The organism is Pseudomonas sp. G(2018) (assembly GCF_005502415.1).
Classification (GTDB): Bacteria; Pseudomonadota; Gammaproteobacteria; order Pseudomonadales; family Pseudomonadaceae; genus Aquipseudomonas.
On record NZ_SCOO01000011.1, the window covers coordinates 54,336 to 111,650 of the forward strand.

The 57,315-nt window shown below is 59.9% G+C and carries 53 protein-coding genes (2 of these 53 running past the window's edge); 28 read left to right on the forward strand and 25 right to left on the reverse strand.

Annotated features, from left to right (window positions below):
* Nucleotides 1-497 carry the 3' portion of a zinc ABC transporter substrate-binding protein gene (locus tag FFS64_RS13650; protein WP_137805822.1) on the forward strand. It extends 424 nt beyond the left edge of the window, so only the last 497 of its 921 coding nucleotides appear in the window; the start codon falls outside the window, past its left edge; it ends in the stop codon at nt 495-497.
* Between the two features lie 109 nt (nt 498-606).
* On the opposite strand, the gene FFS64_RS13655 is transcribed toward FFS64_RS13650, so the two are convergent.
* Nucleotides 607-1,557, reverse strand: a complete 951-nt coding sequence (locus FFS64_RS13655; RefSeq protein ID WP_137805823.1) for a homoserine kinase — start codon at nt 1,555-1,557, stop codon at nt 607-609.
* Nucleotides 1,558-1,614: 57 nt separating this feature from the next.
* The gene (locus FFS64_RS13660) at nt 1,615-1,905 is read right to left on the reverse strand and encodes a DUF2782 domain-containing protein (protein ID WP_095194476.1); all 291 of its coding nucleotides are present in this window, start codon (nt 1,903-1,905) and stop codon (nt 1,615-1,617) included.
* A gap of 74 nt (nt 1,906-1,979) precedes the next feature.
* Between FFS64_RS13660 and polA the strand changes: the two genes are divergently transcribed.
* Entirely contained in the window at nt 1,980-4,784 is a 2,805-nt protein-coding gene (gene polA, locus FFS64_RS13665) for a DNA polymerase I (RefSeq protein ID WP_137805824.1), read from the forward strand.
* 332 nt (nt 4,785-5,116) lie between these two features.
* Here polA and yihA read toward each other — a convergent pair whose 3' ends face one another.
* Nucleotides 5,117-5,758 (reverse strand): ribosome biogenesis GTP-binding protein YihA/YsxC, encoded by a 642-nt coding sequence (yihA, locus tag FFS64_RS13670; protein WP_095194478.1) that lies wholly within the window; start codon nt 5,756-5,758, stop codon nt 5,117-5,119.
* A 191-nt stretch (nt 5,759-5,949) separates the two neighbouring features.
* Between yihA and FFS64_RS13675 the strand changes: the two genes are divergently transcribed.
* The 7 genes from FFS64_RS13675 to FFS64_RS13710 all read left to right on the forward strand — a co-directional run bounded on the left by FFS64_RS13675 (nt 5,950) and on the right by FFS64_RS13710 (nt 13,275).
* On the forward strand, nt 5,950-6,240 hold the full coding sequence (locus FFS64_RS13675; protein WP_137805825.1) for a cytochrome c5 family protein: 291 nt from the start codon (nt 5,950-5,952) through the stop codon (nt 6,238-6,240).
* Between the two features lie 45 nt (nt 6,241-6,285).
* Entirely contained in the window at nt 6,286-6,915 is a 630-nt protein-coding gene (locus FFS64_RS13680) for a cytochrome c (RefSeq protein ID WP_095194479.1), read from the forward strand.
* Nucleotides 6,916-7,115: 200 nt separating this feature from the next.
* On the forward strand, nt 7,116-7,757 hold the full coding sequence (locus FFS64_RS13690) for a thiol:disulfide interchange protein DsbA/DsbL (RefSeq protein ID WP_137805827.1): 642 nt from the start codon (nt 7,116-7,118) through the stop codon (nt 7,755-7,757).
* 14 nt (nt 7,758-7,771) lie between these two features.
* The gene (locus FFS64_RS13695) at nt 7,772-8,647 is read left to right on the forward strand and encodes an endonuclease/exonuclease/phosphatase family protein (protein WP_095194482.1); all 876 of its coding nucleotides are present in this window, start codon (nt 7,772-7,774) and stop codon (nt 8,645-8,647) included.
* Complete coding sequence (locus FFS64_RS13700) at nt 8,648-10,702, forward strand: diguanylate cyclase (protein WP_137805828.1); 2,055 nt, start codon at nt 8,648-8,650, stop codon at nt 10,700-10,702. It abuts the gene before it with no gap.
* Nucleotides 10,703-10,807: 105 nt separating this feature from the next.
* Nucleotides 10,808-11,587 (forward strand): N-acetylmuramoyl-L-alanine amidase, encoded by a 780-nt coding sequence (locus FFS64_RS13705; RefSeq protein WP_137805829.1) that lies wholly within the window; start codon nt 10,808-10,810, stop codon nt 11,585-11,587.
* A 77-nt stretch (nt 11,588-11,664) separates the two neighbouring features.
* A complete protein-coding gene (locus FFS64_RS13710; protein WP_137805830.1) occupies nt 11,665-13,275 on the forward strand; it encodes an EAL domain-containing protein in 1,611 nt (536 codons plus the stop codon).
* A gap of 4 nt (nt 13,276-13,279) precedes the next feature.
* Here FFS64_RS13710 and FFS64_RS13715 read toward each other — a convergent pair whose 3' ends face one another.
* Together FFS64_RS13715 and algB are read right to left on the reverse strand one after the other, a co-directional pair.
* A complete protein-coding gene (locus tag FFS64_RS13715) occupies nt 13,280-15,070 on the reverse strand; it encodes a KinB sensor domain-containing domain (RefSeq protein WP_137805831.1) in 1,791 nt (596 codons plus the stop codon).
* 10 nt (nt 15,071-15,080) lie between these two features.
* Nucleotides 15,081-16,427: a sigma-54-dependent response regulator transcription factor AlgB gene (algB, locus tag FFS64_RS13720; RefSeq protein ID WP_095194487.1), complete on the reverse strand. Its 1,347-nt coding sequence runs from the start codon at nt 16,425-16,427 to the stop codon at nt 15,081-15,083.
* A 434-nt stretch (nt 16,428-16,861) separates the two neighbouring features.
* Between algB and FFS64_RS13725 the strand changes: the two genes are divergently transcribed.
* The 4 genes from FFS64_RS13725 to FFS64_RS13745 all read left to right on the forward strand — a co-directional run bounded on the left by FFS64_RS13725 (nt 16,862) and on the right by FFS64_RS13745 (nt 20,921).
* A complete protein-coding gene (locus tag FFS64_RS13725) occupies nt 16,862-17,149 on the forward strand; it encodes a hypothetical protein (protein ID WP_137805832.1) in 288 nt (95 codons plus the stop codon).
* 70 nt (nt 17,150-17,219) lie between these two features.
* The gene (locus tag FFS64_RS13730) at nt 17,220-17,384 is read left to right on the forward strand and encodes a DUF1328 domain-containing protein (RefSeq protein ID WP_003170804.1); all 165 of its coding nucleotides are present in this window, start codon (nt 17,220-17,222) and stop codon (nt 17,382-17,384) included.
* Between the two features lie 869 nt (nt 17,385-18,253).
* The gene (gene gltP / locus FFS64_RS13740; RefSeq protein ID WP_137805834.1) at nt 18,254-19,585 is read left to right on the forward strand and encodes a glutamate/aspartate:proton symporter GltP; all 1,332 of its coding nucleotides are present in this window, start codon (nt 18,254-18,256) and stop codon (nt 19,583-19,585) included.
* Nucleotides 19,586-19,691: 106 nt separating this feature from the next.
* Nucleotides 19,692-20,921: a nucleoside recognition domain-containing protein gene (locus FFS64_RS13745; protein ID WP_095194491.1), complete on the forward strand. Its 1,230-nt coding sequence runs from the start codon at nt 19,692-19,694 to the stop codon at nt 20,919-20,921.
* Nucleotides 20,922-20,952: 31 nt separating this feature from the next.
* Here the strand turns inward: FFS64_RS13745 and FFS64_RS13750 are convergent, their stop codons facing one another.
* From FFS64_RS13750 to FFS64_RS13795, 9 genes are all read right to left on the reverse strand, one after another.
* Nucleotides 20,953-21,579: an ABC-type transport auxiliary lipoprotein family protein gene (locus tag FFS64_RS13750; protein ID WP_137805835.1), complete on the reverse strand. Its 627-nt coding sequence runs from the start codon at nt 21,577-21,579 to the stop codon at nt 20,953-20,955.
* Nucleotides 21,576-22,514 carry an MlaD family protein gene (locus FFS64_RS13755; protein ID WP_137805836.1) on the reverse strand — a complete coding sequence of 313 codons (939 nt, stop codon included), beginning with the start codon at nt 22,512-22,514 and terminating at the stop codon, nt 21,576-21,578. Before FFS64_RS13755 ends, FFS64_RS13750 begins: the two co-directional genes overlap by 4 nt.
* Nucleotide 22,515: 1 nt before the next feature.
* Entirely contained in the window at nt 22,516-23,319 is an 804-nt protein-coding gene (locus FFS64_RS13760) for an ABC transporter ATP-binding protein (RefSeq protein WP_137805837.1), read from the reverse strand.
* On the reverse strand, nt 23,316-24,464 hold the full coding sequence (locus FFS64_RS13765) for an ABC transporter permease (protein WP_137805838.1): 1,149 nt from the start codon (nt 24,462-24,464) through the stop codon (nt 23,316-23,318). Before FFS64_RS13765 ends, FFS64_RS13760 begins: the two co-directional genes overlap by 4 nt.
* A 55-nt stretch (nt 24,465-24,519) precedes the next feature.
* On the reverse strand, nt 24,520-25,548 hold the full coding sequence (locus tag FFS64_RS13770; RefSeq protein WP_095194496.1) for a DUF5924 family protein: 1,029 nt from the start codon (nt 25,546-25,548) through the stop codon (nt 24,520-24,522).
* Nucleotides 25,549-25,742: 194 nt separating this feature from the next.
* Entirely contained in the window at nt 25,743-27,119 is a 1,377-nt protein-coding gene (locus FFS64_RS13775) for a pitrilysin family protein (protein WP_137805839.1), read from the reverse strand.
* Nucleotides 27,120-27,293: 174 nt separating this feature from the next.
* Entirely contained in the window at nt 27,294-28,952 is a 1,659-nt protein-coding gene (locus tag FFS64_RS13780) for a Na/Pi cotransporter family protein (protein WP_137805840.1), read from the reverse strand.
* Nucleotides 28,953-29,248: 296 nt separating this feature from the next.
* The gene (locus FFS64_RS13790; RefSeq protein ID WP_095194499.1) at nt 29,249-30,016 is read right to left on the reverse strand and encodes a TerC family protein; all 768 of its coding nucleotides are present in this window, start codon (nt 30,014-30,016) and stop codon (nt 29,249-29,251) included.
* A gap of 85 nt (nt 30,017-30,101) precedes the next feature.
* Nucleotides 30,102-31,409 carry a CitMHS family transporter gene (locus FFS64_RS13795; protein WP_056854231.1) on the reverse strand — a complete coding sequence of 436 codons (1,308 nt, stop codon included), beginning with the start codon at nt 31,407-31,409 and terminating at the stop codon, nt 30,102-30,104.
* Nucleotides 31,410-31,827: 418 nt separating this feature from the next.
* Here FFS64_RS13795 and FFS64_RS13800 point away from each other — a divergent pair, with 418 nt between their 5' ends.
* Entirely contained in the window at nt 31,828-32,229 is a 402-nt protein-coding gene (locus tag FFS64_RS13800; RefSeq protein ID WP_137805841.1) for a GFA family protein, read from the forward strand.
* Between the two features lie 17 nt (nt 32,230-32,246).
* On the opposite strand, the gene FFS64_RS13805 is transcribed toward FFS64_RS13800, so the two are convergent.
* Nucleotides 32,247-32,573, reverse strand: coding sequence for a DOPA 4,5-dioxygenase family protein (locus FFS64_RS13805; protein WP_137805842.1), 327 nt, complete (start codon nt 32,571-32,573; stop codon nt 32,247-32,249).
* 82 nt (nt 32,574-32,655) lie between these two features.
* Between FFS64_RS13805 and FFS64_RS13810 the strand changes: the two genes are divergently transcribed.
* Nucleotides 32,656-33,318 (forward strand): NAD(P)-dependent oxidoreductase, encoded by a 663-nt coding sequence (locus FFS64_RS13810; protein WP_137805843.1) that lies wholly within the window; start codon nt 32,656-32,658, stop codon nt 33,316-33,318.
* Here the strand turns inward: FFS64_RS13810 and FFS64_RS13815 are convergent.
* A complete protein-coding gene (locus FFS64_RS13815; protein WP_137805844.1) occupies nt 33,315-34,265 on the reverse strand; it encodes a LysR family transcriptional regulator in 951 nt (316 codons plus the stop codon). The two genes, FFS64_RS13810 and FFS64_RS13815, sit on opposite strands and share 4 nt — an antisense overlap.
* 114 nt (nt 34,266-34,379) lie before the next feature.
* On the opposite strand from FFS64_RS13815, the gene betC reads away from it, so the two are divergent.
* The 3 genes from betC to FFS64_RS13830 all read left to right on the forward strand — a co-directional run bounded on the left by betC (nt 34,380) and on the right by FFS64_RS13830 (nt 38,476).
* Nucleotides 34,380-35,894, forward strand: a complete 1,515-nt coding sequence (gene betC / locus FFS64_RS13820; protein WP_137805845.1) for a choline-sulfatase — start codon at nt 34,380-34,382, stop codon at nt 35,892-35,894.
* Nucleotides 35,895-35,910: 16 nt separating this feature from the next.
* The gene (gene choX / locus FFS64_RS13825) at nt 35,911-36,831 is read left to right on the forward strand and encodes a choline ABC transporter substrate-binding protein (RefSeq protein WP_137805846.1); all 921 of its coding nucleotides are present in this window, start codon (nt 35,911-35,913) and stop codon (nt 36,829-36,831) included.
* A 76-nt stretch (nt 36,832-36,907) separates the two neighbouring features.
* Nucleotides 36,908-38,476 carry a SulP family inorganic anion transporter gene (locus FFS64_RS13830; RefSeq protein ID WP_137805847.1) on the forward strand — a complete coding sequence of 523 codons (1,569 nt, stop codon included), beginning with the start codon at nt 36,908-36,910 and terminating at the stop codon, nt 38,474-38,476.
* A gap of 30 nt (nt 38,477-38,506) precedes the next feature.
* On the opposite strand, the gene aroE is transcribed toward FFS64_RS13830, so the two are convergent.
* Together aroE and hemF are read right to left on the reverse strand one after the other, a co-directional pair.
* Nucleotides 38,507-39,328, reverse strand: coding sequence for a shikimate dehydrogenase (gene aroE / locus FFS64_RS13835; RefSeq protein ID WP_137805848.1), 822 nt, complete (start codon nt 39,326-39,328; stop codon nt 38,507-38,509).
* Between the two features lie 13 nt (nt 39,329-39,341).
* Nucleotides 39,342-40,256: an oxygen-dependent coproporphyrinogen oxidase gene (gene hemF / locus FFS64_RS13840; protein ID WP_095194508.1), complete on the reverse strand. Its 915-nt coding sequence runs from the start codon at nt 40,254-40,256 to the stop codon at nt 39,342-39,344.
* Between the two features lie 165 nt (nt 40,257-40,421).
* Between hemF and FFS64_RS13845 the strand changes: the two genes are divergently transcribed.
* Entirely contained in the window at nt 40,422-41,399 is a 978-nt protein-coding gene (locus FFS64_RS13845; protein ID WP_137805849.1) for an NADPH:quinone reductase, read from the forward strand.
* 87 nt (nt 41,400-41,486) lie between these two features.
* Here the strand turns inward: FFS64_RS13845 and FFS64_RS13850 are convergent, their stop codons facing one another.
* From FFS64_RS13850 to FFS64_RS13860, 3 genes are all read right to left on the reverse strand, one after another.
* Nucleotides 41,487-42,044, reverse strand: a complete 558-nt coding sequence (locus FFS64_RS13850; RefSeq protein WP_095194510.1) for an L-threonylcarbamoyladenylate synthase — start codon at nt 42,042-42,044, stop codon at nt 41,487-41,489.
* A 54-nt stretch (nt 42,045-42,098) separates the two neighbouring features.
* The gene (gene dprA / locus FFS64_RS13855) at nt 42,099-43,202 is read right to left on the reverse strand and encodes a DNA-processing protein DprA (RefSeq protein WP_137805850.1); all 1,104 of its coding nucleotides are present in this window, start codon (nt 43,200-43,202) and stop codon (nt 42,099-42,101) included.
* A gap of 81 nt (nt 43,203-43,283) precedes the next feature.
* Nucleotides 43,284-44,309: a LysM peptidoglycan-binding domain-containing protein gene (locus tag FFS64_RS13860; protein ID WP_137805851.1), complete on the reverse strand. Its 1,026-nt coding sequence runs from the start codon at nt 44,307-44,309 to the stop codon at nt 43,284-43,286.
* A gap of 171 nt (nt 44,310-44,480) precedes the next feature.
* Between FFS64_RS13860 and def the strand changes: the two genes are divergently transcribed.
* From def to FFS64_RS13885, 5 genes are all read left to right on the forward strand, one after another.
* Complete coding sequence (gene def, locus FFS64_RS13865; protein WP_095194513.1) at nt 44,481-44,987, forward strand: peptide deformylase; 507 nt, start codon at nt 44,481-44,483, stop codon at nt 44,985-44,987.
* A 70-nt stretch (nt 44,988-45,057) separates the two neighbouring features.
* Nucleotides 45,058-46,017, forward strand: coding sequence for a methionyl-tRNA formyltransferase (gene fmt, locus FFS64_RS13870; protein ID WP_137805852.1), 960 nt, complete (start codon nt 45,058-45,060; stop codon nt 46,015-46,017).
* Nucleotides 46,014-47,324: a 16S rRNA (cytosine(967)-C(5))-methyltransferase RsmB gene (gene rsmB / locus FFS64_RS13875; RefSeq protein ID WP_137805853.1), complete on the forward strand. Its 1,311-nt coding sequence runs from the start codon at nt 46,014-46,016 to the stop codon at nt 47,322-47,324. The genes fmt and rsmB overlap by 4 nt, the downstream gene beginning before the upstream one ends.
* Nucleotides 47,325-47,346: 22 nt before the next feature.
* On the forward strand, nt 47,347-48,720 hold the full coding sequence (gene trkA, locus FFS64_RS13880) for a Trk system potassium transporter TrkA (protein ID WP_137805854.1): 1,374 nt from the start codon (nt 47,347-47,349) through the stop codon (nt 48,718-48,720).
* Nucleotides 48,721-48,824: 104 nt separating this feature from the next.
* Nucleotides 48,825-49,139 carry a tetratricopeptide repeat protein gene (locus FFS64_RS13885; RefSeq protein ID WP_095194517.1) on the forward strand — a complete coding sequence of 105 codons (315 nt, stop codon included), beginning with the start codon at nt 48,825-48,827 and terminating at the stop codon, nt 49,137-49,139.
* Here the strand turns inward: FFS64_RS13885 and FFS64_RS13890 are convergent, their stop codons facing one another.
* From FFS64_RS13890 to tag, 3 genes are all read right to left on the reverse strand, one after another.
* Entirely contained in the window at nt 49,140-49,379 is a 240-nt protein-coding gene (locus FFS64_RS13890; RefSeq protein WP_137805855.1) for a PilZ domain-containing protein, read from the reverse strand. It lies immediately after the preceding gene.
* 72 nt (nt 49,380-49,451) lie between these two features.
* Nucleotides 49,452-50,339, reverse strand: a complete 888-nt coding sequence (locus FFS64_RS13895) for a lysophospholipid acyltransferase (protein ID WP_137805856.1) — start codon at nt 50,337-50,339, stop codon at nt 49,452-49,454.
* A 40-nt stretch (nt 50,340-50,379) separates the two neighbouring features.
* Nucleotides 50,380-50,937 (reverse strand): DNA-3-methyladenine glycosylase I, encoded by a 558-nt coding sequence (gene tag / locus FFS64_RS13900; RefSeq protein WP_137805857.1) that lies wholly within the window; start codon nt 50,935-50,937, stop codon nt 50,380-50,382.
* Between the two features lie 81 nt (nt 50,938-51,018).
* Here tag and glyQ point away from each other — a divergent pair, with 81 nt between their 5' ends.
* From glyQ to FFS64_RS13920, 4 genes are all read left to right on the forward strand, one after another.
* On the forward strand, nt 51,019-51,972 hold the full coding sequence (glyQ, locus tag FFS64_RS13905; protein ID WP_003213601.1) for a glycine--tRNA ligase subunit alpha: 954 nt from the start codon (nt 51,019-51,021) through the stop codon (nt 51,970-51,972).
* On the forward strand, nt 51,969-54,023 hold the full coding sequence (gene glyS / locus FFS64_RS13910; protein ID WP_137805858.1) for a glycine--tRNA ligase subunit beta: 2,055 nt from the start codon (nt 51,969-51,971) through the stop codon (nt 54,021-54,023). The genes glyQ and glyS overlap by 4 nt, the downstream gene beginning before the upstream one ends.
* A 6-nt stretch (nt 54,024-54,029) precedes the next feature.
* Nucleotides 54,030-54,563 (forward strand): D-glycero-beta-D-manno-heptose 1,7-bisphosphate 7-phosphatase, encoded by a 534-nt coding sequence (gene gmhB, locus FFS64_RS13915; RefSeq protein ID WP_095194522.1) that lies wholly within the window; start codon nt 54,030-54,032, stop codon nt 54,561-54,563.
* Nucleotides 54,564-54,629: 66 nt separating this feature from the next.
* Entirely contained in the window at nt 54,630-55,409 is a 780-nt protein-coding gene (locus tag FFS64_RS13920; RefSeq protein WP_095194523.1) for a 1-acyl-sn-glycerol-3-phosphate acyltransferase, read from the forward strand.
* Between the two features lie 275 nt (nt 55,410-55,684).
* Here the strand turns inward: FFS64_RS13920 and gyrB are convergent, their stop codons facing one another.
* Nucleotides 55,685-57,315: the 3' portion of a DNA topoisomerase (ATP-hydrolyzing) subunit B gene (gene gyrB / locus FFS64_RS13925; protein ID WP_095194652.1), read on the reverse strand. It continues 787 nt past the right edge of the window; only the last 1,631 of its 2,418 coding nucleotides appear in the window; its start codon lies beyond the right edge, outside the window — the gene reads right to left on this strand; its stop codon occupies nt 55,685-55,687.

Here is a 57,315-nt window from a genome sequence, read left to right on the forward strand (position 1 = left end):
TGTCGCCGATCAACGCCCGGGTCATCGCCACGAAAATGGCCGCCGACCTCAGCACGGCCGATCCCGCCAACGCAGCGCGGTATCAAAGCAACCTCAAGGCCTTTGATGAACGCCTGGATGACCTCGACCTGCGCCTGAAGAAACGTCTGGCGGGTGTTGAAGGCAAACCTTACTTCGTGTTCCACGAGGCCTTCGACTACTTCGAAGATGCCTACGGTCTCAAGCACGCGGGTGTGTTCAGTGTCGCAGCCGAGGTGCAACCCGGTGCCCAGCATGTCGCGGCGATGCGCGCACGACTGCAGGAAGTCGGCAAGACCTGTGTGTTCAGCGAACCACCGCTGCGCCCACGCCTGGCGGAAACCCTGGTGGCCGGCCTGCCGGTGAAACTGGCGGAACTGGATGCGCTGGGCGGGTACACGCCGGCGACTGCTCAGGGCTATGAGCAGGTGCTGGAAAAGCTGGGGAATGATTTGGTGGGGTGCCTGGAGTCGTTGTAACCAACACAGATATCTGTAGGAGCGAGCTTGCTCGCGATGATCTTGAACGGTGACGCGGGGTGCCTGACACCCCGCGGTGCTGCGGATTTCTTCGCGAGCAAGCTCGCTCCTACAGGGCGAAAGGCAATGGTGTGTTGACCGTCTGCCGCTGCGCCAATCGCTGTTGAAACTCCATCGGATCGTGAATCAACACATCCTGCCCGGCAAATGACTCCGCCGCGATCAACCGCGACAACCAGAAACGCACACACGCCACCCGCAACATCGTCGGCCACAACTCGGCTTCGGCTGCGGTGAACGGACGCAGTGCGGCATAAGCTCCCAGCAACGCCCGCGCCCGTGGCCCGTCGATCAGGCCGTCATCGTCGGAGCACCAATCGTTCAGGGCAATCGCCACGTCGTAGAGCATCGGCCCCGAACAGGCGTTGTAGAAGTCGATCAGGCCGGTCAGGTGCGTGCCTTCGAACATCGCGTTATCGCGGAACAAGTCGGCGTGGATGTTCGCCCGAGGCAGCGCCAGAATTTTCTCTTTCTGCTGGGTGATTTCTTCCAGCGCCCGCTCCAGCAATTCTTTCTGGTCGGCATTGAGGTGCGACAGAAACTGCGTGCCCTCCTCCAGCATCCAGTCCAGGCCACGATCGGTCTTGCGCTTGATCATTTTGGCCTGGGTCGCCAGGTGCAGGTGCGCCAGCAACTCACCCACCTGCGCGCAATGCTGCGCGTTGGCTTGCTTGATGTGTTTGCCGGCCAGGCGCGGTTGTAACAGCGCTGGCTTGCCGGCCAATTCGCGCAGCGCAACGCCGTCGGTGGTGCGCAGGGCGTAAGGCACCGGCAGGTCGGCTTCGTGCAGTACGTCGAGCAACTCGATGAAGAACGGCATCTCCTGCACCGGGCCACGCTCGACCAGGGTCAGGACGAACTCGCCCTGCTCCAGGCTGATAAAGAAATTGGTGTTTTCGCTACCGGCGGCAATCCCCTGGAAATCAAGCAGGCGGCCGAGGCCATAAGGGGCGAGAAAGGTTTCCAGCTCGGGCCGAGCCAGGGGGGTGAACACAGACATGTTTAAACTGCCAGTACGGGCGCCGCTGTTGAGCCAGCGCCGATTGAAATTAAGAAACTACTTCCACTCAAAGATCTTCCACGACGGAATCAGCATATCCGGCTGATCCGAGCGGATGAAGTTACCGTCCGATCCATCGGCGCGCACCAGAAAATACGGTTTGCCGACACTCGGAGTGACCTGGATGGCGTACAGAAAGCCATTTTGGCGGTACTCCTTGATCGTATTGTCGCCTTCAGTGCGAATGGTGACTTCCGGTTCCGGCGATGGCGCATCGTCCGCCGCCATCACGGCCAACGGAGTGACTGCAAACAACCCAGCCAGCAACAGGCGATTTAGTGTGCGCATGATAACCTTGTCCCTTTGTCGTCAACGGTCCCGCTATTCTAGCGCCGGACCCGCCGAAAAGGTTGATCCTGCTCATGAGCCAAGCCCCCCTCGTCCTGGTGGACGGTTCGTCTTACCTGTACCGCGCCTTTCACGCGCTGCCACCGCTGACCACTTCCAAAGGCCTGCCGACCGGTGCGGTCAAGGGCGTGTTGAACATGCTCAAGAGTCTGCGCAAGCAGTACCCGGACAGTCCGTTTGCCGTGGTGTTCGACGCCAAGGGTGGGACATTTCGCGATGAGATGTACGCCGAATACAAAGCTAACCGTCCGAGCATGCCCGACGACATGCGCGTGCAGATCGAGCCGTTGCATCAGAGCGTGATCGCCTTGGGCTTCCCGCTGCTGTGCGTTGAAGGCGTCGAAGCCGACGACGTGATCGGCACCTTGGCCCGCAGCAGCGCCGCCGCCGATCGCCCGGTGGTTATCTCCACGGGCGACAAGGACATGGCGCAACTGGTTGACGGCCACATTACCTTGGTCAATACCATGACCGGTAGCAGCATGGACGTGGAGGGCGTGAAGGAGAAATTCGGCGTCGCTCCGGAGCAGATCATCGATTATCTGGCGCTCATGGGCGATTCTTCCGACAACATTCCGGGTGTTCCAGGAATCGGTCCGAAAACCGCCTCCGGCCTGCTGGTCGGTGTGAATGGCGGCCTGACCGAACTCTACGCGCAGCTTGATATCGTCCCGACCCTGCCGATCCGCGGTGCCAAGACTCTGCCGGCCAAGCTCGAAGAGCACAAGGAGATGGCGTTCCTCTCCTACCAGCTGGCAACGATCAAGGTCGATGTGCCGCTGGACATTGGCCTCGATGACCTGCAAATGGGTCCGGAAGATCCGGTCAAACTCACCGAACTCTACAACCTGCTCGAATTCAAGAGTTGGCTGAACGATCTGCAACGGGACGCCAAGCGCGTTGAGCTGAGCGCTGCCGTCGAGCCTGAGCCGGTCGTCGATCTGTTCAGCGCCGCCGAAGCCGAGGCACCGGTGACGACGTCTGCAACCCGATACGAGACCATCCTCGATCAGGCGCGATTCGACGTCTGGCTGGAGAAACTGAACAACGCCAAGTTGTTCGCCTTCGACACCGAAACCACTGGCATCGACGCGCAACAGGCACAACTGGTGGGTTTGTCGTTTGCCGTGCAGGCCAACGAAGCGGCCTACATCCCATTGACCCATTCCTACATCGGCGTGCCGGAGCAGTTGGACCGCGACACGGTCCTGCGTGCCCTGAAGCCGATTCTGGAAGACCCCAACAAACTCAAGGTCGGCCAGCACGCCAAGTTCGACATGAACATCCTGGCCAACTGCGCCATCGGTGGCGATCAGGCCAACGGTATCACCGTGCGTGGAGTCGCTTTCGACACCATGCTCGAGTCCTATGTACTCAACTCCACAGCGACCCGCCATGACATGGATAGCCTCGCGCTGAAGTATCTGGACCACACCACGGTGAGTTTCCAGGACATCGCCGGCAAAGGCGTCAAGCAGCTGACCTTCGATCAGATCGCTCTGGAACAGGCGGGCCCGTATGCCGCCGAAGACGCCGACATAACTCTGCGCCTGCACCAGGCACTGTTCGAGAAACTCACCGCCATCCCTAGCCTGGCCAGCGTGCTGACCGACATCGAAATCCCGTTGGTGCCGGTGCTGGCGCGTATCGAACGCCAAGGCGCGTTCGTCGATGCCGCACTGCTCGGGGTGCAAAGCATTGAACTGGGCGACAAGATGGTGGCGCTGGAGCGTGAAGCCTTCGAGATAGCCGGCGAGGAGTTCAACCTCGGTTCGCCCAAGCAACTTGGCGTCATCCTTTACGAGAAGCTCGGTCTGCCGGTACTGAAGAAAACCGCCAAGGGCCAGCCATCCACTGCCGAAGAAGTGCTGGCCAAACTGGCCGAGGACGACTACCGGCTGCCCAAGGTGCTGATGGAATACCGCTCCATGAGCAAGCTGAAAAGCACCTACACCGACCGTTTGCCGGAGCAGATCAACCCGCGCACCGGGCGCATCCACACCTCGTACCACCAGGCGGTGGCGTCCACAGGGCGCCTGTCTTCCAGTGATCCGAACCTGCAGAACATCCCGGTGCGCACCGCTGAAGGGCGTCGCATCCGCCAGGCCTTCGTGGCCCCGACCGGTTACAAATTGCTGGCAGCGGACTATTCGCAGATCGAACTGCGGATCATGGCGCATCTGTCTCGGGATGAAGGTCTGATGAACGCCTTCCGCCACAATCTGGACGTACACACCGCCACTGCTGCCGAGGTGTTCAAGGTCGAATTGGCGGACGTGACCTCCGACCAGCGCCGCAGCGCCAAGGCGATCAACTTCGGCCTGATCTACGGCATGGGCGCACAGAAGCTTGGCAAAGACATCGGCGTCGATACCAAGACCGCCAAGGCTTACATCGATACTTACTTCGCCCGTTATCCGGGTGTGCGCGAGTACATGGACCGCACCCGCGCCCAGGCAGCGGAGCAGGGTTATGTGGAAACCTTCTTCGGGCGCCGGCTGTATCTGCCGGAGATCAACTCCAACAAACCGCAAGAACGAGCGGCCGCCGAACGCACGGCGATCAACGCGCCGATGCAGGGCACCGCAGCGGACATCATCAAGAAAGCCATGGTTGCGGTGGACAACTGGCTGGCATCTTCGGGCCTCGATGCCAAAGTCATCCTCCAGGTGCACGATGAATTGGTGCTTGAGGTGCGTGAAGATCTGGTCGACCAGGTTCGCGATGAAATTCGCGTCCACATGAGCGGTGCGGCGAAACTGGATGTTCCGCTGCTGGTCGAAGTGGGTGTAGGTAACAACTGGGATGAGGCTCACTGAGCCCATCAAGATGGGGGTTTTGCTGCGGCATAGTGCCGCGGCAGAAAAAGCAAAGAGCGCTTAGTCCGGAAAATGCTTGGGGTTATTCCAAACGTATTTGAAAAAAATCTGAACTAGTCTGGGAATCGCTACTCAGAGTTACTGAATGGCTGGTGAAGCCCTTCGATGCTCCTATGTTGTGTTAAGTGTTGGCAGATATCTGGACCCCGCCCTAGCGGTCTAGAACTTGAACCCCGGAACTTCCCCCTCCCCATAGAAGTCCGGGGTTTTTTTTGCCTGAAAACTGGCTGTGACGCGCTCATGCAAGGCAAAAGCGCGTCACAGCCAGTCTTTTATTCGGCCACCTCGGCGCCCTTGTCCGCCAGTTCCATCCAGCCTGCCAATACAGTGTAGGCGTCTTCCAGGCCCATGCGTTTCGGCGCCGAAAAAAGCTGAATCGTCACGCTGTCGCCCCAGCCCTTGCGGATTTCCGACTGAACCTTGAGCAGCGTGTTCTTGGCCGCGCCATAGGTCAGCTTGTCCGCTTTGGTCAGCAGAATGTGCATCGGCATGCCGCTGGCCACGGCCCAGTCGAGCATCAGCAGGTCGAAATCAGTCATTGGATGACGGATATCCATCATCAGAATCAGACCCTTCAGGCTTTCGCGACTGCCCAGGTACGCTTCCAGGTGACGCTGCCAATGTTGCTTGAGCGGGATGGGTACTTTTGCGTAACCGTAACCCGGCAGGTCGACCAGACGACGTTCATCGTCTAGCTTGAAGAAGTTCAACAGCTGTGTGCGTCCCGGTGTTTTCGAGGTACGCGCCAGGCTGGCATGGGTCAGGGTGTTGAGCGCACTGGACTTGCCGGCGTTGGAACGCCCGGCGAAGGCGACTTCAAAACCTTCGTCGTCCGGACATTGGTCGACTTTGGCGGCGCTGAGCATGAAGGTGGACTGTTGGCACAGACCGAGGATGGGATTCTTGAGTTGCATGGGATTTCCGATGTGGGCGGCGCCGGGAATGGGCGCGGCAAGCAGTGTCGCTTCCGTTTCAGTGACGCCAGTATATAATGCCGCAGATTTTGTGTGCGCTTTGTCCCAGCGTAGGATGAAGTTCACGAGAGCGACAGACCTTGATTGCGCACTAGAACGCAGCACGCTCTCAACCCTGAAAAGGTCGTTTTATGACGAAATGGCTGCTAGCCGCCGGTGTCTTGATGCCGCTTTACAGCGCTCAGGCTACACAGGATCCGGAAGCTGTGTACAACCGTGTTTGTGGTGCCTGTCATTCCGGCCAACTACCCATGGCGCCCAGAAGAGGCGATCAGGAAGCTTGGACGCCGAGGTTGACGAAAGGTATGGAGACGCTGGTGCAACACGTGACCCAGGGTTTCAAGGCGATGCCGCCGCGTGGTTTGTGCATGGACTGCAGTGCCGAGGATTACCGAGCCATCATCCAGTGGATGAGCGAGTAAACCCGGTCCATAACTCTTAACCCTTAGCCGTAGTTGGATTAGCTGATGAACAAATTGATCGTGAGTCTGCTGTTGACCGTGGGAATCTCCGGCATTGCCCATGCTGCAGGTGAGCCAGTAAAACCTGGTGACGCCGCCGCAGGCCAGGCAAAAGCCGCCGTATGTGGCGCCTGTCATGGCCCGGATGGCAACAGCATGGCGCCAAACTTTCCAAAACTGGCGGGGCAAGGTGAACGCTACCTGACCAAGCAACTGCACGACATCAAGTCGGGCAAGCGCACCGTTCTGGAAATGACCGGTCTGCTGACCAATCTGAGCGATCAGGACCTGGCGGACATCTCCGCCTACTTCGCCAGCCAGAAAGGCAGCGTCGGCGCCGCCGACCCGAAAATCGTGGCTCGCGGTGAAGCGCTGTTCCGTGGCGGTGATCTGGCCAAGGGGCTGCCATCCTGCACCGGTTGCCACTCGCCAAACGGCACAGGCAACGCGGCAGCCGGCTTCCCGCACCTGGGTGGCCAGCACGCTCAATACATTGCCAAGCAGCTGACCGACTTCCGCAAGGAAGAAGGTGGTCGGGCCAACGACGGCGATACCAAACCGATGCAGAGCATTGCCAAAAAGCTGAGCGACGAAGACATCGCCGCAGTGTCGAGCTACATTCAAGGCCTGCACTAAGGTCGGCGAATCGGGCGTTGCGCAAGGCCTACAACGCTTGCAACGTTAACGCTCGATTAATCCGTCGCAGCAAGTATAAAAAGGGTGGCTTTGGCCGCCCTTTTTTGTGGCCGCTGCCGTTACACTACAGAACTCAGACCCGCCATGATCTGTCTGAAAACAGGTCGCGCGAGGCGATAAAACTTGTCCAGGAGTAAAGCATGCGTAATCTGATCATCAGCGCCGCACTCGTCGCTGCCAGCCTGTTCGGCATGACTGCCCAGGCTGCCGAAGCCCCCGCCGCCCCTTACGTCGAACTGAGCAATCCGGTTCCGGTCGCCGTTCCGGGCAAGATCGAAGTTGTGGAGCTGTTCTGGTACGGCTGCCCGCACTGCTACGCCTTCGAGCCAGTGATCAATCCCTGGGTCGAGAAGCTGCCTTCCGACGTGAACTTCGTCCGTATCCCCGCCATGTTCGGCGGTCCGTGGAACGCACACGGCCAGTTGTTCCTGACCCTTGAAGCCATGGGTGTCGAACACAAGGTCCACACTGCAGTGTTCGAAGCCATTCAGAAAGAACACAAAAAGCTGACCGACAAGAATGACATGGCGGACTTCCTGGCCACCCAGGGCGTCGACAAGGACAAGTTCCTGGCCACCTTCGACTCGTTCGCCATCAAGGGTCAGATCGCCAAGGCCACCGACCTGGCCAAGAAATATGAAATCTCCGGTGTTCCAACCTTGATCGTCAACGGCAAATATCGCTTTGACGTGGGCTCTGCCGGCGGCGCCGAGCAAGCCCTGCAATTGGCTGACAAGCTGATCGACAAAGAGCGAGCGGCTAACAAGGCTGCCGCCAACTAAGGGCAGCACCCGCCATGCGCCGCTGGGGAACTGAACGCATCGTTGGCCTGCATGATCCACGGGTCAACGAGCATCATCTGGAGTCGACGGGTCTGCCCGAAGACAGCCGTTTGCGCCTGCTCAGTTTCAATATCCAGGTCGGCATCAGTACCGAGCGCTATCGGCATTACCTGACCCGGGGCTGGCAACACCTGTTGCCGCACACCGGGCGCGCTGACAATCTGCAGAAAATCGGCAACCTGCTGGGGGACTTCGATCTGGTCGCCTTGCAGGAAGCCGATGGCGGCAGCCTGCGTTCAGGCTACGTCAATCAGGTCGAACATCTGGCCCAGCTCGGCGCCTTCCCCTACTGGTATCAACAGCTCAATCGCAATCTCGGACACCTCGGCCAGCACAGCAATGGCGTGCTCAGCCGCTTGCGCCCGTGGGCGATCGAAGACCATCCGCTGCCAGGGCCGAAAGGTCGCGGAGCGATCCTGGTGCGCTTCGGCGAAGGTCCGGAAGCGCTGGTGGTGGTCATGATGCACCTGGCGCTGGGCGCGCGAGCCCGCAGCATGCAATTGGCGTACATCCGCGAAGTGATTGGCGGTTATAAGCATCAAGTGCTGATGGGTGATATGAACACCCATGCCAGCGACTTGCTGCAACACTCGCCATTGCGCGATCTCGGCCTGCTTGCACCGCAACTGGAAGCGACATTCCCTAGCTGGCGCCCGCAACGCTGCCTGGACCACATCCTGCTGAGCCCTACCCTGACCCTTGAAAAGGTCGAGGTGCTGGCCCAACCCATTTCCGATCACCTGCCGGTCGCGGTAGAGATTCGTCTGCCGGGTTCGCTCACGGCCGATGCATTGCCCGCGTTGAGTCCTGCCCCCACGCGGAACCCCTGAATGAGCGACGAAGCACAGCGCTGGAAAGAGAAGTACCTCAAAAGCATCGAACAACAGGAAAAGCTCGAACGTCGCTGGGACGCCCGCCTCGACTTGCTGCGTCGCGGACTGGTACGCAGCACCCTGGCGGCAGAAGGCACCGACCGCGCCGTCGACCAGTGCATGAAGGAGATGCGTGAAGTCGTGCGCACCGATGACATGGACGCCGGTCTCGCTGCCCTGCTTCCGCGCCTGGAAAAAGCCGTGCTCGACTCCGAGCAGCGTCGTGAAACCCGAGTGAACCAGACCAGCGCGGCACTGACCGCACTGGTGACTCAGCTGCAAACGTTGCCGCTGCCCCGGGAAGTCAGCCGACCGCTGAAGAGCTTCGCCAAACAGCTGGATAGCCGCGTCAGCCAGGCTCGCGAGATTCCCTTGTTGCTCAGCGAACTGAGCGGCTTGCAAGGCAAAGCCTTGAGCCAGGTGGAAAGCCCTGCAGAACCTGGACGCCCCGGTCTGTTGCAACGGTTGTTCGGTCACCGGGACACTGAAGATGCAATGACGCCGCTCACCCCTGTCGCCGGACAAGCTGCCATTGCAACGCCTGTCGAAGCGCTCCCCGCGCCGATGGCCGCGTCATCGCCCGCAACCACCGAACCCGCACCGGCAATCGATGAGCCACGCCTCGAAGTTTCGGACCCGACCATCGTGGCCGCCCAGCCACAGGCTGTACAGGCATCATCCGAGACGCCCGAACCTCTTGCCGCCCCTGCAACTGCTGCGCCTGCCCTCGATCCGCAGCAAGCGCCCAATCCGCTCCCCGAGGCGCATGCCCGACCGGATGAAGCCAACGAAATACCAATACCCGTCGAGACACCCGCGCTTCAGATCGAGCCGGCAATCAATCCCGACGAACTTACGCATGCAGCGCTTCCCGATTCCCCGCCACGGCCTACAGCCCTGGCACCCGGCGAGCCGGAACTGCCCAGCCACGACATGCTCTATGCGCTGCCGGACTCCCCCGAGCCATCCTACAGCTCGGTGGCCAAGCACATTGAAGACACTCTGCTGGGGCTGCTCGACGATCTGACGCTCCCCGAACGGCACCGCCCGCAAGCCGAATCGATGCGCGATCGCCTGAAAAACGGCTTGAACTGGTATGAGTTGCTGCCGATCCTCGACGATCTGGCGACTTTGATGCTGGCGATCTCGGACAGTGGTCAGCATGAGTTCGAAGCGTACCTGCAGCACCTAAACGAACGCCTCGAGTCGTTCCAGAGCAATCTGCAAGCCGCCAGCGCGGGCCATGCCGACAACCGTTCCGCGGCAGAGGCCATGGATACGCAGATCCGCGAACAGGTCGACGGCCTGCAGACCCGCATGCATGAGGCGGCCGACCTGGAGGGGCTCAAGCATGTTCTGGAAAACCACCTCGAAGGCCTGCTCGGCACCATGGACCAACACCGCCGGCAGCGCGACGAGCGCGAGCAGGAGGTCGCAGCCCGCCTGCACAGCCTGGCCGATCGGGTGGCACACATGGAGCAGGAAGCCTTGGGCTTTCGCGAACATCTTGAAGAACAGCGCCAGAAAGCATTAATCGACCCGTTGACCGGGCTGCCCAACCGCGCAGCCTGGAGCGAACGGCTGGACCATGAAATCAGCCAATGGCAGCAACACGGCAACACCTTGATGCTGGCCATGCTTGACCTCGATCACTTCAAACGCATCAACGATAACTACGGTCACCTGGCGGGCGACAAGGTGCTGAAGATCATTGCCACCGTGTTGCGCAAGCGCCTGCGCGGGACGGATTTCATTGCCCGGTTTGGCGGCGAGGAATTTGTCCTGCTGCTGCCGTCGACAGTGCCGGCGGCCGGCATGAAACTGCTCGAACACTTGCGCGCTTCGATCGAAGCCTGCCCGTTCCACTTCAAGGGTGAGCGGGTAACGATCACTATTTCGATGGGCCTGACAGCATTCAAACCCGACGAGCATAGTGATCTGGTGCTCAAGAGAGCCGATCAGGCGCTCTATAGAGCTAAAAATGCGGGCCGCAACCGAGTGGAGCTGGGCTAGGAGACAGGCTGAGGGCTAATTGTTCCATTTTGTTCAATTGCCCTCCCTACACCAGGCATTACGTTACACTGTTGCATTACTGTCCAGTGCGTATTGCCTCCTGCCATGAAATTTATCGCTCTCATTGTGTCGCTGCTGCTCTTGGCTGGTTGCACCAGCGGCCCACGCTTCGACACCAGTCACCCTTCAGCCAATCATGACAGCCGCATCCAGTTCGTGGTGCTGCACTACACCTCCGCCTCGATGGAGCGCTCGCTGCAACTGCTGACCCATGGCGAAGTCAGCGCCCATTACCTGATCGGCGACGACAAGAAGGCGACCATCTACAAACTGATGGATGAAAACATGCGGGCCTGGCATGCCGGCGAAAGCCAATGGCAAGGCCGGACCTGGATGAACTCCAGCTCCCTGGGCATCGAAATCGTCAATCAGGGCTTCAAGGACACACCCACCGGGCGCCTCTGGTACCCCTACAGCGAAGCGCAGGTCCAGTCCTTGATCGTACTGCTCAAGGACATCAGCAAACGCTACGTCATCAGCCCTCGCAGTATCGTCGGCCATAGCGACATTGCACCGCTGCGCAAGCTCGATCCCGGCCCGCTGTTTCCCTGGAAACGTCTGGCGGCGGAAGGTATCGGCATCTGGCCGAACGAGCAGGCCGTGGCGCGACAGCAGGTACAGTTTGAAGTACAGCTGCCGAGCATCAGCTGGTACCAGGCACAACTGGCCCGCGTCGGTTATGAAACACCGCAGACCGGCGAACTGGATGTCGCCACACGCCATGTGATCGCCGCCTTCCAGATGCATTTCCGCCCATCGCGCTTCGACGGCACACCAGATGCGCAAACGGCGGCGCTGCTACAGGTTTTGAATCAGACAAAATAATGACGCCCGCCCGACGGTCAGCGCTTTTTTCCAATCAGCAGCTATAACTCATTGGTAATTCTTCGGATATTGCCATAATGACTGTTGCTCGAGAGACATTCCGTAGTTGGTTCTATCGCCCATGGTTTCTGGCGATACTGGCGGCTGTCCTGAGTGCAACACTGCTGATGACCGGCAGCCTGTTTATCGCCCTGCATCAAGTCGAGCAGAGCGAAAGCCAGGAAATGAATGCGCAGGGCGAACGCTTCCTCGCCCGGCTGGAGCAGTTGTTCGGGCAATTGCGCGAAAGCCTTGATGATCTGGAAGCCCAGCCGCTGCGGACCTGCAATGAGGAGATGGTCGCGACGCTGCAGCAGGTCAGTTTCAATTATCGTTTTGTCTATGAAGCCGCCTACATGGATGCTCCGCGGATCTGTACCAATCGCCCACGCAAGGAAGCGTTGTCGCTGATACGACCACCTGACATCCAGGGCCCCACCTACAGCTACTGGCTGAACACCACCACCGAACCCGATGAAAACCGTGCCGTACTGATGCTCGGGCGGGGCAATTTCCGGGTCGCGACGTCCCGCGGGCATTTGACCGATATGGTCGACCTGTCGCCGGGAAGCAGCCTGCTGGTGGTACTCGACCACGGTACTCGGGCGATTCCGGTACTGGGTGTGGCGCAAGCCTGGCCGCCAAAAATGTGGCCGCCGAAAAGCCGGGATGCGCTGCAAGTCACTCAGTCGCGTCTGATTTACCGCATGCCCACCGACAACCCGGAATACCAACTGGTGCTGATCAGCCCCCGCGGCGGCCCCCATATACCACCGGTGTGGTGGTGGTTGTTGCCGGTCTGCGTGGGATTGGCCTTATGCGTGGGTTTTCTGGTGTTTCTGCTGGTGCGCCAGCGGCAGTCCCTGGACGCCGAATTGACCGGCGCCATACGCCGGGGCGAATTGCAGGTGCTGTATCAACCGATCTTTGACCTCGACAGCCGTAACTGCGTCGGCGCCGAGGCCTTGCTGCGCTGGCGCCGGCCGGATGGGACCCTGACCAGCCCTGACCTGTTCATTCCAATGGCGGAGAACACCGGGCAGATCCGCCAGATGACCGACTTCGTCCTGCAACGCTTGCTGGAACAGCTGGGGCAATTGCTGCGAGCCAATCCGCAGCTGTACATCTCGGTCAACCTGGCGGCGTGTGATGTGATGGTGCCGCGAATCGGCCAGGTGATGGCACGCCTGCTGACCCTGCATCGCGTTGCCGCCAAACAGATTGCCTTTGAGGTCACCGAACGCGGGCTGATCGATGTGGTGGTGGCCCGGGAAAATCTGCAAGCCTTGCGCGATGTCGGGCATCAGGTGCTGATCGATGACTTTGGCACCGGCTATTGCAGCCTTGCGTATCTGCAAACCCTGCCGGTGGATTGCCTGAAAATCGACAAGGCCTTTATCGACGCACTGGGCCATGACGCGGCCAGTAGCGGTGTGGCTCCGCACATCATCCACATGGCACAGTCACTGCACCTGAAGGTCATTGCCGAGGGCATCGAACATGAATCCCAGGCCGCGCTCCTGAGCAGTGAAGGTGTGAAGTTTGGTCAGGGCTGGTTATTCGCCCATGCATTGAGTGCCGTGCAGTTCATCGAGTTGATTACCCGTGGTCGCCGATTGGCCAGCCGACGCCTGGATGACGAAGCGTAGCGCGCTACACCGTCAACGCCATGTAGAACTGCGTGCCCTGCCCTGGCCGCGAATAGACGCCCATCCGTCCGCCGTGCAACTGCACGATTTCCTTGCACAGCGCCAGACCGAGCCCGGCCCCGCCTTTCTTGCGGCCGACTTGCACAAAGGGTTCGAAGATCCGTCCCTGTTGTCCGTAGGCAATGCCTTCGCCGTTATCTTCAACACTGATGATCACCCGCTCGCCATGACGCCGGGCCTGCAAGCGTATGAGGCCACCCGAGGCAGTGTGTCGCAGGGCATTGTCGATCAGGTTGTCGAGCACCCGATCCAATTGCGGCTGATCGGCCTGCAGGCGTGGTAATGGCCCCTGTACTTCCACCAACAACTCGATGCCCTTCTCCTCAGCGCCGCAGGTAAAGCGCATCTGCGCCTGCTCAAGCAAATCCTCAATGGAACACGGCGCCAGGGTGAGTTTCTGCAATCCGTTCTGGTAACGGGAAAAATTCAGCAAGTCGTTGATCAGCTGCATCAGGCGCTGCATTTCTTCGTTCACCGTATCCAGCAGATCGGCTTCACGGGAGTCCGGGGCAAAATGTGCGCGCTCGCGGAACAGGCCGAACGCCATGTGCATGCCGGTCACCGGCGTCCGCAGCTCATGGGAGGCGCGCAACACGAACTCGCTTCGCACCCGTTCGAATGCCCGTTGCTCGGTAACGTCATGCAGCACCATGACCGCACCAAGAATATTCCCTTGGGTATGAATGACCGGCGTCAAGCTGTAGGTCAGCAACCGTGCCTCGCCATCGACCTCGATGCTCAAATCCTCCGGCGCTCGCTCCAGCGTGCCGCCACGCAGCACCAGTTGCAGTTGCTCATCGAGTTCGGGACGTTGCAGTGCAGCGCCCAACCCCTGGCCAATCCGCTCATCGTCCCAGCCCAACTGGCGCTGTGCCACCGGGTTGAGGTGTTCCAGGTGACCCTGGCGATCGATCATCAGCAAGCCGTCGTCGATACTGTCGAGTACCGCCAGCAGCCGCTGCTGACCGGCAAGCAGTTCATCGACGTTGGTGGCCTGATGTTCACGCAGCGCTTCGGCCATGATCCCGAAGCGTTTGGTCAGCTGATTCAGCTCAACCGCCGAGGAGACTGGCAGGGTGACGTCGAAATTGCCCTGGCCGATGTTATCCGCCGCCTGCGCCAGGGCCTCGATAGGTTCGCCGAAACGCCGGGCGATGGCATGGGCCGTCACGAATCCGATGATCAAAACAGCCAACCCGACCAGACCCAGCAGGCCAGCGATCAGCAATGCACGTTCACGGGCCTGCCGCTCGGTATGCGTGATGTCATCCAGCGCACGCTTGTGTTCGGTGATCAGACCATTTCGCAGGGCGTTGAATTTTTCGGTGAGTTCGTCGTCGCCGCTCAGCACACGTGTCGGGTCAGGCGAAACTTCGTACGCCTTGATAAAGCTCAGGTAGTCAGCCTTGGCTTTCTTGAAACCGGATTCGCTGCCGATGCTCGCCGGCTCCTGGGCGATCCCCTCTTCCAGCAATTCGAAGTAACGCTGCTTGGATGCTTCGAAGGCCACAGAATCCGGTTGTTCACTGAGCATGATGATCAACTGGTCACCCAACGCCTGGCGCAGCTTGAGCCCGATATCGAGGGTGACGAAGTTGTTGCGCACCAGTGCTTCCTGGCTCCCGGCCATCTGCATCACGCTGACCAGACCAAGCAACAGCCCGAGCAGCGCAACGGTGATCAGTGCGGAAATACTCAGGAACAGCCGGGTCCGCAACTTCATCGCCAGTTTCATCGCAGGCGGCTCACAAATTGTACTGCTTGCGTTTGCGATACAGCGTCGACGCGTCGATGCCCAGCGTCTTGGCGGCTTGATCCAGCGTGCCGGCAGTGGCGAGAACTGCGCCGATATGGGCTTTCTCCAGTTCATCCAGGCTCAGGGCAGCGCCAATGCGCGGAGCATTGTTGACCGGTGCTTCCGCCATGCCCAGGTGACTGATCTCTACCCGCTCCTGCGGGCAAATGATGCTCGCCCGCTCCACCACGTTGCGAAGCTCACGAATATTCCCCGGCCAGCGATACCCCAGCAACGCTTCGCGGGCCTCATCACTGAAACCCCGGGCCGGGCGGGCGTACTCTTTGACGAAGCGCGCCAGAAAGCGGTCGGCGAGATTAAGGATGTCTTCCCTACGCTCGCGCAGCGGTGGCAGGTGCAAAGTGATGACGTTCAGGCGATAGAGCAGGTCTTCGCGAAAACGTCCGTCGCGAACCATGTCTTCGAGGTTCTGGTTGGTGGCCGCGAGAATGCGCACATCGGCGCGGCGGGTGACCGGATCGCCCACACGCTCATACTCTTTGTCCTGAATAAATCGCAGTAACTTCGGTTGTAAAACCAAGGGAAAATCGCCGATTTCGTCGAGAAACAGCGTGCCGCCATCCGCCTGGTTGACCCGACCCAAGGTACTTTCGCTGGCCCCTGTAAACGCTCCGCGACTATGGCCGAACAGTTCGCTTTCCATGAGTTCAGCAGTCAGCGACGGGCAGTTGATGGTGATGCAGGACTTCTTCGCCCGCTTGCTCCAGCCGTGAATGGCTTGAGACAGCTCGCCTTTACCCGTGCCGGACTCGCCGAGAATCAGAATATTGGCGTCGGTGCTGGCCACCTGACGGGCCGTTTCCAGCACGACTTTCATCGCCGGGCTATGGGAATCCAGGCCGTCCTTGGGTTTGCGCACCTCGCCCTCCAGGGCTTCCAGACGCGCCGACAATTGCCGTACTTCAAGCTGCTTGGCAGTGGCCAGGCGCAATTGGTCGGGGCTGCAAGGCTTGACCAGATAATCGGCAGCACCGGCCTGAATGGCGTCGACGGCCGTATCCACCGCCGAGTGCGCGGTGACAATCACCACGCGCATCCAGGGAGCTTGAATGCGCATCTGCGCCAACACATCGAGACCGTTGTCTTCACCCAGGCGCAGATCGAGGAAGCACAGGTCGAAGACCTGGCGTTGCAGCAACGCGTCGGCTTGCGCGGCGCTGTTGGCAGTCGCCACGCTGTAGCCTTCATCTTCGAGGCAATAGCGGAAGGTTCGCAGGATGGCGGACTCATCATCCACCAGAAGAATACGGCCTTGATGCTCAGTGGCTGATTCCATTTTCCTACGCTCCATAATGAATGTTCTTGGTTTAGTCCCGGAAAAATCGGGCAAGTTGCATGGTTCATTCTGATCCATTCCCGTCATGGCGAGGTAGTTATCTACCGCCACACCGGTTTTCGCCCGATTTTGTATTCCTTTTATAGACAGCTTCTGCTCAGACGATGAATCACATCTTTTTCTGACAGCTACGCCCTCCTCTCAATTCCAAAAATATTGCGATAACCGTCAGCTGATCGTGCATTACGCACGACCGTGAAAAGCTCCATCGTGCAGGATGCGCCCGAAAGGACTTACGACACCATCACAACCAACTGATTTATAAGTATTTTTTTACAAAAAAAATCTGGCACGCAGGCTGCAATGTCGTGAGTAACGCAGGGCAACAACAAATCGCCCTCAACCCGATTACCCCGAGTGGGAGGAGCTTCAGGATGAATCGCCAACGTGCCACCCCATTGCAGCTCTCGCCACTGCATCTCCAGCAAGGCGTGTTCGCCGTGTTGGCGCTGTTGATCACCTTGATCGGCGGCCAGCAGTTTGTGCGCTGGGAGCAAAGCCAACAGCAAGAAGGGCCAAACGTGTCGTTTCAGCACCCGACCCAAACCCACTTCAGCGCCGCCAGCAACGGTATGGCCGACAGCACTTCGATGCGAATGGTGGACGTCGACCAACACCAGGCGATGGACGAAATGCCTCGCCAGGAGCGCTGGGTGTTCTAAGTACACACTTGGCGCGCTCAAAGCGCCGGGAAACGCAGCACCTCTGAATAGAAGCGTAAGGAGAATCACCATGTTGAGCTGGGCAATCACATTCTTGATCATTGCCATTGTTGCCGCCGTATTGGGCTTCGGTGGTATCGCGGGCACCGCCACGGGTATCGCCAAGATTCTCTTTGTCGTGTTCCTGGTGATGTTCATTGCTTCCTTCTTCTTTGGCCGTCGCGGTCGAGGCTGAACATGAGCGTTTGGTAGAGACACTGGCAGCCGCCCTACTGTTGGGCGGTGCTGCCCCGGGCTCAAGCGGGCAGGCACACTCCGATTCCTCGGCAGACCGTACCAGGGTATGCAGGAATGGTTGATGGAGCAGCCCGAAAAGGACCCGAACAAGTACGGAATTCAGATATACGAGAGAAGCCATCGCTTCTTCCCCTGCGCCCACCTGAGGAGGGCCGGTGCATGACCAAGGGGTCGGGACGTTCTGCCTGGTTCAGGGGCGGAGTGACCTACGGGTACAGGGAGTACCTGCGCAAGGGCCGGGTCAGGAAAAGCTGCGTCGCAAGTTCGCCGGTCAATCAGGACTCGACGGACTTGCGAAGGGCTTTACGAAGCCTTGAACTAGAGCGATCCATTCGTTTTCACCCCCCTCCCCCGATAATTCGTACGCTGCGCCCCGAAAAATACTTTTCCCGGTGTTTCGCCAGCGACCGTATATCGAGAAATATCGTCTGTGTTTTGCCGTAAATCTTCCCTGAACCCCAGGGGATTTTCCCGAAAATATCCTTCCATTCGACTGATCAAAAAACACTCAATCTGCGCTGTGATGGCCGGTTCACGGCACTTATGCCTGCCGAAATGTCATATTCGAACCGTTTGCGACGTCGCTTTCAGTGAAAAAACCTCATGCCGATTCGGCATAGGGTAGGCGTTTACGGCATTAGACGTCGCTTCCTTGCATCGGAATAGTTGCGCCTTTTTTCGCCTGCCAGAGAGCCATCAACAAGCGCTCCGGGGCTCCTTATACGGGGGCAGATGCACACGACTTTTTCGCCACGAGCGTTCCAGTTTGCGCATCTGCCCGAGTCAAACTGAAGTAAGGGTAAAGATATGAAGAAGGCAAAGCTTAGCCTCGCCTGGCAGATCCTCATCGGTCTGGTCTTGGGGATTGCAATCGGTGCGCTGCTCAACCATTTCAGTGCCGAGAAAGCCTGGTGGATCAGCAACGTTCTGCAACCGGCAGGCGATATCTTTATCCGTCTGATCAAGATGATCGTGATCCCGATCGTGATCTCCTCCCTGATCGTCGGCATTGCCGGCGTCGGTGATGCGAAGAAGCTCGGTAGCATTGGCCTGAAAACCATCATCTACTTCGAAATCGTCACCACCATCGCCATCGTCGTCGGCCTGCTGTTGGCCAATCTGTTCCATCCGGGTGCGGGCATCGACATGAGTACCCTGGGTACCGTGGACATCTCCAAGTACCAGGCGACGGCGGCTGAGGTTCAGCATGAACACGCGTTCATCGAAACCATCCTCAACCTGATCCCGTCCAACATCTTCGCGGCCATGGCCCGCGGCGAAATGCTGCCGATCATCTTCTTCTCGGTGCTGTTCGGCCTCGGTCTGTCGAGCCTCAAGCCTGAGCTGCGCGACCCGCTGGTAACGATGTTCCAGGGCGTCTCGGAAAGCATGTTCAAGGTCACTCACATGATCATGAACTACGCCCCGATCGGCGTTTTCGCACTGATCGCGGTGACGGTGGCCAACTTCGGCTTCGCATCCTTGCTGCCGCTGGCGAAACTGGTGATCCTGGTTTACGTCGCCATCGCTTTCTTCGCCTTCGTGGTCCTGGGCCTGATTGCTCGCCTGTTCGGTTTCTCGGTGATCAAGCTGATGCGCATCTTCAAGGATGAGCTGGTACTGGCCTACTCCACCGCCTCCTCCGAAACCGTGCTGCCGCGCGTGATCGAGAAGATGGAAGCCTACGGTGCGCCGAAAGCCATTTGCAGCTTTGTGGTGCCGACCGGTTACTCGTTCAACCTCGACGGTTCGACCCTGTACCAAAGCATCGCGGCCATCTTCATTGCTCAGCTGTACGGCATCGACCTGTCGATCAGCCAGCAACTGTTGCTGGTCCTGACCCTGATGGTCACCTCCAAAGGCATCGCTGGCGTACCGGGCGTGTCCTTCGTGGTGCTGCTGGCCACCCTGGGTAGCGTGGGTATCCCGTTGGAAGGCCTGGCCTTCATCGCCGGTGTCGACCGCATCATGGACATGGCCCGTACCGCCCTGAACGTCATCGGCAACGCCCTGGCCGTGTTGGTCATCGCACGCTGGGAAGGCATGTACGACGAGGCCAAGGGCCAGCGCTACTGGAACTCCCTGCCGCACTGGCGCAGCAAAGAAAAGCTGCCGGTTGGTGAGGTTTCCACCAACTAACACAATGGTCCGCGTGCACAACGCTAAACAAACCCCGGAGAAATCCGGGGTTTGTCGTTTGTGGCCACCCCGCTATCATTCGCGCATCTTTTGGGGGATTTGACTGATGCTTAATGGCCTGTGGCTTGGCTTCTTCATCGTGGCCGCCGTATCGGCGCTGGCGCAATGGCTGATCGGCGGCAACGCCGGGATCTTCGCGGCGATGGTGGAAAGCATTTTCGCCATGGCCAAATTGTCGGTCGAGGTCATGGTCCTGCTGTTCGGCACCCTCACCCTCTGGCTGGGTTTTCTGCGAATTGCCGAGAAAGCCGGGATCGTCGAAAGGCTGGCCAAGGCCCTCGGCCCGCTGTTTCTGCGGTTAATGCCTGAAGTGCCGGCCGGTCACCCGGCCATCGGCCTGATCACCCTGAACTTCGCCGCCAATGGCCTGGGCCTGGACAATGCCGCCACGCCGATCGGCCTGAAGGCCATGAAGGCCCTGCAGGAACTCAACCCCAGCGACACCATCGCCAGCAACGCGCAGATCCTGTTCCTGGTACTCAACGCCTCCTCCCTGACCCTGCTGCCGGTGACGATTTTCATGTACCGCGCCCAGCAAGGCGCGCCCGATCCGACGCTGGTGTTCCTGCCGATTCTGCTGGCCACCAGTTGCTCGACCATCGTCGGCTTCCTGGCCGTGGCGTTCATGCAACGCCTGCGTGTCTGGGACCCGGTGGTGTTGGCCTACATCATTCCCGGTGCCCTCATCCTTGGTGGTTTCATGGCGTTGCTGGCGACGCTCTCTGCCACCGCACTGGCCAGTTTGTCGTCGATCCTCGGTAATTTGACGCTATTTGGGATCATCATGCTGTTTCTGGTGATTGGCGCGCTGCGCAAAGTGAAGGTCTATGAGGCGTTCGTCGAAGGCGCCAAAGAGGGTTTCGACGTCGCGAAGAACCTGCTGCCGTATCTGGTGGCGATGCTCTGCGCCGTAGGCGTGCTGCGGGCGTCCGGGGCACTGGATTTCGGCCTGGACGGGATTCGTCATCTGGTGGAATGGGCCGGTTGGGACACGCGCTTCGTCGATGCGCTACCGACCGCGATGGTCAAACCATTCTCCGGCAGCGCCGCCCGGGCGATGCTGATCGAAACCATGAAAACATCGGGGGTGGACAGCTTCCCGGCACTGGTAGCGGCGACGATCCAGGGCAGTACCGAAACCACGTTCTATGTGCTGGCCGTTTACTTCGGCGCGGTGGGCATCCAGCGCGCGCGGCATGCGGTGGGGTGTGCGTTGTTGGCGGAGTTGGCGGGCGTCCTGGGCGCTATCGGCGTCTGCTACTGGTTCTTCGGATAACCACAAAACCAATGTGGGGGCGTCGGCGGCTTCAAAGCCGTGGTGGTGGCGCCAGTTTCTGCCCTTGCTCCACGGCCCAAGCCACCACCTGCGCCGTCAGCTGATCATTGGCCTGGCCGAATCCGCTGACGACGGCAGGCACCTTCACATCGCCCAATGGCTGGCGCACTTCGAAGCGGCGGCTGGCAAGGATGCGCTGGTCATACCCGCGCACCAGCAGCGCATCCATCCGCACGACAACGCTGGCGGCGGTGCCTTGATACTCCGTCTGGAACGCCTGCAGATTGCCACCCAATTCCAGGTCTGCCAGGAAGTTGCTGTCGTCAGTGCTGAGCAACGTCACCCGACCATCGCGCTGAAAACCATCGAACAGACGATTGCGCAACAGCACCGGTGCCGGGTCGCTCCAACGCGAGCCCTTGTAGCTGCTGATCACATCGCCCTGGGGGACGACGGCAATGTTCGGGCTGTTCAACGCCTCGCTGGCCTGGGGTTTGTTCAGGCGCAGCGACCAGCGCTGCGGTGTGCCGTGACTGGTCGACTGGCTGCTTTGCGCCGATGGCAATCGATAGACATCAAACGGCTCGGACTTGGGCAGGATCGAGCATGAGCTGATCAGCGTAAAGCCGGCGAGGAGGGCGAGGGCAATCAGCTTCATGGAGTGAATTCCTTGTTCTTGTCACTGCCCAGCAGGTAGCCGCTGGGGTTGGCCTCCAGGCGTTGCGAAATGGTGCGTAGCGAGGTCAGGGTTTCCCGCAGCTCGCGCACCGCCGGGGCCAGGCCATTGAGGCCCTGCATGCCGCTGTTGAGCGAATCCTGATTGGCGCTGAGCAGTTTGTTGATCGTCGCGCTGCTCTGTTCCAGCGACTTCATGGCCTGTTCAGCGCTGCCGAACATCTGCTTGCCCTGATCGTTGAGCAAACCGTTAGCGTTGCGCATCAGCGCCGAGGTCTGTTCCATCATGGTGCCGGCCTGCTTGCCGACAGAAGCCAGTTGCTGCATGGCCAGGCGCAGGTCGCCGCGCTGCTCGGCGATGGTGCCGGTGGTTTGCTCCAGATGCTCAAGGGTCTTGCTGATGCGTTCGATGTTTTCCGTCGAGAACATCAGATTGGCGTTGTGCATCAGCATGTTCACGCCGGACATCAGGTCGTTGCTGTCGTTGAGCAGACGGGCGATGGGCGAGGGTGAAGCGACGATCACCGGCAGCTTGCCGTCCTTGCCCTTAAGCGTCGGACTTTGCGGTGTGCCGCCACTGAGCTGGATGATCGACGTCCCGGTGACCCCGGTCAGCGCCAGCTTGGCCTGGGTGTCTTCCTTGACCGGCGTATCGCCGCCCAGACGGATCCGCGCCAGCACCCGGCGCGGGTCTTCCGGGTCCAGGCGCAACAACACCACGTCGCCGACCTTGATCCCGCTGTATTGCACGGAGCTGCCCTTGGACAAGCCGCTGACCGCCTCGTTGAACACGACTTCGTAGTCCTTGAATTCGGTGTCGACGCTGGACTTGGCCAGCCACAGGCCGAAGAGCAGGGCGCCCGTCACCACAATCACGGTGAACAGGCCGATCAATACATGATGGGCTCGGGTTTCCATGTCAGACCTCGTTGAGCTGTTGAGCGGCCGTCAGCGCCGCGCGGCCGCGAGGGCCGTGGAAGTATTCGTGAATCCAGGCGTCGTCGGTTTCCGAGACCACGTCGATGGCATCGGCCACCAGCACTTTCTTCTGCGCCAGCACCGCCACGCGATCGGTGATGGTGTAGAGCGTGTCGAGGTCGTGGGTCACCAGAAAAACGCTAAGGCCCAGGGCGTCACGCAGGGTCAGGATCAATTGATCGAACGCGGCGGCACCAATCGGATCGAGGCCGGCGGTGGGTTCGTCGAGAAACAGGATGTCCGGGTCCAGTGCCAATGCCCGCGCCAGCGCCGCACGCTTGATCATGCCGCCGGACAGGGAGGCGGGGTATTTGTCCGCCGCCGACAGCGGCAACCCGGCGAGGGCCATCTTGACCGCGGCCAGGTGTTCGGCGTCGTCACGGCTCAGCCCGGCATGCTCGATCAAGGGCAGGGCGACGTTCTCGGTCACCGTCAATGAAGAGAACAGAGCGCCTTTCTGAAACAGCACACCGAAGCGCCGTTCGACCAGGGACCGCTCATGTTCGGACAGCGTCGGCAGGTTTTTACCGAACACTTTCACCACCCCCTCGCTGGGCTGGCGCAAGCCGACGATGCTGCGCAACAGCACCGATTTGCCACTGCCGGAGCCACCGACCACGGCCAGGATCTCGCCCTTGTACAAATCCAGGTCGAGGTTCTCATGCACGCTCTGGCGGCCGAAGCGATTGCACAGGCCACGGACTTCGATCACCGCCTCTGAAGGCGCTCGGGGTACACGGCTCACCAGCTCATCTCCATGAAAAACAGCGCGGCCACGGCATCGAGCACGATCACCACGAAAATCGACTGCACCACGCTGGAGGTGGTGTGCGCACCGACGGACTCGGCGCTGCCGCTGACCTTGAAACCTTCCAGGCAACCAATCGCGGCGATCAGGAAGGCAAAGATCGGCGCTTTGACGATCCCCACCAGAAAGTGCTGTACGCCGATGTCCGATTGCAGCAGCGACAGAAACATCGCCGGCGAAATATCCAGCGAAATCGCACAGACCACACCGCCGCCAACGATCCCCGACAGCATCGCCAGAAAGGTCAGCATCGGCAGTGCGATCAGCAGGGCCAGAACGCGCGGCACCACCAGCAATTCCATCGGGTCGAGACCCAGGGTGCGGATGGCGTCGATTTCTTCGTTGGCCTTCATCGAACCGATCTGCGCGGTGAACGCACTGGCGGTACGCCCAGCCATCAGGATGGCAGTCAGCAACACGCCGAATTCGCGCAGGAAGGAAAACGCCACCAGGTCCACGGTGAACACCGTCGCACCGAAACTGGCCAACACCGTCGCCCCGAGAAACGCCACCACGGCACCCACCAGAAAGGTCAGCAGGGCGACGATGGGGGCGGCGTCCAGGCCGGTCTGCTCGATGTGCGCGACCATCGGGGTGATGCGCCAGCGTTTCGGGCGAAACAGGCCGCGAAGGATGGTTTCCAGAATCAGGCCGACGAAACCCAGCAGTTGCAGGGTGTCCTGCCAGACGGTGTCCACCGCGCGGCCAATACGGGTCAGAAGTTGAATGCCGACACTGATTTCCGGCTCTTTGATCGGCACACAGAAATCGGTCAGGGAGCGATAGACCGTTTGCAGCAACGCGCGGTCGGCGGCCGAAAGGGTGCAATCGGGGTGTTCGGCGGATCGCCCCAGCCGTTCGGAGCCCAGCAGCTCCACCAGCAACGAGGCACCCGCCGTGTCTAGGGCGCCGAGGCCATTGAGGTCGATATGGGTGCTGTCGTCGTACTGGCCTTCGAGCTTTTCGCTCAAGTGCTTGAGGTCGGCGTAATGGGCGAGCGTCCAGTCCCCCGTCACCCGGATCCGGGCCGGGGAGTGCGAGGTGTCCAGTTGGGCATTGCCGGCCACTGTGCTGCTGGTCATAAGCTCCGTGCTTTTTCGGCTATTTACGCAGACCTACGTAATAGCACGAACTGTCCTACTTTTCTTTGATCGGTGTGCTGTCGGTGATCTTGAAGCGCAGCACCCCGATCAACTGACCGTCTTCGGTCAGCACCCGGACCTGCCATTTGCCCGCCGGGTTGCCGGGGAAGTTCTGCTTGTGGGTCCAGGCGCGATAGCCTTCCTTGCGGCCACCGTGAATATCCAGCGCGATGCGATCGACCTCTTTGCCGTTGAACTGCCAGACATGATAAATCCGCTCGTCGAGGCCGCGCGGAGCATTGATCGCGGTATAGGCATACAACCCGTCGCCACGGATCTGCTCGGCGCTGACTTCTTCCAGGCTCTTGCCGGGTGTGCGGTCCTGCATTTGCGTGCTGATGGCCACTTCGGTCATCCACAGCGTCGCCGGCGGTACCCACGAACGCAGCACCCAGCCCACGCCACCGATGCCCACGGTGATACTCAGGATCGCCACGGCGTTGCGCACGGTGCGGATCGGGAAGATCGAAGCGAGGCTCGGGAATGACAACAGCACCGCGATGCCCAGCGCCCATTTGAAACTTTGTGAGGTGGTCAGGTGCATGATCACCGGTAACGCGGTGAGCAGGGCGGCGAACAGGGTCAGCGTATGCAACGCCAGGAACGCCCAGCGCCGCGGCGCCAGCCACTTGTAGTAGAGCGGGTCGACGATGGAGATCAATGCCGCGATACCCAACAGCCCGGTGAAAAACAGTTGGCCGCTGTTCCAGGTGGTGGTGATGAAAAAGAACGGCAGGACGAAGAACAGGCTTTCCTGATGGATCATCTGCGTTGCATAACGCAGCAGGGGCTGGGGAATTTCCCGCTTGAAGATTTTGGTGAACAGCTTGGTCAGGCTGTTTTCCAGCATCAGCCAGACCCAGCTGATCAGCATGATGGTGGTGATCCAGCTCGCCAGCCCCTGTTGCCGATCCACCAGGATGAAGCTGCCGACCCCGGAGATAAAGCCACCGAGCGCAATGACCCCGGGATAGCGCTTCATCAGTTCGAGGATGCGCTGTACGAAAAGGGTCAGGGTCGGCATTCGGCGGTTCACAGTCGTCGTAGGAAAAATCCTCGACAGGGTACCGCTGGCGGGGCGGTGTGGCGAGGGGCCATGGCCGGTTGACGTGCGAAACTTGTGGGAGCGAGCCTGCTCGCGAAGAGGTCGGCAGATCCCGCATTGATATCGCCTGCTATGCCGCCTTCGCGAGCAGGTTCGCTCCCACAAGGTTTCTGTTACGGCCTGCGATGAAAGCGCCAGGCCGCCAGACTGAACACGATCAACCCCAGTATTCCGGCCATCACCCACAACAACTGATCGTCACTGAGCAACGGCTTTTCAATCCGGACATACCCCGGTTGCATGAGCAATTCGCGCATCGCCTTGTTGGCTTCCGCCAGAGTCACCGCTTGCAGTTCCTTGGCCGGATTGGCGAAACGGCCATCCTCGTAGTCCCCGAGGGCGCTCCAGTAGTAATCGGCCAGCGCGCTGTTGCCTTGCACGGCCCAGGCCTGGCGGGCGATGGCGGCCTGTTTGAGGCGGTTGAAGGTCTCGGCATTCAGGCCGTCCTCGAGCAACCCGGCCTTCATTTCCTCCAGCACCTTTTGCGCTTCGACTACATCATCGCGCTCCAGATCGGCATTGAGGCTCATGAAGCCCACACCGCCGAACACCTCACGCTCGGCCCACGGACCGTAGGACAAACCGTGCGCCAGACGCAACTGACGATACAGCGCCCAGTCCAGATAATCCTTGAGCAGGTCGAAGGTTTGGTCGTGCTGATCCTCCAATACCGGTTCCGGTACCAGCCAATGCAGCTTGGCCCCACCGCCGACAAAGCCACGGGTCAGGTTGCGTTCATGGGCGGCACTGGCCTGGATTTGCGGCAGCGGCGGGTGGCCCGTCGGTTCGACAGACTTGAGCACACCATACGCTCGCTCCAGATAAGCCGGCAGCAAGCGGTCAAGATCACCGACCACGATCAACGTCATATTGTTGGGCGCGTACCAATCCTTGCGCACCTTCTCCAGTTGTTCGCGAGTCAGTTGATCGACTTCCGCACGTTCAGGGCACTTGAGGCCCAGCTCGACGGCCAGTTGCTTGCTGGCGGTATGCCCCAGATCCTGACGATCCAGCCAACGCTGCAAATGCGTGTAATGGCCGCCGTCTTCGCGCTCGACCACTTGCTTGGCGGCGTTGATGGCGTTGTCGTCGAAACGGGTCTGGGTCAGCAGCGCCAGCAGCAGGTCGAGAATCTTGCGCTGGTTTTTGGCCGGGGCTTCGATCACGAAGGTGGTGTCGGCATTGCTGGTGAAGGCGTTCCATTCGCCCCCCAGCGCTTGCATGCGCTCTTCCAGGCCGCCTTCGCCGCTGGCGTCGATGCCGCTGAACAGCAAGTGTTCAAGCAAGTGCGGCAACTCTTTCTCGGCGCAACCGAAATCATCGATACCCACGCCAACCACCAGGCGAATCGCCACATGCCCGCGTTCGGTGCCGGGCTTGAGCAGCAATTGCAGGCCGTTACGCAGGGTGTAGCCCTCGACCTGGAAGCGATCCAGGGCTAGCGACGGTAATGAACCCAGCAACAAACAGGCGAACAACAGGCAACGCATAACGAGCTTCCATACGGCTGATTGGAGATCCATGTCGTCAGTCAGGCCGTCTTCGCGAGCAGGCTCGCTCCCACATGGTTTTGTGAACCCTGCAAATCAACTGTGGGAGCGAGCATGCTCGCGAATGACCTTCCAGCCGAATCAATGTTACTGACTGACCACTCTGGCAGACGTTCAAGGCGAATGCGTGATATCCGCCAGATCGTCGGCCGCCAGTGCGCCGGTTTCGGAGGTTTCCAACACCACATAGGCACTGCTGCAAAACAGCGAGTTCAGACGTTTCATATCGGCGATCAGCTCCAGGTGCAGGGAGCTGGTCTCGATACTTTGCACGATCTTACGTTGCAATCGGCTGACATGAGCGTGGGCCAGGCGGCGTTCCTGTGCACGAAAGCGACGTTTCTCCCGCAGCAATTGGCGGGCACTTTCCTTATCGGCGCTGAGGAACACCGACAAGCCCAGACGCAGGTTGGAAATCAGCTGACTGTGCAACCCCGTCAACTCCTCCAGGCCAACCTCTGAAAACGACCGTCGCTGCGCGGTTTTCTGTTGCTGGACCTTGCGCAGCATGCGCTCGATCAGGTCACTGGCCAGTTTCAGGTTGATCGCCAGCTCGATGATTTCCGCCCAGCGCCGACTGTCCTGGTCGCTGAGGTCCTCGCGGGGCATTTGCGCCAAGTACAGCTTGATGGCGCTGTAGAGGGATTCCACATCATCCGTCAGGCGTCGCATTTCCTGAGTGACGGCAGTTTGCTTGCCGTGCAGCACGTCCTGCATGGCTTCGAGCATGTTATCGATCAGGTCACCCATGCGCAGGGTTTCCCGGGCGGCGTTGGCCAAAGCGAGACTGGGCGTGACCAACGCGGTCGGATCAAGGTGCCGGGGTTTGGCGGTGCCATTGAGTTGCGGGCGCTCCGGCAGCACCCACGCGCAAAACCTGGCCATCGGCCCAACGCTGGGCAGCAGAATCAGGCAGCGCGCCGTGTTGTAGAGCAGGTGAAAGCCGATGACCATTTCCTGAGGGCTGAAATCCAGGCTGTCGATCCAATGCACCAGCGGGTCGAGTACCGGAATGATCAGCAACAGGCCGATCAGCTTGTACAACAGGCTGCCCAACGCCACCTGACGACCCGCTGCGTTCTGCATGCTGGTGCTGAGGAACGCGAGGATGCCACTGCCGATGTTGGCGCCGATCACCAGGCCGAGGGCCACCGGCAGACTGATCACGTTGGCACCGGCCAGGGTCGCGGTCAGCAACACCGCCGCCAGGCTGGAGTAGGAAATCATCGCGAACAGCGCGCCGACCAGGGCGTCGAGCAGGATATCGCCGGTCAGCGAGGCAAAAATAACCTTCACCCCTTGGGCGTGGGTGATCGGCGCGGCGGCTTCGACGATCAGTTGCAGCGCCAGAATGATCAATCCCAGGCCAATACTGACGCGGCCCATCTGGCCCAGTCGGGTCTGTTTACGCGAGAGAAAGAAGATCACCCCGACAAAAATCAGCAGCGGCGACAGCCATGACAAATCGAAGGTCAGCACCCGCGCCATCAATGCCGTACCGACATCGGCCCCAAGCATGGTCGCCAGTGCGGGCGTAAGCCCCATCAGGCCCTGGCCAACAAATGACGTGACCAGCATTGCCGTGGCGTTGCTGCTCTGGACCATGGCGGTCACCACGATCCCGGAGATGAATGCCAGCCAGCGTTTGGACATGTTCTGGCCGATCACGTGGCGCAGGTTGGAACCGTAGACCCGCAGGATGCCGGTTCGGACGATGTGCGTGCCCCAGATCAGCAAGGCCACGGCAGAAAGCAAATTGAGCAGGGTGAGCATGCAGGGCCCCCTGTGGTGGTAGCGCCCCAAAGGAGCAAGTTGACGGTGCCGCGCGATGTTCTACGTTCTGTACTTAAGCTGTAGTTGGCTAACGGTCTGGGCGCCAGCATCGCATAGCTAATGAAGCGATTGAAACAAAACTGTCATGAAACGAGCCTGATCAGCCACCACAAAACGATGTGGGAGCGGGCTTGCTCGCGAAAGCGTCGTATCAGACAACATTGATGTCGACTGACACTCCGCCTTCGCGAGCAAGCCCGCTCCCACAGGTCTTGCGTTCTAACAAGGTACCGGAATTACTGCCCCGGAATGTCCTTGCGCAGTTTCACCGGATCCTGCTGCTTCTTCTTTTTGGCGATCGCGGTGCGCATCTTGATGTTGATCGCTTCCACTGCCAGCGAGAACGCCATGGCGAAGTAGACGTAGCCTTTTGGCAAGTGCACTTCGAAGGACTCGGCAATCAACACGGTGCCGACCAGCAACAGGAACGCCAGCGCCAGCATTTTCAGCGACGGGTGCTTGTCGATGAACGCACTGATGGTACCGGCGGCCAGCATCATCACCAGTACGGCGACGACGATCGCAGCGACCATGACCGGTACATGGGAAACCATACCCACGGCGGTGATCACCGAATCCAGGGAGAACACGATGTCGATGATCGCGATCTGGATGATGGTGTACAGGAAGCTACCGCCCTTGACGCTCGGCTCATCATGCGTTTCATCTTCGCCTTCCAGCGCGTGGTACATCTCCTGCGAGCTCTTCCACAGCAGGAACAGACCACCGAAGAACAGGATCAGGTCTCGCCCGGAAATGCCCTGGCCGAACACTTCGAACAGGTCGGCGGTGAGACGCATGACCCAGGTGATCGACAGCAGCAACAGAATCCGCGTGATCATGGCCAGCGCCAGGCCGAAAATCCGGGTGCGCGCCTGCATGTGCTTGGGCATGCGGCTGACCAGGATCGAAATCATGATGATGTTATCGATGCCCAGGACGATTTCCAGGGCGGTCAGGGTGAAGAAGGCAACCCAGATTTCAGGGTTGGTCAGCCATTCCATGTGTATTCCTTTGAGCGAGTGTTAAACCACAAAGGGTCCGGGCTTCAAACAGCGAAGCCTGGACCCTCAATGGTGAGTCTTGGGCTTATAGAGTGCTGAACAGCGGAAAAATCCCCATCAGCAACGCGGCGACCAGTATGCACATACACACCAGCACTGCCCACTTCAGGGTGAAGCGCTGGTGATCACCAAAATCGATCCCGGCCAGGGCCACCAACAGGTAAGTCGATGGTACCAGCGGGCTCAGCAAGTGGACGGGCTGACCGACGATCGAGGCACGTGCCATTTCCACCGCGGTTATACCGTAGTGACTGGCGGCTTCGGCAAGTACCGGTAACACGCCGTAATAAAATGCATCGTTCGACATGAAGAAGGTGAACGGCATGCTCACCAGCGCCGTGATCACGGCCAAATACGGGCCGAGGAAATCAGGGATCACCGACAGCAGGCTTTTCGACATGGCATCGACCATACCGGTGCCCGACAGGATACCGGTGAAGATGCCGGCGGCAAAGATCAGCCCGACCACTGCCAGCACGCTGCCGGCGTGCGCCGCGACGCGATCCTTCTGCTGCTGCAGGCACGGATAGTTGACGATCATCGCGATACTGAAAGCCACCATGAATAGCACCGGCAGCGGCAGCAGGCCAGCGATCAGGGTGCACATCAGGCCCAGGGTCAGGGCGCCGTTGAACCAGATCAGCTTCGGACGACGGGCATCCGGGAACTGGGAAACGCTGATTTCGCTGTGATCGATTTCATCGCCGACCAGGTGCAGTTCGCCGAGGCGCGCACGCTCACGTTTGCCGTAGAAATAAGCGATGGCCAGGATAGCCACGACACCGGCAGCCATCGCCGGAATCATTGGGACGAAGATGGCCGACGGGTCCACATGCAGCGCACTGGCCGCACGGGCGGTCGGGCCACCCCATGGGGTCATGTTCATCACGCCACCGGCGAGGATGATCAGACCGGCCATGATCCGCGGGCTCATGCCGATGCGGCTGTAAAGCGGCAGCATGGCGGCCACGCAGATCATGTAAGTGGTCGCGCCGTCACCATCGAGGGAAACGACAAGCGCCAGTACGGCGGTACCGACCGATACTTTCAGAGGGTCACCCTTGACCATCTTGAGGATCTTGCGCACGGCCGGGTCGAACAGGCCGGAGTCGATCATCAGGGCAAAGTACAGAATGGCAAACATCAGCATCACGCCGGTCGGCGCGAGCTTGGTGATGCCTTCAAGCATCATCGGGCCGATTTTCGGGCCGAAACCACCGAACAGGGCGAAGACGATCGGGATGATGATCAGGGCGATCAGCGCGGACAGGCGCTTGGTCATGATCAGGAACATGAAGGTGATGACCATGGCGAAGCCAAGGAAAGTCAGCATGGGAATACTCCAGGCGTGGCGCGGCTAGGGAATGGGCGGACCGGGTCGGGTCAGCGCAGAACGGGAAGCACGAGACGTACGGGCGGAGTGACAACGAGGAGGCGGGTTACAGAGGACATCAGAATCACCATTGTTGTTGTTAAATGGACCTGGCGAGTAATCGAACACTCGCATTGGCCAACCGGTCTGTTGCCGGCAGTGAGGGCGATCCTAATCGCGCAAGCTTTCAGCCAGCTTTCGGCCATGAAAGCGTTGACCGGAAGTGCAACCGGTCGTCGGACCGGGCAGGGAGGCAAACCGAGTCGCGTCCTTCGCGAGCAAGCCCGCTCCCACATTGGATATGCGTCGGACACAAGACCCGTGTGGAAGCGGGCTTGCCCGCGAAGGCGTCAGTGAATACACATCAGGGGGAAGCGATATGGTCGACATTCATACAGGCGGCTGTCACTGCGGGCAGCTGCGCTATCAATTCAGCGGACCGCTGCACGACATCGCCCATTGCCATTGCTCGATATGCCGACGGGTCAGCGGCGGCATCGTGACCACTTGGATCACCGTGCCCGCGTCGGCCTTTCAATGGCTGGCCGGAACACCGGCGCGGTACGACTCTTCAGCGACCTGCGCGCGCTACTTCTGCGGCCACTGCGGGGCGCAACTGGCACTGGTCACCCACCTCAGCCCCAAGACTATCGATGTGACCATCGCCACCCTTGATCATCCCGAGCAGGCTCCTGCCGAGCGGCACATCTGGACTGACAGCCGCTTGCCATGGCTGCACCTGGACGAGCATTTGCCCGGCGAACCGGAAGAAACCCTATAAACTTAAATTAAGCCTGATCAAAAAATAGACAGGTCCAGCGGGCGAATCGCGCCCATCCAGATCGCGTACTCGGTGTGGTCCCGCAGATCGTCACCGGTATCCGGGTGCAGGAACACCACCAGCCCCTTGCGGTTGAGCGCCAGCCACGGCAGCACGTCGCCGATCAACTCCGGACCGAAGGCCAGCTGACAGCTCCAGTCCGGGTGCGGGCCGACGGGGCGTTCGTGCACGCGACCCATTTTCAGCGGGAACAGTTGCGCCGCCTGCTCGCACAAGACCCGCGCTTGATCGACGGTGCTGGCGTCGAAATACACATGGGCGTGATAGCCCTTGATCGTTGGCATCTGAAGCCCTCTGAATCGGTTCGAACCGTCGGTGTTTGCCACAGGTCACATGCCATATAGGTCAATAACAGGGAGCGCAGCCATGAAGAATGCCGAAACCCCGGTCGTGAAAGTGGTGCTTTATGGTGCCATGAGTAGCCTGGGCAGTGCGCTGATGGCTGAATTGCTTCGGCGTCAGCACGAAGTGATTGCCATCCTCGATGACCTGACAGCGCTCGCGCCACGTCCGGGTTTGCGCACCAAAACCGGTGATTTGTTCGAGGCTGAACGGGTGAAACAAAGCGTAGCGGGCAGTTCGGCGGTCATCTGTCTACTGGACGCACCCGGGTTGCCGTTCAACAGTGAACACGTGGAAAAAAACATCGTTCCGGGGCAGGTCGAGCAAGTACTGGCGGCGGACGCGTTGATCGATGGCATGCAGGCGGCGGGTATCGCAAGGTTGTTTCTGGTGGGGGACTTCGAGGTCCTGGACGATCCCGAGACCTTCGATCCACTGCAGCGTCACGCCGCCGAGGAAATCCGCGAGGCCCTGCAAAGCAGTTCCTTGAAGTGGACGTTGGTGAATGCTCCGCGTGGAGTACCCGGATTGACCATCGAACATTTCAGCCATGTCAGCAGCTCGCTGGAACCAGGGCTGGCTGAACCGCTGGGGCGCCTGGTCCGGACGGCAACGGGCATCGCCGATGAACTGCATCTGAACCTGCACATTGGTGAACACGTCAGTTTCGTCGCGGCTGACAGTTAAACCGCGATAGACGGCAGCGCCAGGCCATTGAGTGATTGCGCACTGCTGGCCTGCTCGGTCATCAACCAGTCGACAAACTGCTGGATCAGCGCGCCGCGCCGTTTACGCTGCGGCAGTACTACGTAGTATCCCAACCGCGATATCACTGTCTCGGCAATCGGCCGACACAACAATCCCTGCGACAACAAGTTATCCACAAGGTGGCGCCAACCAATGGCTACGCCCTGACCACCAATCGCTGCCTGAATCAGCAAAGTGTAATTGTCGAAGCGCAATTGCCCTGGTGCGGGAGTCGAGGTGATCCCCAATTCGCGAAACACGCCGCTCCAGTCAAACCAGTTGCTGCTGTGCTCACCGCGCAAGTGCAACAGCGGAAACTCCAGCAATCCCTGGGCAGGCAAGGGCAGGGGACGCTCATTTAACAGTTGCGGGCTACAGACCGGAAACACTTCTTCGCTGAACAGCCAATGGCTTTCTCCCTGCTTGAAGCGACCATCGCCGAATAACACCGCCACATCGATATCGGTGCGCAACATGTTGTGACTACGCTCACTGGTCACCAGGCTGACATCCACCTGCGGATTGGCGGCGTGAAAACGATGCAAACGCGGCATCAGCCAATAGGCGGCGAAGGCGAAATCGGTGGCGACTTGCAGCACCTCATGCTGTTGCTGTGCGCTGATCGCACTCAATCCAGCATCGATTTGCTGCAAACCCAGCTGAACTTGCTCGAAAAGTATCATCCCGACCTCGGTCAATTCGATGCCGCGATAAATGCGATCGAACAGCCGTGTTGCCAGTCGCTCCTCCAAGCGCTTGATTTGCTGGCTGATGGCCGGTTGCGTGGTGCCAAGCTCAACGGCCGCAGCGGTGAAGCTGCGTTGTCGTGCCGCCGCCTCGAAGGCGCGGAGCAAATCCAGAGACAAATCACCAAGGGCGTCATACATAAGCTGTGCTTATCCTAGTCATTGCCACGCAGGGGCTTTACCACAAAGTGTATGGGTTTCATGCTCGATCACAGCACTCTCGCATAAACATCCACTATGGAATGCCGCGATCACATGAAGCGCAAGAACATTCTTTTCATCATGGCCGATCAAATGGCCGCGCCAATGTTGCCGTTCTACGGCCCTTCGCCAATCAAACTGCCTAATTTGAGCCGCCTCGCCGCCGAAGGCGTGGTGTTCGATTCCGCGTATTGCAACAGCCCGTTGTGCGCGCCATCGCGTTTTACCCTGGTCAGCGGTCAACTGCCGAGCAAGATCGGTGCTTACGATAACGCGGCAGATTTCCCTGCCGATGTCCCCACTTATGCCCACTACCTGCGTCGTCTCGGCTACCGCACCGCGCTGTCGGGCAAGATGCATTTCTGCGGCCCGGACCAGTTGCACGGCTATGAAGAACGCCTGACCAGCGACATTTACCCGGCCGACTACGGTTGGGCGGTGAATTGGGATGAACCGGATGTGCGGCCGACCTGGTACCACAACATGTCGTCGGTGCTGCAAGCGGGACCCTGCGTGCGTACCAATCAACTGGATTTCGACGAAGAGGTTGTATTCAAGGCCCAGCAGTATCTGTTCGATCACATTCGCGAGGATGGCGATCAACCGTTCTGCCTGACGGTTTCGATGACCCATCCACACGATCCTTACACCATTCCAAAGGCCTTCTGGGATCTATACGACGACGCCGACATCCCATTGCCGACAACGCCGGACCCACACGATCTCGATCCGCATTCCCAGCGGTTGCTCAAGGTTTATGACCTGTGGGACAAGCCGCTGCCTGTGGATAAGATCCGCGACGCACGCCGCGCCTATTTCGGAGCCTGCAGCTATATCGACAGCAACGTCGGCAAACTCCTGCAAACGCTCGAAGATACTGGGCTGATCGACGACACCATCATCGTCTTCTCTGGCGACCATGGCGACATGCTGGGCGAGCGTGGCCTCTGGTACAAGATGCACTGGTACGAAATGGCTGCACGGGTACCGCTGTTGATAAGTGCGCCGGGGCAATTCGGGGCGGGCCGGGTCAGCGCGTCGGTGTCCACCGCCGACCTGCTGCCCACCTTCGTTGAACTGGCGGGCGGGTCACTGGAGCCGGGCTTGCCGCTGGATGGTCGGTCGCTGGTCCCGCATCTGCAAGGGCAGGGCGGTCACGACGAAGTGTTCGGCGAATACATGGCCGAAGGCACCATCAGCCCATTGATGATGATTCGCCGGGGCAACTACAAGTTCATCTACAGCGAAGACGACCCTTGCCTACTCTTCGATGTGCACAACGATCCACATGAGTTGGAAGAACTCAGCCAATCACCGCAATATCGCCAGCTGTTCGACGATTTTCTCGCCGAAGCGCGGGCTAAGTGGAATATTCCGGCGATCCACCAACAGGTGCTCGCGAGCCAGCGCCGCCGGCGTTTCGTCGCCGACGCCCTGACCATCGGCAAGCTGAAGAGCTGGGATCACCAGCCGCTGGTGGACGCCAGTCAGCAATACATGCGCAACCATATCGACCTTGATGATCTGGAGCGTAAAGCACGTTATCCACAACCCTGCCAAAACCAATAATGTTAAGGGGAAGTCCATGCAAAGGTTATCCACAGTACTGACGGTCGGGCTTCTGGCTCTGGGCAGCGCATCGGCCTATGCCGATCAGAGTTGCGAGACAGTGAAGATGGCCGACCCTGGCTGGAGCGACATCGCCGCGACCAACGCCATCACCGGTTTTCTGCTGGACGGCATGGGCTACAAGGCCAAGGTCGACACCCTTGCGGTACCGATCACGTTTGGCGGGCTCAAGGACGGCCAGGTCGACGTGTTCCTGGGTAACTGGATGCCGGCGCAACAGGGCTTCTACGACAAGTTCGTCGCCACCGGCGATGTCACGCAACTGGCGAAAAACCTCGACGGCACCGAATTCACCCTCGCGGTTCCGGACTACGTCTGGGACGCGGGCGTGCATACCTTCGCCGACCTGAACAAATACGCGGACAAGTTCGACAGGAAAATCTACGGCATCGGTTCCGGTGCGCCAGCGAACATTTCCCTTCAAGAGATCATCAAGAAAAACGATTTCGACATGGGGCAATGGAAACTGGTCGAATCCAGTGAGCAGGCGATGCTGGCCGAAGTGTCCCGCGCCGTGAAGAAGCAGAAATTCGTAACGTTCCTGGGCTGGACTCCGCACCCGATGAACGTGCAGTTGAAAATGCATTACCTCAAGGGCGGCGAGAAATACTTCGGCGACACCGGCACCGTCCACACCCTGACCCGCAAAGGTTATGCACAGGCCTGCCCGAACGTCGGCAAGCTGCTGACCAACCTGAGTTTCACTCAGGAGATGGAGAACAGCATCATGGCCGAGGTGGTAAACAAGAAAGTCAGCAATGCCGATGCAGCCAAGGCGTGGATCAAGGCCAACCCGGCGGTACTGGATAAATGGCTCGATGGCGTAAAAACCGTGGATGGCAAGGATGCATTACCGGCAGTGAAAGCCAAGCTCTAAACCTGTGGGAGCGAGCAAGCCCGCTCCCACATGTGTCCTCCTGATATTCTGTGGAAAACCCCAACCGAGAGGCTTCATGGCCCTTCCCAGCCGCCATTCACTCTTCCCGTTCCTCACCTGGTTGCCCCGGCAAACCCGCGCCAGCGTCGGCCGGGACCTGATCGTCGGCCTCAGCGGTGCGATTCTCGCGTTGCCACAATCCATTGCCTACGCACTGATCGCCGGTCTCCCACCGGAATACGGCTTGTACGCGGCGATCATCCCGGTATTGATCGCTTGCCTGTGGGGCTCGTCGTGGCATTTGATCTGCGGTCCTACGGCAGCCATCTCCATTGTCCTGTACGCCAGCGTCAGCCCTCTGGCCGTTCCGGCGACCCAGGACTACGTCACCTTGATCCTGTTGCTGACGTTTCTGGCCGGGCTTTTCCAGTGGCTGCTGGGCTTGCTGCGCTTTGGCGCGCTGGTGAATTTCATTTCTCATTCCGTGGTACTCGGCTTCACCCTCGGCGCGGCGGTGGTGATTGCCATCGGCCAGTTGCCCAACCTGTTGGGGCTGGATTTGCCCAGCCAGGCCACCGCACTGGACAGCTTCATCACGTTGTTCAAACACCTCGACGAACTCGATAAACCATCACTGGTGCTGGGACTGGCGACCGTGGTGGTGGGTGTAATCCTCAAGCTGTGGTTGCCGCGCTGGCCGACGCTGTTGATCACTCTGGTGCTGGGCGCACTCACGGTCTGGCTCTGGCCATCGATGTTCGGCCACGTGGAACTGGTCAGCGCATTCATCGGAAAGCTGCCGCCCTTGAGCCCGTTGCCGCTGGACCTCGACCTGATCCTGCGCCTGCTGCCAAGCGCCGTTGCCGTGGGCATGCTTGGCCTGGTCACCAGCCTGTCGATTGCCCGTTCGTTGTCGGCGCGCTCGCAACAATTGCTCGACGCCAATCAGGAGGTCCGCGCCCAGGGTTTATCCAACATCGTCGGTGCGTTTTTTTCCGGATCGCTGTCAGCCGGCTCCTTCACCCGCTCGGCCCTGAGCTACGAAGCAGGCGCCTGCTCACCCTTGGCGGGGATTTTTTCGGCGTTGTGGGTAGCGTTGTTCGCGATCTTCGGTGCGCAGTTGATCGCACACATTCCGATCCCGGCCATGGCCGGCAGCATTCTGCTGATCGCCTGGGGCCTGGTGGACCATCGCGGCATTCGTGCCTTGTTGCGGGTCAGCCGCGCCGAGTTCCTGGTCATGGCCCTGACTTGTGTCGCCACCTTGCTGCTGGAACTGCAGACCGCGATCTATGCCGGGGTGCTGGCATCGCTGTTCTTTTACCTCAAGCGCACCTCGCAGCCGCGGGTACAACATGTGCGTGACGGCGATGAAGATATTCTGCGGGTGGGCGGTTCGATCTTTTTCGGCGCCAGCCATTACCTGCAAGTACGCCTGCAACGGATGCACGGCGCGCGCGTGGTGATCGAGGCGCAGCAGATCAACTTCATCGATTATTCAGGGGTGGAAATGCTGCATCAGGAAGCGCGACGGCTACTTCGGCAAGATCGCAGCCTGACCCTGCGCCGGGCGCGGCCGCAGGTGGTGGAAGAGTTGAGGAAGCTTGAAGGGGCGGAGAAATGCCCGATCAAGTTTGAGGACTGAAACAATGCCCCCCGTTCCGACAAGGGCTATTTATGCGGCGAGTTGGCGGCGAAGTTCGGCCAACACCGGCGCCGTGTCCGGGCGCACGCCACGCCACAGGAAGAACGCCTCCGCCGCTTGTTCAGCAAGCATGCCCAAACCATCCATCGCCACCGCCGCGCCGTGTTCGCTGGCCCAGCGGCAGAATGAAGTCGGTTCCTTGCCGTACATCATGTCGTAGCACACCGTTTTGCCCGGTTCGATCAGGCTGGCGGCAATCGGCGGCACATCGCCCGTCAGGCTCGCGGACGTGGCGTTGATGATCAGGTCCACCGATTCCTGCAACCAGTCGTAACCGCTGGCCGATACCGGTCCCAGGTCGCAGAACAGTTCCGCCAGCAACTCGGCCTTGTCCACCGTCCGGTTGGCGATGATCACTGACGCCGGTTGCTCGGCCAGCAAGGGCTCCAGTGCACCGCGCACCGCGCCGCCAGCCCCGAGCAGCAGGATGCGTTTTCCCTTGAGGCTGAACCCGGCGTTAACCGTCAGGTCCCGAACCAGGCCGGCGCCATCGGTGTTGTCACCCAGCAAACTGCCGTCGTCCATTTTGCTCAGGGTATTCACCGCACCGGCCCGTTGCGCCCGCGCGGTCAGGGTGTCGGCCAGGCGATAGGCTTCTTCCTTGAACGGAACCGTTACGTTTGCTCCGCGACCTTCGAGGAAAAATGCCCGGGCGCAGCCGGAAAAATCGTCGAGGGGCGCCAGCGAGGTGCTGTAGTCGAGTTTCTGCGCGGTCTGCTCGGCGAACAGCCGATGGATCAGTGGCGACTTGCTGTGGCCAATCGGATTACCGAAAACGACATAACGGTCCATCAACATTCCTCGTTCAGGCCTCGGCCAACCAGTCGCGGTCTTGCAGGAAATACTCGGTCAGGCGCGCCTCTTCACTGCCAGGCTCGGCTTTCCAATCGTAACCCCAACGTACCTGCGGTGGCAGGGACATGAGGATCGACTCGGTACGCCCGCCCGATTGCAGGCCAAACAAGGTGCCGCGGTCGTAAACCAGGTTGAACTCGACATAACGCCCGCGACGGTACTCCTGGAATTCCCGCTGCTCGGCGGTGAACGCATCGTGCTTGCGGCGCTGCACGATCGGCAGATAAGCATCGATGTACGCATCACCAATGGCACGCATGAAGGCGAAACTGGTGTCGAAGTCCCACTCGTTCAGGTCGTCGAAAAACAGACCGCCGATGCCCCGCGGCTCATGACGATGCTTGATGTGGAAATAGCTGTCGCACCAGGCCTTGTAACGCGGGTAGACGTCCGGACCGAACGGCGCGCAAGCCTGCTCGGCCACACGGTGCCAGTGCACGCAGTCATCAATGTTGCCGTAGTAGGGCGTCAAGTCGAAACCGCCGCCGAACCACCAGACCGGCTCTTCGCCTTCTTTTTCGGCGATGAAAAAACGCACATTGGCGTGGGAAGTCGGTACGTGCGGGTTGTGCGGATGAATCACCAGTGACACGCCCAGGGCTTCAAAGCCACGCCCGGCCAGTTCCGGTCGATGGGCGCTGGCGGACGGTGGCAAACCGCTGCCGAAGACGTGGGAAAAGTTGACGCCGCCCTTTTCGATGACAGTACCGTTTTCGATCACCCGCGTACGTCCGCCACCGCCGGCAGGGCGGGTCCAGGCGTCTTCGACGAAGCGCGTGCCGCCGTCTTCGGCTTCCAGGGCAGCACAAATGCGATCTTGCAGGTCGAGCAGGTAGGCTTTTACGGCCTCGGTGCGGGTAGTCATGGCATCACCTTGGATCGGGCAAAGCTACGCAGCGCTCCATTGGAGTCCGGCGCCTGCGCAAATGGGCGCGTAGCATACCATCGCCGATGCGATCGTCGCAGTTGACGAAGATCAAGCTTAGGCGTTCGATAGGGCGCTTGGTAAAGCGACCTCAGGAGAGTGCAGATGGCAAAGCGTATCCAGTTCCTCGCCCATGGCGGCCCCGAAGTACTCGAGTATGTGGACTACCAACCCGCCGAGCCCGGTCCGCAGCAGGTCCGCGTGAGCAACAAGGCCATCGGCCTAAACTTCATCGACACCTATTACCGCAGCGGTCTCTATCCGCCACCGTCCCTGCCATCAGGCGTGGGTTCGGAAGGCGCGGGAGTGGTTGAAGCGGTCGGCAGCGAAGTTACCCGGTTCAAGGTGGGTGATCGCGTGGCTTACGGCAGCGGCCCATTGGGCGCCTATAGCGACGTGCATGTCTTGCCCGAGGCCAATCTGGTCCACCTTCCGGATGCCATCAGCTTCGAACAGGCCGCCGGGGTCATGCTCAAAGGCCTGACGGTGCAGTACCTGTTGCGTCAGACTTATGAACTCAAGGGTGGCGAAACCATACTGTTCCACGCTGCGGCTGGCGGCGTGGGTTCCCTGGCCTGTCAATGGGCCAAGGCCTTAGGCGTGAAGTTGATCGGTACGGTGAGTTCAGCGGAAAAAGCCGCGCTGGCCAAGGCCAATGGAGCCTGGGCGACCATCGACTACAGCCATGAAAACGTCGCACAGCGTGTGCTGGAATTGACTGACGGCAAAAAAGTCCCGGTGGTGTACGACGGCGTCGGCAAGGACACTTGGCTGACCTCTCTGGACAGCGTCGCGCCACGGGGGCTGGTGGTGAGTTTCGGCAACGCATCCGGCGCGGTGGATGGCGTGAATCTTGGAATTCTGGCCGGGAAGGGATCGCTGTACGTCACCCGGCCGACCCTGGGAACTTACGCCAATAACGCGGAAAACCTGCAACGCATGGCTGATGAGCTGTTCGAGATGATCATCAGCGGCAAGCTTAAGGTGGACATCAGCCAGCGTTACCCACTGGCGGAAGCGGCGAAGGCGCAGGCTGAATTGTCGGCGCGGCGTACGACAGGATCGGTGGTGTTGTTGCCTTAAGGACACCTTCGCGAGCAGGCTCCACACATTAGTTCATCGTTGAATACTGTGGGAGCGAGCCTGCTCGCGAATAGCCGCACCGCAGTGTTAATCCGGGCGCACAACATGCCCGGTTGCCAAATCACGAATCACGCTCGGGTTCTTGCGCCCGCCCAGATTCCCGCCCAGCACCAGATCAACCTGCCCACGGAAATACTGCTCGACGCGAATCCGCGTGCGCGCCGCCGGCCGGCCCTGCGGGTTGGCAGAGGTCGACACCAACGGCCCGACGAGGGCGCACAAATCCCGTACTTGGGGGTGATCGCTGACCCGCAGGGCCACCGTCTCATGCACGCCGGTAATCCACTGCGGCAACATATTCTGATGCGGCACCAGCCAGGTGTTCGGCCCCGGCCAGGTGCTGGCCATGCGGTCCATCCACAGTTCGGGGAAGTCTTCGAACAGGAAGTCGAACTGGCGAATGTTATCCGCGACCAGAATCAGGCCCTTATCCACAGACCGGCCCTTGATCAGCAACAACCGGTCCACTGCCTCTTCGTCCCACGGGTCGCAACCCAGACCCCAGACGGCTTCGGTTGGGTAGGCAATTACCGCCCCTGCGCGAACGGCTCGTGCGGCTTGTTGCACACGCCAACTGTTGACCATGAAAAACGCTCCAGAATAAGGCTCTGTGCAGTTTACCGATCTTCCTTATAAAACCTAGCTCACCCGCGCAAACCAGCGCCCGTTTTCGCAGACTGCGCGGCCCTCCATTTCCAGCTCAGTCAGCGCCACCAGCACATTGGGCAAGGTCCAACCGATGGCGTCGGCCAGCGCTTCACTGGTGTGGGGCGCAGCGTGGAGTAACTTCAGCAAAGGGGGGATGGTTCTCGGCGGCTCGTCTTTGGATAACGGCAGCTGCTGCCAGCCACGCAAGGCTTCGAGGATATGTTCGACGGTTTCCACAAGCACCGCGCCATCGCGGATCAACTGGTGACAACCCTTGGCGCCAGGGTGGTGGATCGACCCCGGAATGGCATAGACCTCGCGCCCTTGTTCTGCCGCCAGCCTCGCGGTGATCAAGGAACCGCTGGCGACGCTGGCCTCGACCACCAACACGCCAAGGGACAAACCGCTGATGATTCGATTGCGTCGCGGGAAATTGCTGGCCGTCGGGCCAGCGTCCAGCGGGAACTCGGAAAGCACTGCGCTGCCCGAGTCGATCATCGCATCGGCCAGCCGCCGATTGCGCTGTGGATAAAACTTTTCCAGCCCGGTGCCGAGCACTCCGATCGTTTGCCCGCCAACGTCCAGTGCTGCCTGATGCGCAGCGGCGTCGATGCCCAGGGCCAGACCGCTGGTGATGACAAATCCGGCACCGGCCAAACTGCGGGAGAACGCAACAGCGGTGTCCATCCCCGGCCTTGACGCGCGACGACTACCCACCATCGCCAGTTGCGGTTTTTCCAGAATGTCGAGATTGCCTGCGACGAACAACAATGGCGGTGCATCGCTGATTTCCGCCAGCAGCGCCGGGTAGTCAGGCTGGTCCCACATCAATAAATGCTGGGCCGGACGCTCTAGCCAGGCCAGCGCATGGCTTGCGCCATCGCGGATCTCCGAGCATCGTCGAGCCTCGGAACAGGCCAATGGCAAGCCCAGCGCACGCCAGGCGCTGGCCGGTGCGCTGATGGCTTTTGACGCTGAACCGAAGGCCTCCAGCAACTTCCTGAATCGCGCCGGACCGAGTTCCGGCAATCGATGCAGGCGTAAACGAGCTTCCAGTTCCGCGGGAGAAACCGGTGTAAAAGCTGACTGCGACATGGATCATCCTTGATCGTTATAAGCCCCCGTCCAAGCGGGAATAAGCTGTGGATAACTCTGTTGGTAACTTGTGAAGCAAGCTTACGGATTTCGCACTTTGTCCATCACCGCCAGGGAACGCGACGCGTTGAGTACCAGCCCGTAGCTGAGCTTGTCGTAGGTACGGAAAACCATCAGCAGACCGGCGCGTTCATCAGGAATTTTCAGCGGCTGGCCGGTGATCCGGTCACGCACGGTTTCCCCGGTCTTCATCACCACCAACACATTGCCTTCGGCCAGGCCATCGCGCTGGCCCTTGTTCAGCGTGACCACGTCCAGTGCGCCGATCTGGGTGACCCCGCGCGGCACATCAATGATCAGGCCGTTGATGTCGTTGCCGGGGGCGCTGGGCATGAAGGTCGAATTGATCGAACGTTCCTCGCCGCTGAACAAACGGTCACCGAGGCGCACTTCCTGGGTGGTGCGCTGCAACGCCAGCGTGGCGACGTCACCTTCGGTGGCGATGATCTCGCCGCCGCCGATGTCGTCGGCGTTGATCCCCAGAAACTCCCGGGTCTGCGGATCGGTGTAGACCTTGCCCTGGCGGAAGATGCCGTAGACCGGTTGCGCCGGGTCAAAGTGGCCGCGGGCGAAGATACGGTCGCCGATGCCGCTGAGTACGCGTTCGGCATCACCGGCGACGATGTACGGCGCCTTGTCGAAATCCTCGACCTTGTCGACGATGCGGTTGCTCAACAGAAAACTGTTGATCGATTTCAGAGGAATGCTCGGAATCGCGTCAGCCACCGGACTGCTGCGCACCCGTGGCGAGAGTTTGATGGTGCCTCGGGAGGCCCCGCGATTGAGGGTCAGGCGTGGTTGACCGTTGACGTAAACCAACGAAAGCGTATCGCCGGGGTAGATGAGGTTGGGGTTTTCGATTTGCGGATTGGCTTGCCAGAGCTGCGGCCATTGCCACGGCTCACGAAGGAATTTTCCCGAGATGTCCCAGAGTGTGTCCCCCGATGCCACGGTGTATTGCTGTGGAAAACCTTCCCTGAGTTGCACTTGCCCGTGCGCCAGACCGGCAGAGACCAGAAGGAGCAAGGCGAGTAGTGATTTCCTCATGCGGTGAATCCCTTTATTATGTACGTTCGCGTGAAACGCCAGAGCCGTCAGTGGCTCGCTCCCGGCTTGCTTATGAAGAGAAGGGAGCTACGTTTCACAAAGGTAGCCTGCCTCTTCGGACTCACCAGGCCACCGACCCGACCTTACTTCACACGTGCAGTCATCAAGCTTATGGCCATTTTGAACATCCTCGAATTCCCTGACTCGCGCCTGCGCACCATCGCCAAACCGGTGGCCGTAGTGGACGACGAAGTGCGTCAGTTGGTCGATGACATGTTTGAAACAATGTATGAGGCACCAGGCATCGGCCTCGCCGCGACCCAGGTCAACGTACATAAACGTATCGTCGTGATGGACCTTTCCGAAGACCGCACCGAGCCACGAGTGTTCATCAACCCCGAGCTCGAACCTCTGACCGACGAGATGGGCCAGTACCAGGAAGGCTGCCTTTCGGTACCGGGCTTCTACGAAAACGTCGATCGTCCGCAACGGGTCAAGGTCAAGGCGCTGGACCGCGACGGCAAGCCTTACGAACTGATCGCCGAAGACTTGCTCGCTGTGTGCATCCAGCATGAATGCGACCACCTCAACGGCAAATTGTTCGTCGATTACCTGTCCACGCTCAAACGCGACCGCATCAAGAAGAAACTGGAAAAGCTTCATCGCCAGAACGCCTGATGCCCATCTTCAAAGGCTTGCTGCGGCAAGCCTTTTTCTTTTCAAGAAGCTTTGCAATAGAGAGCCACCCATGACCGAGCCATTGCGCATTGTCTTTGCCGGCACCCCGGAATTCGCCGCCGAACACCTCAAGGCGCTGCTCGACAGCCCTTACGAGATCGTCGCGGTCTACACCCAACCGGATCGCCCGGCAGGTCGTGGGCAGAAATTGATGCCGAGCCCGGTCAAGCAGCTGGCGCTGGAGCACAACATCCCGGTGCTGCAACCGCCAACACTGCGTAACGAAGACGCTCAGGCCGAATTGGCCGCGCTGAAGCCGGACTTGATGGTGGTGGTCGCCTACGGCCTGATCCTGCCGCAAGCAGTGCTGGATATTCCGCGCCTGGGTTGCATCAACAGCCATGCCTCCCTGCTGCCTCGCTGGCGCGGTGCGGCGCCGATCCAGCGCGCCGTCGAAGCGGGTGACCGCGAAAGTGGCGTGACCGTGATGCGCATGGAAGCGGGCCTGGACACCGGGCCGATGTTGCTGAAGGTCACCACACCGATCAGCGCCGAAGACACCGGCGGCAGCCTCCACGACCGCCTGGCCGAAATGGGTCCACCGGCGGTGGTGCACGCGATTGCCGGTCTCGCCGCCGGAACACTGGAAGGCGAAGTGCAGGACGACAGCCTAGCCACCTACGCGCACAAATTGAACAAGGACGAAGCCCGCATCGACTGGAGTCGCCCGGCCGTTGAGCTGGAGCGTCTGGTCCGGGCCTTCAACCCGTGGCCGATCACTCACAGCACGCTGAACGGCGAAGCACTGAAAGTCCTGGCCGCGAATCTGGCTGAAGGCAAGGGCGCTCCGGGGGAGATCCTTGGCGCCAGCAAGGACGGCCTGATCGTCGCCTGCGGTGAACAGGCCTTGTGCCTGACCCGTCTGCAATTGCCCGGTGGCAAGGCACTGAATTTCAGCGACCTTTTCAACAGCCGTCGCGAGAAATTCGCCACCGGTACCGTACTGGGCCAAACGGCGGACGTTCAATGAATCCACGTCTGGCCGCCGCCAAGGCACTGGCTGCTGTTCTGAGCGGAAAAGCCTCACTCAACAGTTCACTGCCGACACAAATGGACAAGGTCGAGGACCGCGACCGCGGTTTCACCCAGGATCTGGCGTTCGGCACCGCGCGCTGGCAACCACGCTTGTCGGCGCTGGCGGCCAAACTGCTGCAGAAACCGTTCAAGGCGGCCGACGCCGATGTCGAAGCGCTGCTGCTGGTCGGCCTCTACCAATTGCTCTACACCCGCGTCCCGGCCCACGCCGCCATCGGCGAAACCGTCGGTTGCGCCGACAAGCTGAAAAAGCCCTGGGCAAAAGCCTTGCTCAACGCCGTACTGCGCCGCGCCCAACGGGAAAGCGAAGCGTTGCTGGCCGAGCTGGAACATGATCCGGTGGTACGCACCGCCCACCCGCGCTGGCTGCAGAAATCCCTGAAAGCCTTCTGGCCCGAGCAGTGGGAAGCTATTTGCGCGGCGAACAACGCGCACCCGCCGATGATTTTGCGGGTCAACCGTCGCCATCAAACACGCGATGCCTATCTGGAACTGCTGAGCCAGGCCGGCATCGCTGCCAACCCCTGCGTTTACAGCCGGGACGGCATCATCCTCGACGCGGCCGCCGACGTGCGCAGCCTGCCGGGCTTCGCCGAAGGCTGGATCAGTGTGCAGGATGAAGCGGCGCAATTGGCGGCCGATCTGCTCGATCTGGCCCCGGGCCAACGGGTGTTGGATGCCTGCTGCGCACCGGGCGGCAAGACCTGTCATATCCTCGAAGCCGAGCCGGCACTGGCCGGCGTGGTGGCGGTGGACCTGGAAGCCAAGCGCCTGGTGCGGGTGCGGGAAAACCTCGAACGCCTGGGCCTGAGCGCCGAGCTGATCGCCGCTGACGGCCGCGACATGCAGGCTTGGTGGGACGGCAAACCATTCCAGCGCATACTGCTGGATGCACCGTGCTCGGCTACCGGCGTGATTCGTCGCCACCCGGACATCAAGCTGACCCGCCAACCGGATGACATCGCCGCGCTGGCAGTGCTGCAAGGCGAGTTGCTCGACGCCATGTGGAAAACCCTGGAGGTTGGCGGCATCCTGCTCTATGCAACGTGCTCGACATTGCCGACCGAGAACACCGAAGTCATCGAGTCGTTCCTTACCCGCACCCCAGGTGCCCGCGAGCTGGACCTGGCTACCGCGGCGGGAATCAAGCAGCCCCATGGTCGCCAGTTGCTGGCCCGGGAAGGCGGGCATGACGGGTTCTATTACGCCAAGCTGATCAAGATCGCCGCCGCGCGCGGTTAAACGGATTCAATGGAGTGACTGGATGAAAATCATCATCCTCGGTGCGGGGCAAGTCGGCGGTTCGCTGGCAGAACACCTGGCCAGCGAAGCCAATGACATCACGGTGGTAGACACCGACAGCGAACGCCTGCGCGACCTTGGCGACCGCCTGGACATCCGAACGGTGCAAGGTCGCGGCTCGCTGCCGACCATTCTGCGTCAGGCCGGGGCAGACGATGCCGACATGCTGGTCGCCGTGACCAGCAGTGACGAAACCAACATGGTGGCCTGCCAGGTCGCCCACACCCTGTTCCACACGCCCACCAAGATCGCCCGGGTCCGCGAAGCCGCGTACCTGACCCGCGACGAATTGTTCGATAACGAAGCCATCCCGGTGGACGTGCTGATCAGCCCGGAGCAAGTGGTCACCAACTACATCAAGCGCCTGATCCAGCATCCGGGCGCCTTGCAGGTGATCGACTTCGCAGAAGGCAAGGCACAGCTCGTCGCCGTGCGGGCCTACTACGGCGGGCCGCTGGTGGGCCAGCAACTGCGGCAGCTGCGCGAACACATGCCGAACGTCGAAACCCGCGTCGCGGCGATTTTCCGTCGTGACCGGCCGATCCTGCCCCAGGGCGATACGGTGATCGAAGCGGATGACGAAGTGTTTTTCATCGCCGCCCGGGCGAACATTCGCGCGGTCATGAGTGAAATGCGCCGTCTCGACGAGACTTACAAACGCATCGTCATCGCCGGTGGTGGGCAGATCGGTGAACGCCTGGCCGAGGCCATCGAAAGCCGTTACCAGGTGAAGATCATCGAGATGAACCCGGCGCGTTGCCGACATCTCTCGGACAACCTCAACAGCACCGTGGTGCTTCAAGGCAGTGCCTCGGACCGCGACCTGCTGCTGGAAGAGAATATCGCCGATGCCGATATCTTCCTGGCCCTGACCAACGACGACGAAGCCAACATCATGTCGTCGCTGCTGGCCAAGCGCCTGGGCGCGAAGAAGGTGATGACCATCATCAACAACCCGGCCTATGTCGACCTGATCCAGGGCGGCGACATCGACATCGCCATCAGCCCGCAACTGGCAACCATCGGTACTCTGCTGGCTCATGTGCGGCGCGGCGATATCGTCAGCGTGCACTCACTGCGACGAGGCGCGGCGGAAGCCATCGAGGCGATTGCCCACGGCGATGCCAAATCGAGCAAGGTCATCGGCAAGTCCATCGAGAATATCGGCCTGCCGCCGGGCACCACCATTGGCGCGATCATCCGCGACGAAGAAGTGATCATCGCCCACGATGACACGGTGATCGCGGCGGGCGACCATGTGATTCTGTTCCTTGTGGATAAAAAGCATATTCGTGATGTGGAAAAGCTGTTCCATGTGGGATTGAGCTTTTTCTGATCCTGATTTTTTGCTGCCTGTGATGACCCCTTCGCGGGCTTGCCCGCGAAGACAATCTCAAGAGCACATAGCTGTTCCGGAACAACATCAAAAAGGAATCCACCATGATCGAATCCCTGGAAAAAATGCTCGCCAAGGGTGTGGATAACTCATTGCTGCGCTTCGGCCTGGGCAAGGGTTATCTGGATCTGGGGGAGAACGCCAAGGCTGTGGAACATTTTCAGCGCTGCGTCGAGATCGATCCGAAGTATTCGGCCGCCTGGAAGCTATTGGGCAAGGCCCATCTGGCGCTGGCGGATTATGCCGCTGCGCGTCAGGCCTGGGAGAAAGGCCTGGAAGCCGCTCGAAACCACGGCGACAAGCAGGCCGAGAAAGAGATGACGGTGTTTTTGAAGAAGCTCGATCGTCAAGCGCACTGATCAGAGGTAGCGCAGGCCAATACCCTCGGCATCGACTTGCACCACTTCCATGCGCACCCGCGGCGCACCTGTGGGTAAGTCCTGAACCTGCCCGTAAACCACTGCGCCTCTAGGCAGCATCGACAATGCCGGATGCTTGACGTAGACCCCCGTGGTCGACAGGTTGCGTGTCTGGCCCAGGCATTCGCCGAAGCTTTCGTGAACAATCTTGATGCGAAATGATTTGCGTTGTTCGGACATCTTCTGCGCCCTTGAATGAACGGTTATGGATAACCCCGCCCCAAAGGTTATCCACAGATCATGCCAGCCGACTCAGTACCAGCGCTCCTCACCCGGAGGACGCTTCTTGAAGCGCTTCATGCTCCACATGTATTGGCTCGGATAGGCCCGCACATAGCGCTCTACCACCTGGCTCATCGCGGCACAGGAAGTTGCGGTATCGGTGCTGTACATGGCTTCTGGCGCAGCTTCCAGGATCACCTTGTAGCCCGAACCGTCCGGTAGCCGCAGCGCATGCAGAAACACACCGACCGCTTTGCCGCCGGCGAGCATGTTCGGTACGAACTTGCTGGTCAGTGCCTGAGTGGCGAAGAATGGCACGAAGATCCCGGCGGATTCGGCCGGTTCCGGGTCAGCGGGAATGCCCACTGCACCACCTTTGCGCACTTCCTTGATGACACTGAGGATGCCTTCCTTGGTGGACGCGGCCACCTTGTTGCCCAGTTGTACGCGCTGCTTTTGCAGCAATTCATCCACCGCCTTCAATTTTGGCGGGCGGTAGAAAATGATGGGTTTGCACTGGCTGCAATAGAAATGGTTGAGCACTTCCCAGTTGCCCAGGTGACTGGTGATGCCAACGACGCCTTTGCCTGAGGCGAGGGCGTCCTTCAACACGTCGAGGCCTACGACTTCGCGCACCAGGTCGATGGAACGCTGGGCCGGCCAGATCCAGGCGCAGGCACTTTCAGTCAGGGACTTGCCGATATCTTTCAGGCTCTGGCCGACCAGACGCTCGCGTTCGGCGGGGTCCATGTCCGGAAAGCATTTGGAGAGGTTGATCCGCACCACGTCGCGGGAGCGGTTGGGGGTTTTCCACATCACCCAGCCAATCGCCGAGCCGACAGCCTGCACTGCCCGCCAAGGGAGCAGGGCAAACAGCCGCAGAGCGCCTACCAGCAAGGCGCCTTTAAACTTATCCACAGGTCACTCCTGATCTTGTGCTGTGCGCGAGGCGGCTATTCTAACCGCCGTTGGCCAGCATCGCGTAGCGATCGCAATCCTGCGTGTGATCCATGACCATGCCCGAAGCCTGCATCAACGCATAACAAATGGTTGGCCCTACGAAGGTGAAGCCGGCTTTTTTCAAGCCTTTGCTCATCTCCACCGCCTCGGGTGTGACGGCCGGTACTTCGCTGCGATCCTTGAAATGATTGATCTTCGGTACACCCCCGACAAAGGACCAGAGAAACGCCACCGGGTCTTCCAGCGCCAGCCAGGCCTGGGCATTGCGCCGGGCCGCGTTGAGCTTGAGGCGGTTACGGATGATGCCAGGGTCGAGCATCAATTCATCGATTTCCGCGTCGCTCATCTGTGCCACGCGCTGCACGTCGAAGCCGTACATCACCTGGCGATAATGCTCGCGTTTGCGCAACACGGTGATCCAGGAAAGGCCGGCCTGGAACCCTTCGAGCAAAAGCAACTCGAACAAACCCTGCGCATCGCGTAGCGGCGTGCCCCACTCCTGATCGTGATAAGCCATGTACAGCGGATCTTCGGAACACCAAAAGCAGCGTGGCATAAGGCTCCAGGGGGCGTGCGCAGCAATGAATCGGGTATACTCCCGCTCTTTAAATCGCAGCCCAAGAAACAGGTGAATTTCGTGAGCCAGCCTACGCCAGCCGTGCGTACCTTCCAAGACTTGATCCTCGCCCTCCAGCAATACTGGGCCGAGCAAGGTTGTGTGGTACTTCAGCCCTACGATATGGAAGTAGGCGCCGGCACTTTCCACACCGCTACATTCCTGCGCGCCATTGGCCCGGAAACCTGGAACGCCGCCTACGTGCAGCCAAGCCGTCGCCCGACTGACGGCCGCTACGGCGAAAACCCGAACCGTCTGCAGCACTATTACCAGTTCCAGGTTGTCCTGAAGCCGAACCCGGACAACTTCCAGGAACTGTACCTGGGCTCTCTCAAGCACGTGGGCCTGGACCCATTGGTGCATGACATCCGCTTCGTCGAAGACAACTGGGAATCGCCGACCCTCGGCGCCTGGGGTCTGGGCTGGGAAGTCTGGCTCAACGGCATGGAAGTGACCCAGTTCACTTACTTCCAGCAAGCGGGCGGCATCGAATGCTACCCGGTTACCGGCGAGATCACTTACGGTCTGGAACGCCTGGCCATGTACCTGCAAGGCGTGGACTCGGTCTACGACCTGGTCTGGGCTGACGGTCCATTCGGCAAGGTGACCTACGGCGACGTGTTCCACCAGAACGAAGTGGAGCAGTCGACCTACAACTTCGAACACGCCAACGTCGAGAAGCTGTTCGAACTGTTCGATTTCTATGAAAGCGAAGCCAAGCGCCTGATCGAACTCGACCAGCCGCTGCCGTTGCCGAGCTACGAAATGGTGTTGAAGGCTTCCCATACTTTCAACCTGCTGGATGCGCGCCGGGCGATTTCCGTGACTGCACGTCAGCAATACATTCTGCGTGTTCGCACCCTGGCGCGTTCCGTTGCGCAAGCCTACCTGCTGGCGCGCGCCAAGCTGGGCTTCCCGATGGCGACCCCGGACCTGCGTGACGAAGTACTGGCCAAGCTGGAGGCTGCACAATGAGTGCTCTGGATTTTCTGGTTGAACTGGGCACTGAAGAACTGCCACCCAAAGCCCTGAACACCCTGGCCGAGGCGTTCCTTGCCGGTATCGACAAGGGCCTGCAAGCCGCCGGCCTGAACTACGAGACCAAAACCGTTTACGCGGCGCCACGTCGCCTGGCCGTGCTGATCACCTCGCTGGCCACCCAGCAGCCGGATCGCAGCATCAACCTGGACGGCCCGCCACGTCAGGCCGCCTTTGATGCCGATGGCAACCCGACTCAAGCGGCACTGGGCTTTGCCAAGAAGTGCGGCGTCGACCTGAGCGAAATCGATCAGAGCGGCCCGAAACTGCGCTACAGCCAAAGCATCGCCGGCAAGCCGACCGCGAGCCTGCTGCCGACCATCGTCGAAGACTCCCTGAACGACCTGCCGATTCCAAAGCGCATGCGCTGGGGCGCGCGCAAGGAAGAATTCGTTCGCCCGACCCAATGGCTGGTGATGCTGCTCGGTGACCAAGTCATCGATTGCACCATCCTCGCCCAGAAGGCCGGTCGCGACTCCCGTGGTCACCGCTTCCACCACCCGGAAAGCGTGCGTATCGGTTCGCCGTCCAGCTACCTGGCCGATCTGCGTGCCGCTTACGTGTTGGCCGATGCCAACGAGCGTCGCGAGATCATCAGCAAGCGCACCGAAGAGCTGGCAACCCGCCAGGAAGGCACCGCCATCGTGCCACCTGACCTGCTCGACGAAGTGACCGCGCTGGTCGAGTGGCCGGTGCCGCTGGTGTGCTCGTTCGAAGAACGCTTCCTCGATGTACCGCAAGAAGCCCTGATCACCACCATGCAGGACAACCAGAAGTACTTCTGCCTGCTGGATGTCGACGGCAAGTTGCTGCCACGTTTCATTACCGTGGCCAACATCGAGAGCAAGGACCCGCAGCAGATCATCGCCGGTAACGAGAAAGTGGTTCGCCCACGCCTGACCGACGCCGAGTTCTTCTTCAAGCAAGACAAGAAGCAGAAACTCGAAGACTTCAACCAGCGCCTGCAAAACGTGGTGTTCCAGGAAAAACTCGGCAGCGTCTATGACAAGGCCGAACGTGTTTCCAAACTCGCCGCTTACATCGCTGCGCGTATTGGCGGCAACGCCTCCTGGGCCGCTCGTGCAGGCTTGCTCTCCAAGTGCGACCTGGCGACCGAAATGGTCGGCGAGTTCCCGGAGATGCAAGGTGTCGCGGGCTACTACTACGCCCTCAACGATGGCGAGCCGGAAGATGTCGCACTGGCCCTGAACGAGCAGTACATGCCGCGCGGTGCCGGCGCTGAACTGCCGTCCACCCTGACCGGTGCGGCCGTGGCCATCGCCGACAAGCTCGATACACTGGTCGGCATCTTCGGCATCGGCATGCTGCCTACCGGCAGTAAAGACCCGTACGCCCTGCGCCGTGCCGCACTTGGTGTGCTGCGCATCCTGATCGAGAAACAACTGGATCTGGATCTGAACGACGCCGTGGCTTTCGCTGTGAATGCATTTGGCGCCAAGGTCAAGGCAGCCGGCCTCAACGACGCGGTGCTGGAGTTCATCTTCGACCGCCTGCGTGCGCGTTACGAAGACGAAGGTGTTGATGTCGCGACCTACCTGTCGGTACGCGCCCTGAAGCCGGGTTCGGCCCTGGACTTCGACCAGCGCGTGCAAGCGGTGGAAGCGTTCCGCAAATTGCCGGAAGCCGCGGCCCTGGCGGCCGTGAACAAGCGTGTGTCGAACCTGCTGAGCAAGGTCGAAGGCTCCGTGCCGACGGTCGTGGAAGCCAAGTACTTCGACAATGCCAACGAGTTCTCCCTGTACTCGGCGATCCAGCAGGCAGACCAGGCTGTTCAGCCAATGGCTGCGGCACGTCAGTACAGCGAATCGCTGGCACGCCTGGCCGCCCTGCGTGAACCGGTGGATGCGTTCTTCGAAGCGGTGATGGTCAACGCTGAGGATGCCAAGGTCCGCGCCAACCGCTATGCGCTGCTGGCGCGTTTGCGTGGCTTGTTCCTCGGCGTCGCCGATATTTCGTTGCTGGGGTAAGTCTGTTTGAAACTGCTGATTCTCGATCGGGACGGAGTGATCAATTATGACTCCGACGCTTACATCAAGTCGGTGGAGGAGTGGATTCCACTTCCCGGTTCGATCGAAGCCATCGCGCAGTTGAGCAAGGCCGGCTGGACGGTAGCGGTCGCTACCAACCAGTCGGGCATCGCTCGCGGCTATTACGACATCGCCACCCTGGACGCCATGCACGAGCGCTTGCGCTCGCTGGTGGCGCAGCAGGGTGGTGAAGTCGGGCTGATCGTCTATTGCCCGCACGGGCCGGACGACGGTTGCGATTGCCGCAAGCCAAAACCCGGGATGTTGAAAAACATCGCCGCACATTACAACGTATCGCTGACTGATCTATGGTTCGTCGGCGATAGTCTCGGTGACCTGGAAGCCGCCAAAGCCGTCGATTCTCAGCCAGTTTTGGTAAAGACCGGGAAAGGCGAAAAGACTTTGGGCAAGACCCTACCGGCAGGCACATTGATTTTCGATGATCTGGCGGCGATTGCCGCAGAACTTATCCACAATTAGAGCGCTTTCGACAGTTCGGGAGTGCGCTTGAACAGTCGGGCAGTGCCCGTAACGGTAAACGTCGCCATGTCGATACTGCAGGCCATCAGAACCTTCCTCTTTTACCTGCTGCTGGGCACCAGCTCTTTGCTGTGGTGCAGCCTGAGCTTTTTTATCGCGCCTTTTCTCCCGTTCAAGGCGCGCTATCGCTTCATCAACGTGTACTGGTGCCGCTGCGCCTTGTGGCTGAGCAAAGTGTTCCTCGGTATCCGCTACGAAGTGAAGGGTGCAGAGAACGTGCCTGACCGGCCCTGCGTGATTCAATCGAATCACCAAAGCACTTGGGAAACGTTCTTTCTCTCGGCGTATTTCGAACCGTTGAGCCAGGTGCTCAAACGTGAGTTGTTGTATGTGCCTTTCTTTGGCTGGGCCATGGCCATGCTGCGTCCGATCGCCATCGACCGTGACAATCCGAAAGCGGCACTCAAACACGTGGCGAAGAAGGGCGACGAGCTGCTCAAGGACAACGTCTGGGTGCTGATCTTCCCCGAAGGCACGCGCGTTCCTTACGGCACTATCGGCAAGTTCTCCCGGGGCGGGACTGCGCTGGCGGTCAATGCAGAGTTGCCAGTGCTGCCGATCGCGCACAATGCCGGGAAGTTCTGGCCCAAGACCGGTTGGGCAAAGAAGCAGGGTGTGATTACCGTGATCATTGGCGCACCGATGTTTGCCGAAGGCAGCGGACCGCGCGCCATTGCCGATTTGAACGATCGGGTCCAGGCCTGGAACGAGCAGATGCAACGGGAAATGGGCTCGCTGCCACCGACGCCGCAAGCTCCGGTTTCCAACGATCAGGTGGCAGTTTGAGTTTCTGTGGATAACCTGTGTACCGTTCTTGATAAAAATGCTGTCTGTCGATCATAAATTATTGATTTATTTACATATTTTATAAAACGATAAATTTCCGAAAAACGTGCATAAGTTTTTTTCGGGCGCAAAAAAACCGGCTGATATAGCCGGTTTTTTTATACCTGTGCTCAGACCGTTTCCATCGCGAAGTGCAAACCAAATTGCGACCTTGCACACAATAAAAAAGGCCAACGCTTGAACGTTGGCCTTTTTTAATTGGCGGGCGTTCTGAATCAGAAGTCCAGGTTGGAAACCGCCAGGGCGTTGCTTTCGATGAAGTCACGACGAGGTTCGACCGCATCACCCATCAGGGTGTTGAAGATCTGGTCGGCGCCAATGGCGTCTTCGATGGTCACTTTGAGCATCCGGCGAACGCTTGGGTCCATGGTGGTTTCCCACAGCTGGTCCGGGTTCATCTCACCCAGTCCTTTGTATCGCTGGATGGTGTGGCGCTTGGTGCTTTCAGCCATCAGCCAGTCCAGGGCTTCCTTGAACTCGGTGACCGCTTTCTTGCGCTCGCCTCGCTGGATGTACGCGCCGTCGTCCAGCAGGGTGCTCAACTGAGCCCCGAGGGAAACGACGGTTTTGTAGTCATTGCTGCCAAAGAAGTCGCGGTTGAACGTGACGTAGTTCGACAGGCCGTGGGAGATCAGTTCGACCTCTGGCAGCCAGACATTACGTTCGCGGTCTTCACGCAGGCTCGCCTTGTACACCAGGCCAGACTTCTCGACGGTGCGCAGACGGACTTCGTACTGGGCCAGCCAATCCTGCATCGCTGCGTGATCGGACAGTTGCTCCAGGCTGACGGCCGGCAGGTAGATGAAGTGCTCAGTCAGTTCCTGTGGGTACAGGCGCGACAGGCGCTTGAGGGTCTTCATCACCAGACGGAAGTCATTCACCAGGCGCTCAAGGGCTTCACCGGAAATACCCGGAGCATCTTCGTTCAGGTGCAGGCTTGCGTCTTCCAGAGCCGACTGCGTCATGTACTCTTCCATGGCGTCGTCGTCTTTGATGTATTGCTCTTGCTTGCCTTTCTTGACCTTGTACAGCGGTGGCTGGGCGATATAGATGTAGCCGCGTTCGATCAGCTCCGGCAACTGACGGAAGAAGAAGGTCAGCAGCAGGGTGCGGATGTGCGAACCGTCGACGTCAGCATCGGTCATGATGATGATGTTGTGATAACGCAGCTTGTCGATGTTGTACTCTTCGCGACCGATGCCACAGCCCAGCGCAGTGATCAAGGTGCCCACTTCCTGGGAAGAGATCATCTTGTCGAAACGCGCCTTCTCGACGTTCAGGATTTTACCCTTGAGCGGCAGAATCGCTTGAGTCTTACGGTTACGGCCCTGCTTGGCGGAACCGCCTGCAGAGTCACCTTCCACGAGGTACAGTTCGGAAAGGGCAGGGTCCTTTTCCTGGCAGTCAGCCAGTTTGCCCGGCAGTCCGGCGATGTCCAGGGCGCCTTTGCGGCGGGTCATCTCACGTGCCTTGCGCGCCGCTTCACGGGCACGAGCAGCGTCGATCATCTTGCCGACGACCAGCTTGGCTTCGTTCGGGTTTTCCAGCAGGAAGTCGGAGAAGTACTTACCCATTTCCTGTTCGACCGCGGTCTTCACTTCGGAAGAAACCAGCTTGTCTTTGGTCTGGGAGCTGAACTTCGGATCCGGCACCTTCACCGAAATGATCGCCGTCAGGCCTTCACGGGCATCGTCACCGGTGGTCGCGACCTTATGCTTCTTCGCCAGGCCTTCGGCTTCGATGTAGGTGTTCAGGTTACGCGTCAGCGCGGAACGGAAACCCACAAGGTGAGTACCGCCATCGCGCTGAGGAATGTTGTTGGTGAAGCACAACAGGTTCTCGTTGA

Bases quoted from the DNA above. Each gene is read 5' to 3' on its own strand.
- FFS64_RS13845 (WP_137805849.1), top strand. From the start codon at position 40,422: ATGGCAAAGCGTATCCAGTTCCTCGCCCATGGCGGCCCCGAAGTACTC.
- FFS64_RS13815 (WP_137805844.1), bottom strand. From the start codon at position 34,265: ATGTATGACGCCCTTGGTGATTTGTCTCTGGATTTGCTCCGCGCCTTC.
- FFS64_RS13770 (WP_095194496.1), bottom strand. From the start codon at position 25,548: ATGCCGACCCTGACCCTTTTCGTACAGCGCATCCTCGAACTGATGAAG.
- FFS64_RS13795 (WP_056854231.1), bottom strand. From the start codon at position 31,409: ATGCTGACTTTCCTTGGCTTCGCCATGGTCATCACCTTCATGTTCCTG.
- FFS64_RS13920 (WP_095194523.1), top strand. From the start codon at position 54,630: ATGTCGATACTGCAGGCCATCAGAACCTTCCTCTTTTACCTGCTGCTG.
- FFS64_RS13810 (WP_137805843.1), top strand. From the start codon at position 32,656: ATGAAGAATGCCGAAACCCCGGTCGTGAAAGTGGTGCTTTATGGTGCC.
- FFS64_RS13725 (WP_137805832.1), top strand. From the start codon at position 16,862: ATGAATCGCCAACGTGCCACCCCATTGCAGCTCTCGCCACTGCATCTC.
- tag (WP_137805857.1), bottom strand. From the start codon at position 50,937: ATGCCACGCTGCTTTTGGTGTTCCGAAGATCCGCTGTACATGGCTTAT.
- aroE (WP_137805848.1), bottom strand. From the start codon at position 39,328: ATGGACCGTTATGTCGTTTTCGGTAATCCGATTGGCCACAGCAAGTCG.
- FFS64_RS13765 (WP_137805838.1), bottom strand. From the start codon at position 24,464: ATGACCAGCAGCACAGTGGCCGGCAATGCCCAACTGGACACCTCGCAC.
- FFS64_RS13705 (WP_137805829.1), top strand. From the start codon at position 10,808: ATGAAATTTATCGCTCTCATTGTGTCGCTGCTGCTCTTGGCTGGTTGC.
- glyS (WP_137805858.1), top strand. From the start codon at position 51,969: ATGAGTGCTCTGGATTTTCTGGTTGAACTGGGCACTGAAGAACTGCCA.
- choX (WP_137805846.1), top strand. From the start codon at position 35,911: ATGCAAAGGTTATCCACAGTACTGACGGTCGGGCTTCTGGCTCTGGGC.
- trkA (WP_137805854.1), top strand. From the start codon at position 47,347: ATGAAAATCATCATCCTCGGTGCGGGGCAAGTCGGCGGTTCGCTGGCA.
- FFS64_RS13690 (WP_137805827.1), top strand. From the start codon at position 7,116: ATGCGTAATCTGATCATCAGCGCCGCACTCGTCGCTGCCAGCCTGTTC.
- FFS64_RS13715 (WP_137805831.1), bottom strand. From the start codon at position 15,070: ATGAAACTGGCGATGAAGTTGCGGACCCGGCTGTTCCTGAGTATTTCC.
- FFS64_RS13805 (WP_137805842.1), bottom strand. From the start codon at position 32,573: ATGCCAACGATCAAGGGCTATCACGCCCATGTGTATTTCGACGCCAGC.
- dprA (WP_137805850.1), bottom strand. From the start codon at position 43,202: ATGTCGCAGTCAGCTTTTACACCGGTTTCTCCCGCGGAACTGGAAGCT.
- gltP (WP_137805834.1), top strand. From the start codon at position 18,254: ATGAAGAAGGCAAAGCTTAGCCTCGCCTGGCAGATCCTCATCGGTCTG.
- FFS64_RS13695 (WP_095194482.1), top strand. From the start codon at position 7,772: ATGCGCCGCTGGGGAACTGAACGCATCGTTGGCCTGCATGATCCACGG.
- algB (WP_095194487.1), bottom strand. From the start codon at position 16,427: ATGGAATCAGCCACTGAGCATCAAGGCCGTATTCTTCTGGTGGATGAT.
- FFS64_RS13680 (WP_095194479.1), top strand. From the start codon at position 6,286: ATGAACAAATTGATCGTGAGTCTGCTGTTGACCGTGGGAATCTCCGGC.
- FFS64_RS13745 (WP_095194491.1), top strand. From the start codon at position 19,692: ATGCTTAATGGCCTGTGGCTTGGCTTCTTCATCGTGGCCGCCGTATCG.
- fmt (WP_137805852.1), top strand. From the start codon at position 45,058: ATGACCGAGCCATTGCGCATTGTCTTTGCCGGCACCCCGGAATTCGCC.
- FFS64_RS13710 (WP_137805830.1), top strand. From the start codon at position 11,665: ATGACTGTTGCTCGAGAGACATTCCGTAGTTGGTTCTATCGCCCATGG.
- FFS64_RS13890 (WP_137805855.1), bottom strand. From the start codon at position 49,379: ATGTCCGAACAACGCAAATCATTTCGCATCAAGATTGTTCACGAAAGC.
- FFS64_RS13655 (WP_137805823.1), bottom strand. From the start codon at position 1,557: ATGTCTGTGTTCACCCCCCTGGCTCGGCCCGAGCTGGAAACCTTTCTC.
- FFS64_RS13775 (WP_137805839.1), bottom strand. From the start codon at position 27,119: ATGCGTTGCCTGTTGTTCGCCTGTTTGTTGCTGGGTTCATTACCGTCG.
- betC (WP_137805845.1), top strand. From the start codon at position 34,380: ATGAAGCGCAAGAACATTCTTTTCATCATGGCCGATCAAATGGCCGCG.
- yihA (WP_095194478.1), bottom strand. From the start codon at position 5,758: ATGCAACTCAAGAATCCCATCCTCGGTCTGTGCCAACAGTCCACCTTC.
- FFS64_RS13750 (WP_137805835.1), bottom strand. From the start codon at position 21,579: ATGAAGCTGATTGCCCTCGCCCTCCTCGCCGGCTTTACGCTGATCAGC.
- polA (WP_137805824.1), top strand. From the start codon at position 1,980: ATGAGCCAAGCCCCCCTCGTCCTGGTGGACGGTTCGTCTTACCTGTAC.
- FFS64_RS13730 (WP_003170804.1), top strand. From the start codon at position 17,220: ATGTTGAGCTGGGCAATCACATTCTTGATCATTGCCATTGTTGCCGCC.
- FFS64_RS13885 (WP_095194517.1), top strand. From the start codon at position 48,825: ATGATCGAATCCCTGGAAAAAATGCTCGCCAAGGGTGTGGATAACTCA.
- FFS64_RS13860 (WP_137805851.1), bottom strand. From the start codon at position 44,309: ATGAGGAAATCACTACTCGCCTTGCTCCTTCTGGTCTCTGCCGGTCTG.
- FFS64_RS13660 (WP_095194476.1), bottom strand. From the start codon at position 1,905: ATGCGCACACTAAATCGCCTGTTGCTGGCTGGGTTGTTTGCAGTCACT.
- FFS64_RS13790 (WP_095194499.1), bottom strand. From the start codon at position 30,016: ATGGAATGGCTGACCAACCCTGAAATCTGGGTTGCCTTCTTCACCCTG.
- FFS64_RS13700 (WP_137805828.1), top strand. From the start codon at position 8,648: ATGAGCGACGAAGCACAGCGCTGGAAAGAGAAGTACCTCAAAAGCATC.
- FFS64_RS13780 (WP_137805840.1), bottom strand. From the start codon at position 28,952: ATGCTCACCCTGCTCAATTTGCTTTCTGCCGTGGCCTTGCTGATCTGG.
- def (WP_095194513.1), top strand. From the start codon at position 44,481: ATGGCCATTTTGAACATCCTCGAATTCCCTGACTCGCGCCTGCGCACC.
- FFS64_RS13850 (WP_095194510.1), bottom strand. From the start codon at position 42,044: ATGGTCAACAGTTGGCGTGTGCAACAAGCCGCACGAGCCGTTCGCGCA.
- rsmB (WP_137805853.1), top strand. From the start codon at position 46,014: ATGAATCCACGTCTGGCCGCCGCCAAGGCACTGGCTGCTGTTCTGAGC.
- hemF (WP_095194508.1), bottom strand. From the start codon at position 40,256: ATGACTACCCGCACCGAGGCCGTAAAAGCCTACCTGCTCGACCTGCAA.
- FFS64_RS13830 (WP_137805847.1), top strand. From the start codon at position 36,908: ATGGCCCTTCCCAGCCGCCATTCACTCTTCCCGTTCCTCACCTGGTTG.
- FFS64_RS13800 (WP_137805841.1), top strand. From the start codon at position 31,828: ATGGTCGACATTCATACAGGCGGCTGTCACTGCGGGCAGCTGCGCTAT.
- FFS64_RS13755 (WP_137805836.1), bottom strand. From the start codon at position 22,514: ATGGAAACCCGAGCCCATCATGTATTGATCGGCCTGTTCACCGTGATT.
- FFS64_RS13675 (WP_137805825.1), top strand. From the start codon at position 5,950: ATGACGAAATGGCTGCTAGCCGCCGGTGTCTTGATGCCGCTTTACAGC.